This is a genomic window from Lysobacter sp. P5_B9, assembly GCF_054049835.1.
In genome coordinates this window covers 453,996-509,902 of record NZ_JBFULP010000001.1, presented here as the reverse complement: position 1 = coordinate 509,902, position 55,907 = coordinate 453,996, and the positions used below count along the sequence as shown (strand labels likewise).

54 protein-coding genes and 2 pseudogenes (2 of these 56 cut by a window edge) are annotated in these 55,907 nt (G+C 66.7%); 44 read left to right on the top strand and 12 right to left on the bottom strand.

From position 1 onward, the window contains the following. From fusA to ACXJJ9_RS02330, 6 genes are all read left to right on the top strand, one after another. A protein-coding gene (gene fusA / locus ACXJJ9_RS02355) for an elongation factor G (protein ID WP_457095661.1) crosses the window boundary here: on the top strand, positions 1-2,012 show its 3' portion. Its footprint begins 37 nt before the window's first position; only the last 2,012 of its 2,049 coding nucleotides appear in the window; its start codon lies off the left edge, out of view; its stop codon occupies positions 2,010-2,012. A gap of 454 nt (positions 2,013-2,466) precedes the next feature. After that, on the top strand, positions 2,467-3,123 hold the full coding sequence (locus ACXJJ9_RS02350) for a LysE family translocator (protein WP_457095660.1): 657 nt from the start codon (positions 2,467-2,469) through the stop codon (positions 3,121-3,123). A 253-nt stretch (positions 3,124-3,376) separates the two neighbouring features. Beyond that, positions 3,377-3,793: a hypothetical protein gene (locus ACXJJ9_RS02345; RefSeq protein WP_457095659.1), complete on the top strand. Its 417-nt coding sequence runs from the start codon at positions 3,377-3,379 to the stop codon at positions 3,791-3,793. Positions 3,794-3,878: 85 nt separating this feature from the next. Next, positions 3,879-4,463, top strand: a complete 585-nt coding sequence (locus ACXJJ9_RS02340) for a DUF1439 domain-containing protein (protein WP_457095658.1) — start codon at positions 3,879-3,881, stop codon at positions 4,461-4,463. A gap of 18 nt (positions 4,464-4,481) precedes the next feature. Then, positions 4,482-5,126: a hypothetical protein gene (locus tag ACXJJ9_RS02335; protein ID WP_457095657.1), complete on the top strand. Its 645-nt coding sequence runs from the start codon at positions 4,482-4,484 to the stop codon at positions 5,124-5,126. A 23-nt stretch (positions 5,127-5,149) separates the two neighbouring features. Then, on the top strand, positions 5,150-5,599 hold the full coding sequence (locus ACXJJ9_RS02330) for a PIN domain-containing protein (protein ID WP_457095656.1): 450 nt from the start codon (positions 5,150-5,152) through the stop codon (positions 5,597-5,599). Between the two features lie 30 nt (positions 5,600-5,629). Here the strand turns inward: ACXJJ9_RS02330 and ACXJJ9_RS02325 are convergent, their stop codons facing one another. Then, entirely contained in the window at positions 5,630-7,948 is a 2,319-nt protein-coding gene (locus ACXJJ9_RS02325) for a DUF5916 domain-containing protein (protein ID WP_457095655.1), read from the bottom strand. A gap of 362 nt (positions 7,949-8,310) precedes the next feature. Next, positions 8,311-8,775: pseudogene (locus ACXJJ9_RS02320) on the bottom strand (SET domain-containing protein); the annotation flags it as partial. A 212-nt stretch (positions 8,776-8,987) separates the two neighbouring features. Here ACXJJ9_RS02320 and ACXJJ9_RS02315 point away from each other — a divergent pair. The 10 genes and pseudogenes from ACXJJ9_RS02315 to ACXJJ9_RS02270 all read left to right on the top strand — a co-directional run bounded on the left by ACXJJ9_RS02315 (position 8,988) and on the right by ACXJJ9_RS02270 (position 18,681). Beyond that, the gene (locus tag ACXJJ9_RS02315; protein WP_310051462.1) at positions 8,988-9,470 is read left to right on the top strand and encodes an SUF system Fe-S cluster assembly regulator; all 483 of its coding nucleotides are present in this window, start codon (positions 8,988-8,990) and stop codon (positions 9,468-9,470) included. Positions 9,471-9,483: 13 nt separating this feature from the next. Beyond that, complete coding sequence (sufB, locus tag ACXJJ9_RS02310) at positions 9,484-10,965, top strand: Fe-S cluster assembly protein SufB (RefSeq protein ID WP_457095654.1); 1,482 nt, start codon at positions 9,484-9,486, stop codon at positions 10,963-10,965. Between the two features lie 101 nt (positions 10,966-11,066). After that, positions 11,067-11,846, top strand: a complete 780-nt coding sequence (sufC, locus tag ACXJJ9_RS02305; protein WP_457095653.1) for a Fe-S cluster assembly ATPase SufC — start codon at positions 11,067-11,069, stop codon at positions 11,844-11,846. A 1-nt stretch (position 11,847) separates the two neighbouring features. Next, positions 11,848-13,122 (top strand): annotated as a pseudogene (gene sufD, locus ACXJJ9_RS02300) (Fe-S cluster assembly protein SufD); the annotation flags it as partial. Positions 13,123-13,214: 92 nt separating this feature from the next. Next, complete coding sequence (locus ACXJJ9_RS02295) at positions 13,215-14,456, top strand: cysteine desulfurase (protein WP_457095652.1); 1,242 nt, start codon at positions 13,215-13,217, stop codon at positions 14,454-14,456. Positions 14,457-14,529: 73 nt separating this feature from the next. Next, positions 14,530-14,787 (top strand): hypothetical protein, encoded by a 258-nt coding sequence (locus tag ACXJJ9_RS02290; protein ID WP_457095651.1) that lies wholly within the window; start codon positions 14,530-14,532, stop codon positions 14,785-14,787. After that, positions 14,784-15,332: a GNAT family N-acetyltransferase gene (locus ACXJJ9_RS02285; protein ID WP_457095650.1), complete on the top strand. Its 549-nt coding sequence runs from the start codon at positions 14,784-14,786 to the stop codon at positions 15,330-15,332. Before ACXJJ9_RS02290 ends, ACXJJ9_RS02285 begins: the two co-directional genes overlap by 4 nt. A 45-nt stretch (positions 15,333-15,377) precedes the next feature. Continuing rightward, complete coding sequence (locus ACXJJ9_RS02280; RefSeq protein ID WP_310051444.1) at positions 15,378-15,701, top strand: non-heme iron oxygenase ferredoxin subunit; 324 nt, start codon at positions 15,378-15,380, stop codon at positions 15,699-15,701. 97 nt (positions 15,702-15,798) lie between these two features. Then, the gene (locus tag ACXJJ9_RS02275; protein ID WP_457095649.1) at positions 15,799-17,949 is read left to right on the top strand and encodes a TonB-dependent receptor; all 2,151 of its coding nucleotides are present in this window, start codon (positions 15,799-15,801) and stop codon (positions 17,947-17,949) included. A gap of 90 nt (positions 17,950-18,039) precedes the next feature. Beyond that, positions 18,040-18,681, top strand: a complete 642-nt coding sequence (locus tag ACXJJ9_RS02270) for a PepSY-associated TM helix domain-containing protein (RefSeq protein ID WP_457095648.1) — start codon at positions 18,040-18,042, stop codon at positions 18,679-18,681. A gap of 23 nt (positions 18,682-18,704) precedes the next feature. Here the strand turns inward: ACXJJ9_RS02270 and ACXJJ9_RS02265 are convergent, their stop codons facing one another. Beyond that, on the bottom strand, positions 18,705-19,328 hold the full coding sequence (locus ACXJJ9_RS02265) for a HutD/Ves family protein (RefSeq protein ID WP_457095647.1): 624 nt from the start codon (positions 19,326-19,328) through the stop codon (positions 18,705-18,707). Between the two features lie 180 nt (positions 19,329-19,508). Continuing rightward, on the bottom strand, positions 19,509-19,853 hold the full coding sequence (locus ACXJJ9_RS02260) for a ComEA family DNA-binding protein (protein WP_457095646.1): 345 nt from the start codon (positions 19,851-19,853) through the stop codon (positions 19,509-19,511). A 217-nt stretch (positions 19,854-20,070) separates the two neighbouring features. On the opposite strand from ACXJJ9_RS02260, the gene ACXJJ9_RS02255 reads away from it, so the two are divergent. Both ACXJJ9_RS02255 and ACXJJ9_RS02250 read left to right on the top strand, forming a co-directional pair. Further along, positions 20,071-21,576: a M20 family metallopeptidase gene (locus tag ACXJJ9_RS02255; protein WP_457095645.1), complete on the top strand. Its 1,506-nt coding sequence runs from the start codon at positions 20,071-20,073 to the stop codon at positions 21,574-21,576. A 168-nt stretch (positions 21,577-21,744) separates the two neighbouring features. Continuing rightward, on the top strand, positions 21,745-22,005 hold the full coding sequence (locus ACXJJ9_RS02250; protein ID WP_457095644.1) for a GlsB/YeaQ/YmgE family stress response membrane protein: 261 nt from the start codon (positions 21,745-21,747) through the stop codon (positions 22,003-22,005). Positions 22,006-22,080: 75 nt separating this feature from the next. Here the strand turns inward: ACXJJ9_RS02250 and cysN are convergent, their stop codons facing one another. Together cysN and cysD are read right to left on the bottom strand one after the other, a co-directional pair. Beyond that, positions 22,081-23,982 (bottom strand): sulfate adenylyltransferase subunit CysN, encoded by a 1,902-nt coding sequence (cysN, locus tag ACXJJ9_RS02245; RefSeq protein WP_457095643.1) that lies wholly within the window; start codon positions 23,980-23,982, stop codon positions 22,081-22,083. Further along, a complete protein-coding gene (gene cysD / locus ACXJJ9_RS02240; protein WP_457096142.1) occupies positions 23,982-24,890 on the bottom strand; it encodes a sulfate adenylyltransferase subunit CysD in 909 nt (302 codons plus the stop codon). The genes cysN and cysD overlap by 1 nt, the downstream gene beginning before the upstream one ends. Positions 24,891-25,128: 238 nt before the next feature. Between cysD and ACXJJ9_RS02235 the strand changes: the two genes are divergently transcribed. The 3 genes from ACXJJ9_RS02235 to ACXJJ9_RS02225 all read left to right on the top strand — a co-directional run bounded on the left by ACXJJ9_RS02235 (position 25,129) and on the right by ACXJJ9_RS02225 (position 29,526). After that, on the top strand, positions 25,129-26,973 hold the full coding sequence (locus tag ACXJJ9_RS02235; RefSeq protein WP_457095642.1) for an assimilatory sulfite reductase (NADPH) flavoprotein subunit: 1,845 nt from the start codon (positions 25,129-25,131) through the stop codon (positions 26,971-26,973). A gap of 97 nt (positions 26,974-27,070) precedes the next feature. Next, entirely contained in the window at positions 27,071-28,789 is a 1,719-nt protein-coding gene (gene cysI, locus ACXJJ9_RS02230; protein WP_457095641.1) for an assimilatory sulfite reductase (NADPH) hemoprotein subunit, read from the top strand. Further along, the gene (locus ACXJJ9_RS02225) at positions 28,786-29,526 is read left to right on the top strand and encodes a phosphoadenylyl-sulfate reductase (RefSeq protein WP_457095640.1); all 741 of its coding nucleotides are present in this window, start codon (positions 28,786-28,788) and stop codon (positions 29,524-29,526) included. Before cysI ends, ACXJJ9_RS02225 begins: the two co-directional genes overlap by 4 nt. A gap of 271 nt (positions 29,527-29,797) precedes the next feature. Here ACXJJ9_RS02225 and ACXJJ9_RS02220 read toward each other — a convergent pair whose 3' ends face one another. Further along, positions 29,798-30,790, bottom strand: a complete 993-nt coding sequence (locus tag ACXJJ9_RS02220; RefSeq protein WP_457095639.1) for a LysR family transcriptional regulator — start codon at positions 30,788-30,790, stop codon at positions 29,798-29,800. Between the two features lie 264 nt (positions 30,791-31,054). Here ACXJJ9_RS02220 and cysG point away from each other — a divergent pair, with 264 nt between their 5' ends. The 5 genes from cysG (at position 31,055) to ACXJJ9_RS02195 (ending at position 36,007) form a co-directional block, all read left to right on the top strand. Beyond that, positions 31,055-32,494: a siroheme synthase CysG gene (gene cysG / locus ACXJJ9_RS02215; protein WP_457095638.1), complete on the top strand. Its 1,440-nt coding sequence runs from the start codon at positions 31,055-31,057 to the stop codon at positions 32,492-32,494. A gap of 66 nt (positions 32,495-32,560) precedes the next feature. Then, positions 32,561-33,538, top strand: a complete 978-nt coding sequence (cysK, locus tag ACXJJ9_RS02210; protein WP_457095637.1) for a cysteine synthase A — start codon at positions 32,561-32,563, stop codon at positions 33,536-33,538. A 177-nt stretch (positions 33,539-33,715) separates the two neighbouring features. Then, entirely contained in the window at positions 33,716-34,735 is a 1,020-nt protein-coding gene (locus ACXJJ9_RS02205) for an aminoglycoside phosphotransferase family protein (RefSeq protein ID WP_457095636.1), read from the top strand. After that, positions 34,732-35,439: an N-acetylmuramate alpha-1-phosphate uridylyltransferase MurU gene (murU, locus tag ACXJJ9_RS02200; RefSeq protein WP_457095635.1), complete on the top strand. Its 708-nt coding sequence runs from the start codon at positions 34,732-34,734 to the stop codon at positions 35,437-35,439. The genes ACXJJ9_RS02205 and murU overlap by 4 nt, the downstream gene beginning before the upstream one ends. Before the next feature lie 28 nt (positions 35,440-35,467). Next, on the top strand, positions 35,468-36,007 hold the full coding sequence (locus ACXJJ9_RS02195; RefSeq protein ID WP_457095634.1) for a nuclear transport factor 2 family protein: 540 nt from the start codon (positions 35,468-35,470) through the stop codon (positions 36,005-36,007). Positions 36,008-36,032: 25 nt separating this feature from the next. Here ACXJJ9_RS02195 and hda read toward each other — a convergent pair whose 3' ends face one another. From hda to ACXJJ9_RS02180, 3 genes are read right to left on the bottom strand one after another with little or no spacing between them, the layout of a single operon-like run. Further along, positions 36,033-36,752: a DnaA regulatory inactivator Hda gene (gene hda, locus ACXJJ9_RS02190; protein WP_457095633.1), complete on the bottom strand. Its 720-nt coding sequence runs from the start codon at positions 36,750-36,752 to the stop codon at positions 36,033-36,035. Next, on the bottom strand, positions 36,749-37,909 hold the full coding sequence (locus ACXJJ9_RS02185; protein WP_457095632.1) for an AI-2E family transporter: 1,161 nt from the start codon (positions 37,907-37,909) through the stop codon (positions 36,749-36,751). The genes hda and ACXJJ9_RS02185 overlap by 4 nt, the downstream gene beginning before the upstream one ends. Further along, complete coding sequence (locus tag ACXJJ9_RS02180; RefSeq protein ID WP_457095631.1) at positions 37,909-38,970, bottom strand: DUF2066 domain-containing protein; 1,062 nt, start codon at positions 38,968-38,970, stop codon at positions 37,909-37,911. Before ACXJJ9_RS02180 ends, ACXJJ9_RS02185 begins: the two co-directional genes overlap by 1 nt. 113 nt (positions 38,971-39,083) lie before the next feature. Here ACXJJ9_RS02180 and purM point away from each other — a divergent pair, with 113 nt between their 5' ends. The 5 genes from purM to ACXJJ9_RS02155 all read left to right on the top strand — a co-directional run bounded on the left by purM (position 39,084) and on the right by ACXJJ9_RS02155 (position 42,753). After that, the gene (purM, locus tag ACXJJ9_RS02175; protein ID WP_457095630.1) at positions 39,084-40,151 is read left to right on the top strand and encodes a phosphoribosylformylglycinamidine cyclo-ligase; all 1,068 of its coding nucleotides are present in this window, start codon (positions 39,084-39,086) and stop codon (positions 40,149-40,151) included. 79 nt (positions 40,152-40,230) lie between these two features. Beyond that, positions 40,231-40,647 carry a hypothetical protein gene (locus ACXJJ9_RS02170; RefSeq protein ID WP_457095629.1) on the top strand — a complete coding sequence of 139 codons (417 nt, stop codon included), beginning with the start codon at positions 40,231-40,233 and terminating at the stop codon, positions 40,645-40,647. Continuing rightward, complete coding sequence (gene purN, locus ACXJJ9_RS02165; protein ID WP_457095628.1) at positions 40,647-41,312, top strand: phosphoribosylglycinamide formyltransferase; 666 nt, start codon at positions 40,647-40,649, stop codon at positions 41,310-41,312. Before ACXJJ9_RS02170 ends, purN begins: the two co-directional genes overlap by 1 nt. Next, positions 41,309-42,055, top strand: a complete 747-nt coding sequence (locus ACXJJ9_RS02160; protein ID WP_457095627.1) for a DUF3108 domain-containing protein — start codon at positions 41,309-41,311, stop codon at positions 42,053-42,055. Before purN ends, ACXJJ9_RS02160 begins: the two co-directional genes overlap by 4 nt. A gap of 26 nt (positions 42,056-42,081) precedes the next feature. Continuing rightward, positions 42,082-42,753 (top strand): DUF3108 domain-containing protein, encoded by a 672-nt coding sequence (locus ACXJJ9_RS02155; protein ID WP_457096141.1) that lies wholly within the window; start codon positions 42,082-42,084, stop codon positions 42,751-42,753. Positions 42,754-42,851: 98 nt separating this feature from the next. Here the strand turns inward: ACXJJ9_RS02155 and murA are convergent, their stop codons facing one another. Then, the gene (gene murA, locus ACXJJ9_RS02150; protein ID WP_457095626.1) at positions 42,852-44,129 is read right to left on the bottom strand and encodes a UDP-N-acetylglucosamine 1-carboxyvinyltransferase; all 1,278 of its coding nucleotides are present in this window, start codon (positions 44,127-44,129) and stop codon (positions 42,852-42,854) included. A 1-nt stretch (position 44,130) separates the two neighbouring features. Then, entirely contained in the window at positions 44,131-44,361 is a 231-nt protein-coding gene (locus ACXJJ9_RS02145; protein WP_457095625.1) for a BolA family protein, read from the bottom strand. Between the two features lie 115 nt (positions 44,362-44,476). Here ACXJJ9_RS02145 and ACXJJ9_RS02140 point away from each other — a divergent pair, with 115 nt between their 5' ends. The 13 genes from ACXJJ9_RS02140 to mgtE all read left to right on the top strand — a co-directional run. Next, a complete protein-coding gene (locus ACXJJ9_RS02140; protein WP_457095624.1) occupies positions 44,477-45,484 on the top strand; it encodes a KpsF/GutQ family sugar-phosphate isomerase in 1,008 nt (335 codons plus the stop codon). 78 nt (positions 45,485-45,562) lie between these two features. Continuing rightward, positions 45,563-46,141 (top strand): KdsC family phosphatase, encoded by a 579-nt coding sequence (locus tag ACXJJ9_RS02135; RefSeq protein WP_457095623.1) that lies wholly within the window; start codon positions 45,563-45,565, stop codon positions 46,139-46,141. Beyond that, positions 46,138-46,707: an LPS export ABC transporter periplasmic protein LptC gene (gene lptC, locus ACXJJ9_RS02130; protein ID WP_457095622.1), complete on the top strand. Its 570-nt coding sequence runs from the start codon at positions 46,138-46,140 to the stop codon at positions 46,705-46,707. The genes ACXJJ9_RS02135 and lptC overlap by 4 nt, the downstream gene beginning before the upstream one ends. Further along, entirely contained in the window at positions 46,688-47,251 is a 564-nt protein-coding gene (gene lptA / locus ACXJJ9_RS02125) for a lipopolysaccharide transport periplasmic protein LptA (protein ID WP_457095621.1), read from the top strand. The genes lptC and lptA overlap by 20 nt, the downstream gene beginning before the upstream one ends. Beyond that, positions 47,251-47,970, top strand: a complete 720-nt coding sequence (gene lptB / locus ACXJJ9_RS02120; protein WP_457095620.1) for an LPS export ABC transporter ATP-binding protein — start codon at positions 47,251-47,253, stop codon at positions 47,968-47,970. Before lptA ends, lptB begins: the two co-directional genes overlap by 1 nt. Before the next feature lie 138 nt (positions 47,971-48,108). Beyond that, a complete protein-coding gene (locus ACXJJ9_RS02115; RefSeq protein WP_457095619.1) occupies positions 48,109-49,542 on the top strand; it encodes an RNA polymerase factor sigma-54 in 1,434 nt (477 codons plus the stop codon). Between the two features lie 163 nt (positions 49,543-49,705). Then, complete coding sequence (gene hpf, locus ACXJJ9_RS02110; protein WP_310051367.1) at positions 49,706-50,032, top strand: ribosome hibernation-promoting factor, HPF/YfiA family; 327 nt, start codon at positions 49,706-49,708, stop codon at positions 50,030-50,032. 160 nt (positions 50,033-50,192) lie between these two features. Continuing rightward, positions 50,193-51,143: an HPr(Ser) kinase/phosphatase gene (gene hprK, locus ACXJJ9_RS02105; RefSeq protein WP_310051365.1), complete on the top strand. Its 951-nt coding sequence runs from the start codon at positions 50,193-50,195 to the stop codon at positions 51,141-51,143. A 34-nt stretch (positions 51,144-51,177) separates the two neighbouring features. After that, positions 51,178-52,053 (top strand): RNase adapter RapZ, encoded by an 876-nt coding sequence (gene rapZ / locus ACXJJ9_RS02100; RefSeq protein ID WP_457095618.1) that lies wholly within the window; start codon positions 51,178-51,180, stop codon positions 52,051-52,053. A gap of 86 nt (positions 52,054-52,139) precedes the next feature. Further along, positions 52,140-52,532: a PTS sugar transporter subunit IIA gene (locus ACXJJ9_RS02095; RefSeq protein WP_310051360.1), complete on the top strand. Its 393-nt coding sequence runs from the start codon at positions 52,140-52,142 to the stop codon at positions 52,530-52,532. A 3-nt stretch (positions 52,533-52,535) separates the two neighbouring features. After that, a complete protein-coding gene (locus ACXJJ9_RS02090; protein WP_310051358.1) occupies positions 52,536-52,805 on the top strand; it encodes an HPr family phosphocarrier protein in 270 nt (89 codons plus the stop codon). 13 nt (positions 52,806-52,818) lie between these two features. Then, positions 52,819-54,543 carry a phosphoenolpyruvate--protein phosphotransferase gene (ptsP, locus tag ACXJJ9_RS02085; protein ID WP_457095617.1) on the top strand — a complete coding sequence of 575 codons (1,725 nt, stop codon included), beginning with the start codon at positions 52,819-52,821 and terminating at the stop codon, positions 54,541-54,543. Positions 54,544-54,672: 129 nt separating this feature from the next. Beyond that, a protein-coding gene (gene mgtE / locus ACXJJ9_RS02080) for a magnesium transporter (protein WP_457095616.1) crosses the window boundary here: on the top strand, positions 54,673-55,907 show its 5' portion. The gene runs 127 nt beyond the window's last position; 1,235 of the gene's 1,362 nt are visible here — the first part of the coding sequence; the start codon lies at positions 54,673-54,675; the stop codon falls past the right edge of the window.

Below are 55,907 nucleotides of genomic sequence, written 5' to 3'. Positions count from 1 at the left end.
TGGCGGGCCACCCCGCCGCCGGCAAGACGACGCTCTTCGAAGCCCTGCTGCAGGCCGGCGGCGCGATCCAGACAGCAGGCACGATCGAGCGCGGCAGCACCGTCTCCGACTTCGACCCCATCGAGAAACAGCGCGGTCATTCCCTCGACGTCGGCATCGCCAGCACGGACCATGGCGGCATCCACGTCAACCTGATCGACACTCCCGGCTACCCCGACTTCCGCGGTCCCGCGCTCTCCGCGCTTGCGGCGGTGGAAACCGTCGCGATAGTCGTCGACGCCGACAGCGGCATCGAGTACGGCACGCGCCGCATGATGGAATACGCCAAGGCACGCAACCTCTGCCGCGTGCTGGTGGTGAACAAGATCGACCACGCCGACGCCGACAGTGCGCGCGTGCTGACCGAACTGCGCGAGACCTTCGGCAACGAATGCCTGCCGCTCAACCTGCCCGCCGATGGCGGCAAGTCCGTGATCGACTGCTACGGCAACAGCAGCGGTAACAGCGACCTCGGCGCGGTCGCCGACTGGCACCAGAAAATCATCGACCAGGTCGTCGAGGTCAACGAGAAAGTGATGGAGCACTACCTCGACCTCGGCGAAGGCGGGCTGTCGGGTGGGGAACTTCACGACGCCTTCGAGGAATGCCTGCGCGAAGGCCATCTCGTGCCGGTCCTGTTCTGCTCCGCGCGCAGTGGCGTGGGGATCAAGGAACTTCTGGATGTCGCCGAGAAGCTGTTTCCCAATCCTGCCGAGGCGAATCCGCCGTCGTTCCACAAGCTCAACGGACAGGACACGATACCTGTCGAGGCCCTGCCCGACGCTTCCAGGCACGTCATCGCCGACGTCTTCAAGATCGTCAACGATCCTTTCGTCGGCAAGCTCGGCATCTTCCGCGTCTACCAGGGCACGGTGAAGAAGGACACCCAGTTGTTCGTCGATGACGGCAAGAAGCCGTTCAAGGTCGGCCACCTGTTCAAGCTCAGGGGCAAAGAACATATCGAGATCGACCAGGCCGTGCCCGGCGACATCGCGGCCGTGGCGAAGGTGGAGGAGCTGCATTTCGACGCGGTGCTGCACGACAGCCACGACGAGGACCAGATCCACCTCGCGCCCCTGGATTTTCCCAAGCCGATGTTCGGCCTCGCCGTGGAAGCCGCGCACAAGGGCCAGGAGCAGAAGCTGTCGACGGCGCTGCACAAGCTGGCGGAAGAAGATCCGTGCTTCACCGTCGAGCACGAGGCCGAAACCAACGAGACCGTGATCCGCGGCCTCTCCGACCTGCACCTGCGCGTCAACATCGACCGCCTGAAGGACAAGCATGGCGTTGAGGTGAAATCGCGCCCGCCGCGCATCGCCTATCGCGAAACCGTTGCCGGCAAGGCCGAGGGCCACCATCGCCACAAGAAACAGACCGGCGGGGCCGGCCAGTTCGGCGAAGTTTTCCTGCGGATCGAGCCGCTGCCACGCGGTGGAGGCTTCGAGTTCGTCGACGAGGTGAAGGGCGGCACCATCCCGGGCCAGTTCATGCCGGCCGTGGAGAAAGGTGTGCGCCAGGTGCTGCACCACGGCGCGGTCGCCGGCTATCCGATGCAGGACGTGCGCGTGATCGTGTACGACGGCAAGCACCACAGCGTCGACAGCAAGGAAGTCGCCTTCGTGGCGGCGGGCAAGAAGGCCTTCCTCGATGCGATCAGCAAGGCGCGGCCGCAGGTCCTGGAACCCATCGTCGACCTTGAGGTCAACGCGCCCGAGCAGCACATGGGCGACATCAGCGGTGGCCTCGCGAGCAAGCGCGCGCGCATCAATGGCACCGATTCCACGCGTGGCAACGAAATCATCGTTCGCGCCCAGGTGCCGCTGTCCGAACTGGAGGGCTATGCGGCCGAACTGAAGTCGGTGACCGCGGGCCGCGGCCGCTACTCGCTCGACTTCAGCCACTACGAGCCGGTGCCACCGCAGGTGCAGCAGAAGCTCATCGAGACATACAAGCCGAAGATGGAAGAGGATTGAGACTCGACGAGTTCGCACCCGGTCGGCTTCGCGCAGAAGCTCCGGGTGCGCTCCATTCATGAAAGTGCACGAGTGAACGGCCGGACCCGCGCCTGTTCCTGACTATGTGAACGACGCGGCCGATAGTGCGACTCCCGTCGCCAACCCGGCACTGTCCCCGGAACACCGCCCCGGCCTGTGACCCGCATCGCAGACCGTCGTCGATTTCAGTCGTTTCATCCACCCTGCAAGTTACAGGGGGATGACCCATGAACGCTGGAAAACCCACCCGGTCTGGCGACCGACTGGAACGTTTGGCCCGCAGCATGCTCGGCGTCGCATTGCTCGCTGCCGTCACCTGGGCCGTGACCGGAAACCTGTCCGGCCACTTCTGATCCGATCGCACGGATCGCGTGCCGGCCCGACCGGCACTGTCATGCTCGAACGCGACCGCCGGGTCCGGGATAATCGCCCGATGCACCTGTTCGACGCACCCACCCTGCTCGCCTACCTCGCCACCGCCGTGGTGCTGGTGATCATTCCTGGCCCCGGCACCGCATGGATCATCGCGCAGACGGTCGCGGGCGGTACCGCACGCGGCCTGCGCGCGGGACTGGGACTGGAGACCGCCACCCTGATCCATGCGCTCGCGGCGGGCCTGGGTTTGTCGGCTGTGCTGGCGACGTCGGCACTCGCATTCGAGATGCTGAAATACGCCGGCGCCCTCTATCTGGTATGGCTCGGGATCAAGGCCTGGCGCGGTGGCCGCGAAGCAACCGCGGATGACCCCCATCCGGCCCCTGCCGGACCCCAGCCTTCGGGCGATCTCAGTGGCGTGTACTGGCGCTCCGTCGCAACCGGGGTACTCAACCCCAAGGTCGCGCTGTTCTTCCTCGCATTCCTGCCGCAGTTCGTGCATCCCGAGCGCGGATTGGCCTGGCTGCAGTTCCTCGTGCTGGGAGCCCTGCTCTCGGTCATCGGCTTCACCAACAGCGCCGTATTGAGCACCATGATCGGCCGCTTCGGCCGCAGCCTGCGCGGAGATGGCGCATTCGCCCGCTGGCGACAGCGCGTGCTCGGCACTTTCTTCATCGGCCTGGGCCTGCGCCTGGCCCTGCAGCAGCGCGGCTGACGCCCAGCGACTCACTCAAAGCGGCAGCAGGGGTGATGCCGCGGCCGCGGCCGATAGAGGCCAACCCACGGCCTTGAGGTGAGCCCCTCGCGAACCCTCTTCCAAGCGCAACTGGGAGAAGGCTGGGACAACAGCTAACGACTGACCGCCCCGTCGCGTTAGCATCGCGCCGTCGCCAGTCCCCCGCCTGCCGGCTTCCTCGCGTTCTTCCTTTCGCATTCCAAACCCGCCCGCAACTCCCAAGGGGGACTTCATGGACAAGCGTTTCTGGATTTCCGGCGTGGTGATGACCATCGCCACGGCGCTGCTCGGCTTCGTCGTCCACGGCCTGTTTCTGGCAGACGACTACAACACGCTGGTGGGAACGGTGATGCGCTCGCCGGAGGAAGCCAACGGCATGATGCATTGGATGCTGCTGGCCGACGCCTGCATCGGCTTCGCCATGACCTGGATCTACCGCCAAGGCATCGGCCCGAGTGCGACACTGGGCCAGGGCGTGCGTTTCGGCATCGCCGTCGCCTTCCTTACCGTGATCCCGCAGTTCCTGATCTATTGGGTAGTGACGAAGATGCCTGCCGGAATCGTCCATAAGCAACTGGTCTTCGACAGCGTGCGCATGGTGGTGCTCGGCGTGCTCGTCGCCTACCTCAATCCGCGCCGCACCGGTTGAGCCAGCCGGGCCCCACGCAATTCACTCTGGATGCAAAGCCGCGCGGGTATCGTCCGGCCATTCGCCCACTTCGACGGTACGACCGATGAACCTGCGCCGCCGCTTTTTCATTGCCGCCTCCACCACGGCCCTCGCCTGCGCGCTGATCGCGCTGGCCGGCTGTTCCACGCTCGAAGCGGTCAGCGCCCTGCTGGGCGACCGCGTCAACTTCACCCAGCCGCAATTGCAGCAGGCGCTCAATCGCAACTTCCCCAAGCACTACGACCGGCTCGGTGGACTGGTATCGATGACGCTGCTGAATCCACGCCTGTCGATCCCGCAAGGCAGTAACCGCCTGCAACTGGATTTCGATCTCGGCATCGGCGCGCTCGGCAGCGACAGCATGCGTCCCAGCGGCCATTTCGCGCTGAGCAGCGCGCTGCGTTATGACCCCGGCACCCGTGGCCTGCATCTGCAGGAGCCGACGATCGAACAGGTCGACGTGCCGGCGCTCGGCGGCATGATGAACACTTCCGCTCGCGGCCTGCTCAACACCTGGCTCGCCGGGTACGCGCGCGATGAACCCGTCTACCGCTTCGACAACAGCCTGCTCGACCGCCTCGGCTCACGCCGCATCGGCCGCACCGACATCGAGAACGGCCAGGTCGTGGTGCACCTCGGCGACAACTGACAAGAGATGATTTTTCGCATGCGCATTTCCTTCCTCCTCACCCTCTCCCTGCTCGCGCTGCTGGCCACTGCCTGCGGCAAGGATGCTGCGCAGCACTCGGCGGCCGATGGGGGCCCCGACAAGCAGCTGCCGGCGCCCACGGGCGCATCCGGGGGCGTCACCGGCATGCCCGACCGGCCGGGTCCTGGCCCGGTCGGCCCGCCAGTGGCGGAACAGCCGGAAGTGCCGGTGGACGAAAACGGCACCCCGTTGCTGCCCGAAGCCGCACCCGGTGATGCCCAGACCGCAGCCGAACCCACGCCCGAAGACGCCGTCGCCGTGATCCGCGACTACTACGATGCGATCAACAGCGGCGATTTCGTCCGCGCGTATGGGTTGTGGTCGGATGGTGGCCGCTCCAGCGGACAGTCCGCGCCGCAATTCGCCGCGGGTTTTGCCGACATCACCGGTGTCTCGGTGGAAATGCAGTCGCCGGGCGCCGTCGATGCCGCGGCCGGTTCGCGCTACATCGAGGTCCCCGTGGCCATCACCACCACCCGCCGCGATGGCAGCCAGCACCACTTGACTGGCACGTACACGCTGCGCCGCGCGGTGGTGGATGGCGCAACCCCGGAACAACGGCAGTGGCGCATCGGCTCGGCGGACCTACGCGAAACGCAGTAAGCGGCGCGTGCGCCGACGCGACCATGGATGCCACGCCCCGCATCGTGCTGGACACGAACGTATGCCTGGACCTGTTCGTGTTCGATGACCCGCGCTGCCTGCGCCTGCGCGATGCACTGCACGCCGGCGACGTCATCGCCGTGACCAGTGCGGCCTGCCGCGAGGAGTGGTTGCGCGTGCTGTGTTATCCGCAACTGGCCCTCGACGGGGCCGCGCGCGAAGCCGCTGCGGCCCGCTTCGATGCCCTGATGCAACGCTTTCCACCGTGCCCGGATGGCGCGGAAGGTGCGGCGCAGCCACTGCGCTGCAGCGATCCCGACGACCAGAAATTCCTCGACCTGGCGCTGCGCGCCGGTGCCCGCTGGCTGCTGAGCCGCGATGACCACCTGCTCGCCCTGGCGCGGCGGGCGCGGCGCGAAGGTCTGTTCGAGATCCTCGCGCCGCAGGAGTGGGGATCGATCCACGCCAGCTAGGACACGCCGGCGAAGACCGGCGACGAGCGCTTACAGCTCGAAGCGGTACGACAGCTTCACCAGCAACTGTTCGCTGTCGCGCAGGGCGAACGCGTCCTGGAACTGGTCGCGCGCGTTGAAACCGCTGAAGGGCTCCAACTCGGTCAGAGAACCGCCACGCACATAAGCGATATAGAGATAGGACAGCGGCGCCAGTTCGTAGCGATAGCGGATCTGGAAGCCGAGGTTGCTCACCCCGACATCGGGGATCGTCTCCGCCGATTCCACCGGCTCGCCGTTGTCAGCCACGCGGTAAGCCTGCCTCGCTTTCGCGTCCAGTCCGATCGCTTCCAGCCGCACGCGCAGTTCGTGCTTGTCGTTGATCAGCCATACGCTGCCGGCGTTGAGCAGGATCATGTCCTCGTCGTAGCTGCCGATCAGGTTGTCGCCGTGCCACAGCAGCCAGTCGTTGTTGTGCTCGAAGAACCAGGCGGTGAAGAAGCTGAGGCGATCGTTGACGTGGTAGGTCGGCTCGAGGTCGAGCTGGAGCGAGCTCTTGCCCGGCGTATCCAGCCCTTCCGAGGCCCAGCGCATGTTGCCGTAGAAGCTCCAGTGGCCACTGCCCTGGCGCGGACGGTTGCGCTCGTAGAACAGAAAGTACTTCGCCGGCATGTTGATCACTTCATTGTCATTGCTGCGCAGGAAGCGGTCGTCGTGGCCGGACGTCCACGTCGCGACCTCGAAGAAGTCGTTGCCGCCGTCGCGCAGCTGGCCGCTGCGATTCATCGCCGCGGCATCGCCAATGTGCACGCCGTGGTCGTTGACGCGGCGGGACACCGCCCAGTGCCAGTCGGTAGCGCTGTACTGCGAGGTTTCCGGGAAATCGGTGAAACGCTTGCCCAGGTCATAGCGCGCGTAGTTGAAGTTGTTGCGCTCGAGGAAACCGAAGTCGTTGAGCTGCAGCTTGTCGCCGAGGTGCACCATGTACAGCTGCTGGCGCCAGCCGTCGCCCATGTCCCAGTCGATGCGCATCTGCCCGCCGGTATTGCTGCCGGACTGGTTTTCATCCGGCCTGTTGTAGGCGTCCTGCCCCATGCCATCGACGTCCGACCCCACCAGCGTGGTGCGGATGGACCACTGCGGATTGGGCGTCCAGCGGTGGTCGACTTCGTAGACGTTGGCCTCGCGGCCTATGCATTCGCCCGTGCCCACGTCCTGGCCGTAACAAGGCCGCTCCACGCGTGTGATCATCGCGCCGATGCCCTGCGTGTCGCCGTCGCGAGAGGTGCGCAAGGCATAGAAATCACGTCCTGCCTCATCCGCTTCGGTGGCGGCGAACACGCCGTAGTTCATCGCGCCCAGGCTGCCGTTGAGTTTCGCAGCGGCCGTCACGTCGCCGGCACCACTGCCGTCGTCGGCATTCGCGCCGACGCGACGGGTATAGATCAGTCGGTTGGCGTTGTTGAGCCCGCCGAACGGCACGTCGAAGTAGCTCTGGTTCTCGGTGAAGAAGGGGCGCTTGTCGCTGAAGAAGGTCTCGTTCGCGCTGAAGTTGACGACCAGCTGGTCGCTCTCGACCTGGCCGAAGTCGGGGTTGAGCGTCGCACTGAGCTGGAAGCGGCCGTTGGGCTTCCAGAAGATGTCGGCGCCGGTGTCGAAGTCGGAGTTCGTTGCGACGTTGTCGTAAACGCCCGACACATACGGGGTGATCGCCAGCAGCGACTGGCTGTACGCCGGCACCTCGACTTTGTTCAGCGCGGTGAGGAAGCGCGATTCCTGGAAGCTGACCGCCGGCCAGGAGGCGCGCTCGCCGGTGGCGCCGATGACGCGATCGAGCGAGATGCCGAGGGTGCGGGTGCCGTTCTTCACGTCGCGCATCGTCGCGACGTGCCACGGGATCAGCATCTCCGCCGACCAGCCGGCTTCGTCCTCGCTGGTGGCGTGGCGCCAGTCGCCATCCCAGTCCGGGTTGAACTGGTTCTCGTTGGTGATGGTGGTATCGATGATGCTGTTGGACAGCAGTACGGTGAAGTTGTAGCCGGTGCGGCCGTCGCCGTCGAAGTCGACATAGAGATTGACGCGGTCGGCCTGCGCGCCCTGGTCTCGTTGCGCCTCCTGGCGCGTGCGCGCGATATTGGGCGACTGCAGGTTGCGGAACCCGATGGCCAGGCCGTCCTCGGTGGCGAGGATCCAGGCCTCGGTCGGCTGCGAACCCGGCGCGCGCGACAGCGGCTGGGTCTGGCGGAAATCGGTGATGTGCTGCGCGCCCTGCCATTCGGCTGGATCGATGCGGCCGTCGATCACGACGGCGGCGAAGGCGGGCGGCGCGGCGAGCGCGGCCAGGATGGCGATGGTCAGCGTTGCACGCATGGAGAGTCCGGTTATGGAGGATTGCGGCCCGCTTCCAGCGCGCCGATCCGCGGGTGCCGCTGTGCGCGGCCCCACGACAGGTGGGCAGGGTATTGCCGACCGTGGCGGTTACCGCATGGCGGAAGTCATGCCAACCAATTGCCTGATCCCTGCATCGCGGCAACACCGTTCAGCTTCGCGGTTGCCGGACAGAGCCGGCGGTCAGCTGGCGAACGTGCTCCCGCCCCGGAAATCCCCGCGTGGACCGCAAAAAAGAAGCGCCGGGACTGGCCCGGCGCCGACAGGCAGGAAGGACCCGATCAGTCCTTCTTTCCGTTGCCCTTTTTCTTCTTGTCCTTTTTCTTCTTTTTCTTGGACTTGTCTTTCTTTGGCTGAAGCATGGTGCCGGTGCAATCGGGCGACCCGCAGCGGCACTCCCAGATCTTCTTCAGCTCCTTGGTGTGCTTTTCTTCCAGGCGGATGCCGTAGTTGTAGGACAGCTCCTCGCCCGGCGCGATGTCACGCATGGCCTCGATGAACACCTTGTCCTTGCGGCGGTCGTCGCCGTCGTCCTCTTCCAGCACGGCCTCGCAGTTGGGCGAACAGCTGTGGTTGATCCAGCGCGCCGAATTGCCCTCGAAGTTCGCGTCGATCACGTACTCGTCGTTGAGGGTGAACAGGAAGGTATGGCCGGTGTCGACGTCGCCGGAATCGCCTTCATCGACTTCGTCGTGGGTACGGCGACGGCCCTTGTATTCGATCAGGCGCTCGCCCTTCTCGATCGGGGCGACGGCGAACATGCCGTTGCCATGGATGGTGGAACGGCGAGTGGCGATCTTGCGAGGCATGCAGGGTCCGGAGGCGAGTGAAGTGCAGCGGGCGGCGATTGTCGCTTGAAAGCGGTGATGCCGTCATGGCGCAGCCGGGGCGGCGCGGAGCGGGCGCGCGACGCCTCGGTCCGGGGCGCATGCGGCCGGGGAACCCAGCGGCTCGACCCCGTCGGCTCAAATCAGTACAATTCCAGTACGAATTAGCCCCGGCCCTGTTCAGGCCCCCCGCCATGCTCCGCGTCACCAAGCTCACCGACTACGCCACGGTCGTCATGACCGTCCTCGCCGGCCACCACGGCAGCGCCCCGGAAGCCGTGCTCAGCGCATCGGAGCTGGCCGAGCGCGCCGGACTGGAAACACCGACCGTGGCCAAGGTCCTCAAGCCTTTGGCGCAGGCCGGCCTGGTCGCCGCCACGCGCGGCGCGAACGGCGGCTATCGGCTCGCGCGGTCGGCGGAAGCGATTGGCCTGCTCGAAATCGTGATTGCGCTGGAAGGGCCGCTCGGCATGACCGAATGCAGCGTCCACGCCGGCAACTGCGGCATCGAACAGTCCTGCGGCGTACGCGCCAACTGGAACCGCATCAACGACGTGGTGATCGACGCCCTGCGCGGCATCACCCTCGCGCAGATGCTGGCGCCACCGCCACACCGCGAACCCGAAGCCGGCCCAAATCCCGCGAAGCGCATCGACCTGCGCCTCGCCAACGCATAAGCAGTCCGTAGCCATGGCCACCGAAACCATCCCGACCAGCATCATCGAAGACCCGGCCGAGACCAATCGCGAAATCCGCGAGCAGCTCGGCCGCAAGTACGAAGCCGGCTTCGTCACCGCCATCGAATCCGAATCCTTGCCGCCGGGCCTGGACGAGGACGTCATCCGCGCCATCTCCGAACGCAAGAACGAACCGGACTGGATGACGCAGTGGCGCCTGGCGGCCTACCGCCACTGGCTGACCATGCCGATGCCGCACTGGGCCAAGCTCAATATCGCCCCGATCGATTTCCAGGCGATCAGCTACTACTCCGCGCCCAAGGGTCCGAAGTACGCCTCGCTGGACGAGGTTCCGCAGGAACTGCTCGACACCTACGAGAAGCTCGGCGTGCCGCTGCACGAGCGCGCCAAGCTGGCCGGCGTCGCCGTCGATGCCGTTTTCGACTCGGTCTCGGTCGGCACCACCTTCCGCAAGGAACTGGCCGAAAAGGGCGTGATCTTCTGCTCGATGTCGGAAGCGGTCCACGAATACCCCGAGCTGGTACGGAAGTACCTCGGCACGGTCGTGCCGACCCACGACAACTACTTCGCCGCACTGAATTCCGCGGTATTTTCCGACGGCTCGTTCGTGTTCATCCCCAAGGGCGTGCGCTGCCCGATGGAGCTGAGCACCTACTTCCGCATCAACGCCAGCGAGACCGGCCAGTTCGAGCGCACCCTGATCGTGTGCGAGGAAAAGGCCTACGTGTCGTACCTCGAAGGCTGCACCGCTCCGATGCGCGACGAGAACCAGCTGCACGCGGCGGTCGTCGAGCTGGTGGCGCTGGAAGACGCGGAGATCAAGTACTCGACCGTGCAGAACTGGTACCCCGGCGACGAGAACGGCGTCGGTGGCATCTACAACTTCGTGACCAAGCGTGGCGAATGCCGTGGCGCGCGCTCGAAGATCAGCTGGACGCAGGTCGAGACCGGTTCGGCAATCACCTGGAAATATCCGTCGTGCGTGCTGCTCGGCGACGATTCCGTCGGCGAGTTCCATTCGGTCGCGCTGACGCACCACCGCCAGCAGGCCGACACCGGCACCAAGATGATCCACATCGGCAAGCGCACCAAGTCGAAGATCGTCAGCAAGGGCATCAGCGCCGGCCACGGCCAGAATTCCTACCGCGGCCTGGTCCGCGTGGAGAAGAACGCCGAGGGCGCGCGCAACCATACCCAGTGCGATTCGCTGCTGATCGGCAAGAAGTGCGGCGCGCACACCTTCCCGTACATCGAAGTGAAGCACCCATCCGCGACGGTCGAACACGAAGCCACGACCTCGAAGATCAGCGACGACCAGCTGTTCTATTGCCGCTCGCGCGGCATCAGCGAGGAAGACGCGGTGTCGATGATCGTCGACGGCTTCTGCAAGTCGGTGTTCCGCGAGTTGCCGATGGAGTTCGCGGTGGAAGCCAAGAAGCTGCTGGAAGTCTCCCTGGAGGGAGCCGTAGGTTGATTTCTCCTTCTCCCGGCTAGCGGGAGAAGGTGCCCGAAGGGCGGATGAAGGGCGAACGCAGCCACAGCGCTGAATCGCCTCACCCCAACAAGAGAAAGAACATGCTGAAGATCGAAAACCTCCACGTCCGCGTCGCCGGCAAGGAAATCCTCAAGGGCCTCTCGCTCGAAGTGCAGCCGGGCCAGGTGCACGCGATCATGGGCCCCAACGGCGCCGGCAAGTCCACGCTCGGCAATGTCATCGCCGGGCGCGAGGGCTATGAAGTCGTCGCCGGTTCGGTGACCTTCGAAGGCCGCGACCTGCTGGCGCTGGAGCCGGAAGAGCGTGCCGCCAGCGGCGTATTCCTCGCCTTCCAGTACCCGGTCGAGATCCCGGGCGTGAACAACACCTACTTCCTGCGCACCGCCGTCAACGCGCAGCGCAAGGCGCGTGGCGAGAGCGAGCTGGACTCGATGCAGTTCCTGAAGAAGGTGCGCGAGAAACTGGCGGTCCTCCACCTCAAGGACGACCTGCTGCAGCGCGCGGTCAACGAGGGCTTCAGCGGTGGCGAGAAGAAGCGCAACGAGATCTTCCAGCTCGCCCTGCTCGAACCCAAGCTCGCGATCCTCGACGAAACCGACAGTGGCCTCGACATCGACGCGCTGAAGAACGTCGCCGAAGGCGTCAACGCACTGCGTTCGCCCGACCGTGCCTTCCTGGTCGTCACCCACTACCAGCGCCTGCTCGACTACATCACGCCCGACGTGGTCCACGTGCTGGCCGACGGCCGCATCGTCGAAAGCGGCGGCCCGGAACTCGCGCTGCAGCTGGAAGCACACGGCTACGCCTGGGTGAAGGACCGTGTTGCACCGGGACATGCCTCATCCGGAGCCGCGGCCTGACATGAGCGCCCTGCTCGACTCCTTCGCTTCCGCCTTCGACGCCCTGCCCGGCCGCGATGCCGCCGGCCTTGGCGCATCGCGCCGCGATGCGCTGGCCGCCGCATTGCGCGACGGCATGCCCGGCACCCGCAGCGAACGCTGGAAGTACACCCCGCTGCGTGCGTTCGAACGCCGCACGTTCGCCGCCGCCGACGCGCAGCCGGCCATTTTCGATGAGGCTCTGCTGGCAGGCATCCCCACGCCCCGGCTGGTCTTCGTCAACGGCCGCTTCGATCCCGCGCACAGTGATGCGGCCGGACTGCCTCCTGGCGTCGCGCTGCAGCCGCTGTCGCAGCTTCTGGCACAAGGCGGCGAGCGTGAAGTGAACTTCCTCGCCCGCCGCTACGAGCGCCCGGACGAGGTCTTCGCCCGCGTCAACGCCGCCCTGGCCGACGAGGGCGTGGTCCTGCGCGCGGAAGCAGGGGTGCGTTCGGCGCTGCCGATCCACCTCGTGTTCGTGGGCACCGCTGCCGGACGCGATCTCGCCTCGCATTCGCGGCATCTGTTCGAATTGCGCCGCGATGCCGAACTGACGCTGGTCGAGCATCACCTGGCCGGTGCCGCCAATACCCACCTCGCCAACAGCATTGCCCACGTCCACCTCGCCGCAGGTGCGCGCCTCACCCACCTGCGCGTGCAGGACGAAGCCCCGGGCGCGTCGCTGATCAGCCGCACCGACGCGGTGCTGGCGCGCGACGCGATCTATCGCCGCCTCGACCTCGAACTCGGCGGCGCGCTGGCGCGCCACGAACTCAACGCCTCGCTGCAGGGCGAAGGCGCGCAGGTCATCTCCAACGGCGTGCTGCTGGCCGATGGCAAGCGCCACCTCGACACGCGACTGGGCATCGACCATGTCGCACGCGACACGCGCTGCGACCTGCTGTGGCGCGGACTCGGTTCCGGGCGTTCGAAGGCGGCCTTCCACGGCGGCATCACCATCCGCGAAGGCGCGGACGGCAGTGTCGCCGCTCTGTCGAACAAGAACCTGCTGCTCTCCGCGGGCGCGGAGATCGATACGCAGCCCGTGCTCGAGATCCACGCCGACGAGGTGCAGGCCGCGCACGGAGCGGCGGTTGGCCAGCTCGATGCCACCTCCATGTTCTACCTGCGCAGCCGCGGCATTCCCGAGCCTCAGGCACGCGCCCTGCTCACGGCCGCGTTCTGCCGTGAAACCCTCAACGTGATCGAAGACGCGCCGCTGCGTGAATCATTGGCGGCGAAGCTCGATGCCGCGCTGGCCCGCCTGGATCCTGCCCAATTGGGGCCCGCGCAATTGGGGCCCGCACAATTGGGGCCCGCGCAATCGGAACCCGCACAATCGGAGCCGGCATGAACGCGCCGCTCGCCACCGCCACCACCATCGACTGGGCCAGCGTCCGCGCCGACTTCCCGCTGCTTACGCGCGAGGTGCAGGGCAAGCCGCTGGTCTACCTCGACTCGGCGAACACCGGCCAGAAGCCGGCAAGCGTGATCGAGGCGGTCGACGACTTCTACCGCCACCACAACGCCAACGTCAGCCGCGCCGTGCACACGCTCGGCACCGAGGCGACCGATGCCTACGAAGGCGCGCGCCGCAAGCTGGCGGCATTCTTCAACGTCCGCCCCGACGAGCTGGTGTTGTGCAGTGGCACCACCTTCGCCCTCAACCTGGTCGCTTACTCCTGGGCCCTGCCCAACCTGCGTCCCGGCGACGCGATCGTGCTCACCCGCATGGAGCACCACGCCAACATCGTGCCGTGGCAGCTGGTGGCCGAACGCACCGGCGCGAAGATCAAGGTCGCGGAAGTCAACGCCGCCGGCGAACTCGACATCGATGCGCTTTACGCGCTGCTGACGCCGGAGGTGAAGATCCTCTCGCTGACGCACGTCTCCAACGTGCTCGGCACGGTCAACCCGGTGCGCGAGATCTGCCGTGAAGCCCGCCGGCGCGGCATCGTCACCGCGGTGGACGGCTCGCAGGCCGCACCGCATCGTCCGGTCGACATCGCATCGATCGGTTGCGACTTCTACGCCTTCACCGGCCACAAGATGTGCGGCCCGACCGGCACCGGCGCGCTGTGGGCGCGCCGCGAGCACCTGGCCGCCATGCCGCCCTTCATCGGCGGCGGCGAGATGATCAAGGAAGTGCGCTTCGAGGGCACGGTCTATAACGACGCGCCGCACAAGTTCGAAGCCGGCACGCCGAACATCGCCGGCTTCATCGGGCTGGGCGCGGCGGTCGATTACCTGTCGGCCCTCGGCATGGCCAACACTGAAGCGCGCGAGCAGAAGCTCTTGCAACACGCGACCGAGGAACTGGACAAGGTCGAGGGCCTGCGCATATTCGGTCGCGCCGCCGAGAAAGCCGCGGTCATCAGTTTCCTGGTCGACGGCGCCCACGCCCACGACCTGGCCACCCTGCTCGACCTGGAAGGCGTGGCGATCCGGTCCGGCCACCACTGCGCACACCCGCTGATGCACCACTTCGGCGTGCCGGCCACGTGCCGCGCGTCATTCGCGTTCTATAACACGCACGGGGAAGTGGAGGCGTTCGTGGCGGCCCTGCGGAAGGCCCGCAAGCTATTGGCATAAGCCGGCAGCGCGCGCGGTGAAGCCGCGTTGCGCTACGCTTTGCCACCGACGACAGCCGCAACCCGGGCCACCCATGTCCGACAACCCCGAGTTCCTCGCGCTCCTGCGCGAGATACGCGACAACCAGCGCGAGGCGCTGGCGCTGCAGCGCGAGCACCTCCAGGCCTACCAGCGCCAGCTCGATCGCGTCGAACGGATCAACGATCGCGCCGAGGCGATCCAGGGTCGCGCCGGCAAGGCGATCAAGGCCATCGTATGGATCGCAATCCCGCTGGTGTTCCTCCTGCTGCTATTGATGTTCCTCCCTTACTTCTCCCGCCTGGTCGCATGAGCCACGAAAGCGCATTGAAATTCCGCAGTGCCACCCACGCCGACACCGTCGCCCTGGTGGCGCTGGTCGAATCCGCCTATCGCGGTGACGTGAGCAAGCAAGGCTGGACCACCGAAGCCGACATGCTCGAAGGCCGCCGCACCGGCACCGATGACATCGAGTCGTGCATCAGCCGTCCCGACAGCCGCATCCTCATTGCCGAGCGGACGTCGCAGGACGGCAGCCATGAACTCCTTGCGTGCGCGCACGTGGCCATCGAAGACGGCGCCGGCTACTTCGGCATGTTTTCGGTACGTCCCAACCTGCAGGGCGGCGGGATCGGCAAGGCGATGCTCGCCGAAGCCGAACGCGTCGCCCGCGACGAATGGAAGCTCCCGGCCATGCGGATGACGGTGATCGACATCCGCGACGAGCTCATCGCCTTCTACGAGCGCCGAGGCTACCGGCGCACGGGCACCAAGAAGCCGTTTCCCTATGGCGACGAGCGCTTCGGCGTGCCCAAGCGCGCTGACCTCCGTTTCGAGGTCCTGGAAAAAGCGCTGTGATCCTCGCCATCGTCGCGATGGCCGTTACTGCCAAGGAATAGATCAATGGGCGATTGGGTATTCGTCTGCGCCACGTCGCAGTTGCTTCCCGGCGAAACCGTCGTCGCGTGGGACGGCGACACCCCCATCCTCGTGGTGAACTACGACGGCGACTTCTACGCGATGGAAGACAAGTGCTCGCATGAGGATTTCGAGCTGTCCGCTGGCCACTTCGATGGCGACGAAGCGACGATCGAATGCGCCTTGCACGGTGCGAAGTTCGACGTGCGCGACGGTCGCCCTCTCTGCGCGCCCGCCTATGAGCCGGTGACGAAGTTTCCCGTCAAGGTCGACGATACGGGCGTGTGGACGCGCGACGACCGGGATTGACCCCTCGCAAACGCGAATCGTTTGCATCTGATAACCATTCTCATTAACATGGCGTCCGCCGCGGCATGAAGCCGCCGACTTTTTTGTCACGGGACCCATGAAAACCAAGAAGATCCCCGCTGCCGCACCGTTGGCAGCCGCCCTTGCCCTCGCCCTTTCCGCCCCCGCCCTGGCCGAGACCGCTACCGACGACGCCGGTGGTCGCCATGAGCGTGCCACCGACCTCGACACCATCGAAGTCATCGGCAAGGTCGACTACAGCTATGTGCAGAAGCGCAGCACGACCGCGACCAGGACCGATACCGAACTGCAGGACGTGCCGCAATCGATCACGGTCGTGACCCAGGACATGATCCGCGACCAGGCCATGCAGAACCTCGCCGACGTCGTCCGCTATGTGCCTGGCGTGACCATGGCGCAGGGCGAAGGCAACCGCGACACGCCCGTGCTGCGCGGCAACAGCACCACCGGCGACATGTTCATCGACGGCATGCGCGACGATACGCAGTACTTCCGCGACCTCTACAACATCGAACGCGTCGAGGCGCTGAAGGGCCCCAACGCCATGATCTTCGGCCGCGGCGGCAGCGGCGGCGTGATCAACCGCGTCACCAAGCAGGCCGACTGGAACACCGTGCGCAATCTCAACCTGCAAGTCGGCTCCTGGGACAAGCGGCGCCTGAGTGGCGACTTCGGCCAGGCCATCAGTGACGACGCCGCGTTCCGCGTGACGGCCATGTTCGAGGACTCGGAAAGTTACCGTGACGACTACGAAGCCAGGCGTTGGGGCATCAACCCGACGTTCGCGTTCGACGCCGGCGAAAACACCACGATCACCCTGGGCTACGAGCACTTCGAGGACGATCGCGTCGCCGACCGCGGCGTGCACTCCTCGCTCAATGTCTTCAACGGTCGCCGCCTGCCGGTGGAAACGGATCGCTCCACGTTCTTCGGCGATCCGGACCGCAGCGACACCTGGGTCGATGTCGACGCTCTGAGCGGCCTGGTTGAGCACGACTTCGGCAACGGCCTGACGCTGCGCAACCGCACCCGTATTGCCGATTACGACAAGTTCTACCAGAACGTATACGCCGGCGGCCCGGTCTCCCGCGACGGCTCGCTGGCCGATATCCGCGCCTACAACAACGCGACCCAGCGCAAGAACGTCTTCAACCAGACCGATTTCGTCTGGTCGCTCGATGGCGCCATCAAGCAGACCGTGCTGTTCGGTGCCGAATTGGGCCGCCAGGAAACCGACAACCTGCGCAACACCGGCTTCTTCGGCGCGCCGGGTTCCACCGTGACCTCGGTGCTGGTGCCGTTCGAGAACCCGCGCTACACCGGGCCATTGGAGTTCCGTCCGAATGGAACCGACGCGAACAACCATAGCGTTGCCAAAGTCGCCGCCGTTTACGTACAGGACCAGATCGAGTTCTCGCCGCAGTGGCAAGCGATCGCCGGTCTGCGCTACGACCGCTTCGACATGGATTTCGATGACCTCAGGGCTTCGACTGCCCCGCAGAATCGTCATCTCACCTCCACCGACAACCTGCTGTCGCCGCGCGTCGGCCTGGTCTACAAGCCGGTCGAGCCGCTCTCCCTGTACGCGAGCTACGGAATCGCCTACCTGCCGCGCGCGGGCGACCAGCTGTCATCGCTGAGCCCGACCAACAAGGCATTCGATCCGGAAGAGTTCCGCAACTATGAAGTCGGCACCAAGTGGGAAGTCGTCCAGGGCCTGGCCCTGACCGCCGCTGCCTACCGCCTGGAGCGCACCAACGTGATCGCCCCGGACCCGTCGAATCCCGCGCAGTCGATCCTGATCGACGGTCAACGCGTGAAGGGTGTCGAGCTGGGCCTGGCCGGAAACATCACCGAGGCGTGGAGTGTCATGGGTGGCTACGCCTGGCAGGAAGGCGATATTCCCAACAGCATCGTCAAGCCTGCACAACTGCCGAAGCAGACCGCTTCGCTATGGAACCGCTACGACTTGAGCGACCGTTGGGGCGTGGGCCTGGGCGCGGTCTATCGCGGTGAATTCTTCGCTTCGACCAGCAATGAGGTCGTGGTCAAGGGCTACACCCGCTACGACGCGGCCGTGTTCTTCGACGTCAGCAAGAATCTCGGCCTGCAGTTGAACCTCGAAAACATCTTCGACAAGAAGTATTTTGTTTCGGCGAACAGCGACAACAACATCACGCCAGGTTCGCCGCGCGCGGCCTACCTGAGCGTCAACTTCGCGTTCTGATCCATTCTTCAATCAGTGCATCACGGTCGGGAGCCCGCTCGTCGCGCGGGCTCCTGCCTTTTTGATGCGCAGCCCGACGGAAGCCTTCGCATGAATGCCACCACGAGCACGGCCGACCTGGCCCGCCGCCGCAGCAACACCACCTATCGCTGGATCCGCCAGATCCACCTGTGGATTGGCGCGTGGGGCGCGCTGGCCGCGATCATCTACGGCTTTACCGGACTCGTCATGAACCACCGCTTCGGCGACAGCGCGTGGGCACAGGGCGATAGCGAGGAAACCGGTCGCCTGGTGCTGCAGATTCCGACCGCGGCTCGCACGAGCCCCGAGGAACTGTCGCTGTGGCTGCGGCAGACGCAAGCACTGGACGCGCAGGTGATCCGCAAGGGCTCGCCGGGTGCGAAGGACGGCAAACAGCCGCCGAAGTGGAACCTGAGCGGCGGCACCGCGAGCGAATCCTGGGCCCTGGAATACACACCGGGCAAGGACAGCGCCGAACTCAAGCGCAGCTCGCATACGCTGCTCGCCGCGATCAACCGCCTGCACAAGGGCGTGGGCGGCGGCTGGGCCTGGAGCCTGCTCGCCGACAGCTTCGCCATCGGCATGTTGCTGCTGGGTCTGTCGGGCATCTGGATGTGGGCGCGCGGTCGCACGCCGAAGCAGATGGTTGCGAGCGTGCTGGGCTTGTCGCTCGTCGTCCTGGCATTCGTATTGGGGCCGGCTCTGCTCTAAGCCCGCCTCGTCACCAGGCCTCGTCACCAGGTCACGGCTGCCTGGGCGTCGTTGCGGCTGACGCGCACCAGCAGCAGCTCGCCACCGCCTTCGATCACGTGTCGCAGGCGTTCCGAACCGGCCTGCAGGATCGCGGTGTCGCCCCTTTCCAGCGGTGGCAGGCCGGAGTCGTCGGCAAAACGCGCGCGGCCGGCGAGCAGGTGCACCGCCCACGTCGCGCCCGGCTCGGCAAAGATCACCATCGGCCCCACCAGCGGCCGGTGCCACAACTCGGCCTGCACGCGATCACGCCGCCACATGAGGTTGAAGTCGTGCGTCGGGCCGTCGACGAGTTCGCCCGTGACACCGCGTTCGCCGGCAAAGCAAAGCTTGCCGTGGGGCGGCTGCAGTTCGTGTACTTCGCCATCATCGAAGCGCAGGCGCAGGCCGTTGCCCGATAGCAGGACGAGTTCCCGGTCGATACCGGGGAAGGACGAGAACGCGGAATCGCGTTCGATTTCGGCGATCGACAGGCGCCAGTCCCATTCGCCGGACCCGGGCGACCTGTAGATTTCACGAGTCCAGCCCAGCTGGTTGCGCCAGCGTTCGCGGCGGTACTCGTTTGCCGGAATGACCCAGGAACGGGCGGTCTGTGCGGATTCGGCCATGGCCCAAGTCTAACGTGGCGACGCTGCGCCTCGACCACCGCGCCATGCCCCCGAACCTGCCGTGAGGGTTCACCCGGACCACGAATCCATTCGTGGCCGGGCGACACTTCCTTGTCCAGACTGGGGGTCTGCTTCCTGCGGGCTTCCTGCCCGCGAATACCTGGTCAGCGCTTGCCTAGATCAGCGCTTGGGCACGACCGGGCGGGCAACCGCGGCCGCGGGCTTGCGCGCAACGGCTGGTGCCCCGCCGGCAACGACAATGCGATCGCGATTCTTTTCGACGGTCTTCAGGCCCACGCCCTTCACCAGCGTCAACTGCTCGGCGCTCTTGAAAGCGCCGTTGGCCTTGCGGTAGGCGACGATGGCCTCGGCCTTGCTCGGGCCGATGTTGAGCAGTACGCGGTCGATGGTGGCCGCATCGGCGGTGTTGATGTTGACCTTCTCCGCAGCCTCCGCGGCCAGGGCGCTGCCGGCCATCAGCAGCGAGAGCGCGAGGGTCTGCAACAGGGCGACGAACTTGTTCATGGTGTGGCTCCTTGGGGTTGGTATCGCTTCCGTTCCGGCGATCAGCCGGTGAGGACAGTCTCCGGGTCCGCCAGGGAGCGGCCCATCGGGGGACGGTCCGGTTTCGGGTAGGAAAACCCCACGCTCCGGGCCGGTAAAATCCGGACCTGCGCTAAACTCCCCGTCCTCCGCAATCTCAATTCCAGGGCTTTCCAGAGCCCGCAAGCCGGGAACTTCCATGGATAGCCGCAAGATCGAGCAGTTCGTGTCCGCCAAGTGGGACAACGAAATTGTTCCGCAACTCGTCGAATACATCCGCATCCCCAACAAGTCGCCGATGTTCGATGCGGACTGGGTGAAGCACGGCTACATGGATGCGGCGGTCGCACTGATGGAGAAGTGGGCGCGCGCGCAGACCGTTGCCGGCATGCAGCTGGAAGTCGTGCGCCTGGAAGGCCGCACCCCGCTGATGTTCATCGACATCCCGGCCGCCAACGGCGGCAGCAACGACGACTGCGTGATCCTCTACGGCCATCTCGACAAGCAGCCGGAGATGACCGGTTGGGACGACGACCTCGGCCCGTGGAAGCCGGTGATCAAGGGCGATCGCCTGTACGGCCGCGGCGGTGCGGACGACGGCTATGCGATCTTCGGTTCGCTCACCGCGATCATGGCGCTGCAGGAACAGGGCATCGCCCATTCCCGCTGCGTCGTGTTGATCGAAGCGTGCGAGGAGTCCGGCAGCTACGACTTGCCCGCCTATGTCGACCACCTCGCTGATCGCATCGGCAAGCCCTCGCTCGTCGTGTGCCTGGACTCCGGCTGCGGCAACTACGAACAACTGTGGTGCACTACGTCGCTGCGCGGCCTGGCCGGCGGCAACTTCACGGTGAAGGTGCTGGAAGAAGGGGTGCACTCGGGCGACGCCTCCGGCATCGTGCCTTCGAGTTTCCGCCTGATCCGCCAGCTGCTGTCGCGCATCGAGGACGAAAAAACCGGGCGCATCCTGCTCGAAGGCCTGCACGTGGAAGTGCCGGCCGAACGCCTCGCACAGGCGAAGGAAGCCGCGCGTGTGCTCGATACCGCGATCTTCGACAAATTCCCGCTGGTCAAAGGCCTGAAGCCGATGTTCAACGAGGGTTCCGCCGATGACCTGAGCGAACTCGTGCTCAACCGCACCTGGCGGCCCGCCCTGTCGGTGACCGGCGTGGACGGCATGCCGCCGCTGTCGTCCGCCGGCAACGTGCTGCGTCCCTTCACCGCGGTGAAGCTGTCGCTGCGCCTGCCCCCGACGCTGGAAGGCAAGAAGGCAGGCGACCTGCTCAAGCAGACGTTGGAAGCCAATCCGCCCAACGGTGCGCAGGTCACGATGGAACTGGAAAAGGCCAGCACCGGCTGGAACGCGCCGGCAATGTCGCCGTGGCTGTCCAAGGCGATCGACACCGCGAGCCAGGAGTTCTTCGGCGCACCGGCGATGTACATGGGCGAAGGCGGCACGATTCCGTTCATGGGCATGCTCGGTGAGAAGTTCCCAGGCGCGCAGTTCATGATCACCGGCGTGCTCGGCCCGCACTCGAATGCACATGGCCCGAACGAATTCCTGCACATCCCGATGGGCAAGCGCGTCACCGCATCGGTGTCGCGAGTGATCGCCGATCACCACCTGGCCAGCCAGCGCGGAGAAACCCGGGGCGTGGCGGCGGTGGCCGGTGGCGAGCACCATGGAGGCCACGGCTGCTGCTGATCCTGGTGGCGTCTTGCGAAAAAGCCCGGCTTTGGCCGGGCTTTTTTGTTGGCCGGAGTCCGCCGGCTGCCCTGTCCAGGCCTACGCTGCACCGCAGCGTGCCACCCCCAAGCGGCTGTTAGGATGGCCGCGCCCCACACCAACCAACGATTCAACAGGAGCACATCCATGTTCGAAGGCGTCATTGGTTACATCATCGGCGGCGCAGTCATTGGCATCCTCGCCCGCTTCCTGAAGCCCGGCGCGGACCCGATGGGCTGGATCCTCACCATCCTGCTCGGTATCGCCGGCGCCTACGCCGGCAGCCAGCTGGCCGCCATGCTCAACCTGACCAGCACGCTGATGGTCTGGGCTTGCGCGATCGGCGCAGCCATCATCCTGCTCTTCCTCTACGAAGCCATCCGCAGGAAGACCCCCAGGGCCGCGTGACCACAGCCGCATGGATGCAAAACAAAACCCCGGCAATTGCCGGGGTTTTGTTTTGGGCGTCGCCATGCCGCAGGATCATCCCAGCAGGCGCGCGATCACCTGCTCTGCCAGTGTTTCCGGCGTTTCGTGCACGGTATCGAGCACGAGCTCGGCATGCTCGGGCGCCTCGTACGGCGAATCGATGCCGGTGAAGTTGGGGATCCGTCCCGCCCGCGCCTTCGCGTAGAGCCCTTTCACGTCGCGCCGTTCGGCAACCGCCAGCGGCGTGTCGACGAACACTTCGACGAACTCGCCAGCGTCGAACATCTCGCGCGCCATGCGGCGTTCGGCGCGGAACGGGGAGATGAAGCTCACCAGCACGATCAGGCCGGCGTCGACCATGAGCCTGGCCACCTCGGCGACGCGGCGGATGTTCTCGACGCGGTCCTCGTCGGTGAAGCCCAGGTCCTTGTTGAGCCCATGGCGCACGTTGTCGCCGTCGAGGATGTAGCAATGGTGCCCCATCGCATGCAGGCGCTTCTCGACCAGGTTCGCGACTGTCGACTTGCCCGACCCCGACAAGCCGGTGAACCACGCGCAGCGCGGCACCTGCGCCTTGCTGCGCGCGCGCGCGGCCTTGTCGACGTCGACGTGTTGCCAGTGGATGTTGCCGGCGCGGCGCAGGGCGAAATCGATCGTGCCGGCGGCGACGGTGGCATTGGTCTGGCGATCGATCAGGATGAAGCCGCCGAGCTCGCGGTTGTCGGCATAGGCTTCGAACGCGATCGCGTGGTCGAGGTAGAGGTTGCAGTAACCCACCTCGTTGAGCTCCAGGTGCTTGGCGGCCAGCTGGTCCTGTGTGTTGACGTCGACCTTGTGCTTGATCTCGGTGACGCTGGCACTGACCGTGCGCGTGCCGATCTTGAGCCAGTACGGACGACCCGGCAGCAGGCTGTGTTCGCCCATCCACAACAGGTGCGCGGCGAACTGGTCGGAGACCTGTGGAGGCTGGTTTCCGGCCGCGATCACGTCGCCGCGACTGATGTCGAGTTCGTCGGCCAGCGTGAGCGTGATCGACTGCCCGGCAATGGCGGATTCGACATCGCCCTGGGCGCCCAGTACGCGCGCCACCTTCGAGCGCCGGCCCGAGGGCAACGCCACGATCTCATCGCCCGGCCGGACCACGCCCGCCGCAACCGTGCCGGCGAAACCGCGGAAGTCCTGGTTGGGCCGGTTGACCCACTGCACCGGCAGGCGGAAGCCGATCGCGCCGCCATGCGCGGCGACCTCGACGGTTTCGAGGTATTCGAGCAGGCTCGTGCCCCGGTACCACGGGGTGTTCGGCGAACGTTGCAGCAGGTTGTCGCCCTGCAACGCCGACAGCGGAATCGCGGTGACATGGGCGATGCCCAGTTGCGCCGCCAGTTCGCGGTAACCCGCCACGATCTCGTCGAAGACGGACTGGTCGTACCCGACCAGGTCCATCTTGTTGACCGCCAGCACCACGTGGCGGATGCCGAGCAGCGAAACGATGTAGCTGTGGCGCCGCGTCTGCGTCAGCAGGCCCTTGCGTGCGTCGACCAGCACCACGGCCACTTCGGCCGTGGAGGCACCGGTGGCCATGTTGCGGGTGTACTGCTCGTGGCCGGGGCAATCGGCGACGATGAACTTGCGCTTGTCCGTGCTGAAGAAGCGGTAGGCGACGTCGATGGTGATGCCCTGCTCGCGCTCGGCGGCAAGACCATCCATCAGCAGCGCATAGTCGATGTTGTCGCCCTGCGTGCCGTGGCGGCGGCTGTCCTTGTCGAGCGCGGCGAGCTGGTCCTCGAATAGGCCCTTGCTCTCGTACAGCAGGCGGCCGATCAGCGTGCTCTTGCCATCGTCGACGCTGCCACAGGTGATGAAGCGCAACAGGCCCTTGGTTTCGTGCTGGTGCAGGTAGGCGGCGACGGCGGCCGCGGCGCCGCCCTGGCCAGCATGTACGTTCGCGGCGGCCATCAGAAGTAGCCCTCCTGCTTCTTCTTCTCCATCGACGCCGACGGGTCGTGGTCGATCACCCGACCCTGCCGCTCCGAGGTGGTCGCGACCAGCATCTCGGCAATGATCTTTTCCAGGGTGTCGGCGTCGGACTCGATCGCGCCGGTGAGCGGGTAGCAGCCGAGCGTGCGGAAACGCACCTGCCTGGTCACCGGCGTTTCGCCAGCGCGCAGCGGCAGGCGTTCGTCGTCCACCAGGATCAACGCGCCATCGCGTTCGACCACCGGGCGTTGCGCGGCGAAGTACAACGACGGCACCGGAATCTTCTCGCGGTAGATGTAGAGCCAGACGTCCAGTTCGGTCCAGTTGGAAATCGGGAAGACGCGGACCGATTCGCCCTTGTGGATGCGCGTGTTGTACAGGCTCCACAACTCGGGACGCTGGTTCTTCGGATCCCAGCGGTGCTGTTCGTTACGGAACGAGAAGATGCGTTCCTTGGCGCGCGACTTCTCCTCGTCGCGACGTGCTCCGCCGATGGCGGCATCGAAGCCGAACTTGTCCAGCGCCTGTTTCAGCGCCTGCGTCTTCATCACGTCGGTGTGCACGGTGGCGCCGTGACTGATCGGGCCTATGCCCTGCGCCACGCCTTCGGGATTGGTGTGCACGTGCAGGGTGTTGCCGGTTTCCGCGGCGCGGCGATCGCGGAAGGCGATCATCTCGCGGAACTTCCAACCGGTGTCGACATGCAACAACGGAATCGGCGGCCGGCCAGGCGCAAAGGCCTTGCCGAGCAGGTGCAACAGCACCGAGCTGTCCTTGCCGACCGAATACATCATCACCGGGTTGCGGAACCCGGCCGCAACCTCACGCAGGATATGGATGCTCTCGGCTTCGAGGCGGTCGAGGTGGCTGAGGGCAGGCGGAGGCAGGACGGGAGGACTCACGGACGGCAGGGGCATTGGCTGGAAGTAGCGCTCAAGTGAGCCAATCGTGACTCAAAACGGGGCGGCGTGCCCGGCTGGAGCCGGACCCGATTCGGGACGGCAGTATCGGCGCCATGCTGCGCGTCCGAAATGCGGGCTCGGCATAAGCGCATAGCTGCAAGTCCTTTCCTGCAGCGCGCCCGCATACCTAGCCTTGCGGCATCGACTTCCATCGAGCCGCACGATGTCCGCCGCACCCGCCGCCTTCAGCAGCATCCCCGCGTTCCCCTCCGTGCTTTCGCCGGAGCAGGCCGCGTTGCTCGAGCAGCTGACCGGCGGATTGGATGGCGCCGGGCTGTGGTGGTTGTCCGGCTATGCGGCCGGACTTGCGCGCACGCAGGTCCTGCCAGCGACACGGCAGACGGCACTGGCCATGCCCACGACGCAGGTCGCGGTGCAGCTGACCATCGTGTACGGCAGCCAGACCGGCAACGCACGGCGCATCGCCGAGAAACTCGCGCTGCAGGTCGAAGCCGCGGGGCTGGGCGCACGCCTGGTTCGCGCCGACGCCTATCCAACGCGCGAGCTGAAGAACGAGCGCCACCTCGTCATCGTGATCAGCACGCAGGGCGACGGCGACCCACCGGACGACGCGCGCGGCTTCTTCGACTACATCACCGGCAAGCGCGCGCCGCAGCTGCCTGGACTCCAGTACGCCGTGCTGGCGCTGGGTGATTCAAGCTATCCGCAGTTCTGCGCGATCGGCCGCCGCCTCGACGAGCGCCTGTCCGAACTCGGCGCGAAGCGCTGGTTCGCGCTTGGCGAGGCCGATCTCGACATCGACAGCGTCGCTACACCGTGGCTCGCGAACGCGCTGGCCGCGGCCAGGGAGGCAATGAAACCGCAGCCGCCCTTGGCCACGGTCACGCCGCTGCGTCCGCAGGCCACCGCGGCGAACCTGCATACCCGCGACACCCCCTACCCGGCCGAACTGCTGGTCAACCAACGCATAAGCGGCCGCGGTAGCGACAAAGACATCCGCCATATCGAGTTGTCGTTGGAAGGTTCGGGCCTGCATTACGAAGCCGGCGATGCGCTCGGCATCTGGCCGGTGAATCCACCGCCGCTGGTCGACGCCGTACTGTCGGCGTTTGCGCTCGACGGCGACCAGACCGTCAGCTACGGCGGGGAGACGCTGCCGTTGCGCGAATGGTTGTCGGGCAAGCGCGAACTCACCCGTCTGTCGCGGCCGTTCGTGGCAGCCCATGCCGCGCATGCAGGGAGCGATGAGCTCAACGCCCTGCTCCGCCCGGAGCGTGCCGCCGATTTCGCGCGGTTGCTGGCCCAACAGCAGATCATCGACCTGTTGCGTGGTTATCCGGGCGCATGGAGCGCCGAGGAGTTTGTCGCCGCCCTGCGTCCACTGGTGCCACGCCTGTATTCGATCGCGTCTAGCGCAAGGGCCGTGGGCGAGGAAGCGCACCTGACCGTCGCCCATGTCGAATACGACGTCGACGGCAGTGGAGCCGATGACAGCCGGCGCTGGGGCGCGGCGTCCAGCTTCCTCGCCCGCGCGGCCGAAGGCGAAAAAATTCCCGTTTTCATCGAATCCAACGAGCGCTTCCGTTTGCCGAAGGATGGTGCGCGCGACGTCATCCTGGTCGGTCCGGGCACTGGCGTCGCGCCGTTCCGCGGCTTCATGCAGGAGCGCGCGGTCGCCGGCGCGAGCGGCCGCAACTGGCTGTTCTTCGGCAACCCGCATGCGCGCAGCGACTTCCTCTACCAGCTGGAATGGCAGGAGGCGCTCAGGCGCGGCGAACTGCATCGCCTCGACCTCGCCTTCTCGCGCGACCAGCCGCACAAGGTCTACGTGCAGGACTGCCTGCGCGAACGCGGACGCGACGTCTTCGACTGGCTGCAGGGCGGAGCGCACCTGTACGTCTGCGGCGATGCCACGCGCATGGCCAGGGACGTGCACGCCGCGCTGGTCGAGATCATCGCCACGCACGGCGGCAAGTCGGCCGACGACGCCTCCGATTACCTGAACGACCTGCAGGCGCAAGGGCGCTATGCACGGGACGTGTACTGATGCGCACGACTTCCTTCGCCGTACGTAGCCCGGGTAAGCGCAGCGCACCCGGGATAGCTCCGGCCTGCGGCCTTACCCGGGCTACGAGATCCGATCAATGAGCAACCATTCCGTCGAAGACATCAAGAAATCCAGTGCACGCCTGCGCGGCACGCTGCTGGAGTCGCTCGCCAACCCGGTCACAGGCGCGCTCGCCGACGACGACCAGACGTTGATCAAGTACCACGGCAGTTACCAGCAGGACGACCGCGACGTCCGCGAGGAACGCCGCCTGCAGAAGCTGGAACCCGCCCACAGCTTCATGATCCGCACCCGCACGCCCGGCGGCGTGGTGACGCCGGAACAATGGCTCAAGCTCGATCGCATCGCCACGACCTATGCCGAACGCGGGCTGCGCATCACCACGCGACAGGCGTTCCAGTTCCACGGCGTGATCAAGCGCGAACTCAAGGCGACGATGCAGGCGATCAACGCCGCATTGATCGACACCCTGGCGGCCTGCGGCGACGTCACCCGCAATATCGCCGTGGCGGCCAACCCGCACGAATCCGCGGCGCACGCCCTCGTGCATACGCAAGCCGCGGCGCTGTCGAACCACTTGCTGCCAAATACCCGCGCCTATTACGAGATCTGGCTCGACGAGGAGCGCGTCGCCGGCAGCGGCGAGGAAGAGGAGCGCATCTACGGCGAGACCTACCTGCCGCGCAAGTTCAAGATCGGCTTCGCCATTCCGCCGTACAACGACGTCGACGTATTCGCGCAGGATCTTGGCTTCATCGCCATCATCGAAGACGGGGCCGTCGCCGGCTACAACGTGACCGTCGGCGGCGGCATGGGAGCGACGCATGGCGACGCGGAAACCTATCCGCGCCTGGCCAACGTGATCGGCTTCATCACTCCCGACCAGCTCGATGCCATCGCCGAAGCCGTGATCACCACGCAGCGCGATTGGGGCAACCGCATCGTGCGCAAGCGCGCGCGGCTGAAGTACACGATCGACGATCGCGGGCTGGATGCCTTCAAGGCTGAAGTGGAGCGTCGCGCCGGTTTCTCCCTCCCCCCGGCGCGGCGCTTCGCCTTCGTGCACAACGGCGATCGCTTCGGCTGGCTGCAGGGCGACGACGGCCTGTGGCATCTGACGCTGCGCATCGTCGCGGGGCGCATCTGGGATCGCGAAAAGCCGCATCTGACCGGGCTGCGCGAAGTGGCCACGACGCTGCTGCAGGTCGAGGGTAGCGAGCCCGCGCCCGCGGCCTCAAGGCCGGAATTCCGGATGACGGCGAACCAGAACCTGGTGATCGCCAACATTCCGGCGGACCAGCGTTGGCACATCGATTCGATCGTCGCCTCGCATGGCCTGGGCGAACACACGCGCGCCACACCGGTGCGCCTCAACGCGATCGCCTGCGTCGCCCTGCCGACCTGCGGTCTGGCGATGGCGGAAGCCGAACGCTACCTGCCGGATTTCCTGACCCGCTTCGAAGCGCTGCTGGAAGCGCACGGCCTGCGCGACACCCCGATCAACCTGCGCATCAGCGGCTGCCCCAACGGCTGCTCGCGTCCCTACCTGGGTGAGATCGCGCTCGTTGGCAAGGCCCCGGGCCGCTACAACCTGATGCTCGGCGCGGACCACCGCGGCGAGCGGCTCAACACGCTGTATCGCGAAAACATCGACGAGGCGGCGATCCTCGCCGCGCTCGACCCACTGCTAGCGCAATACACCTCCGGCCGCGAGAGCGGCGAATACTTCGGCGACTTTCTCGTCCGCACGGGTGTCGTCGCCAGCAAGTCACTGCCACTGGAGCTGGTCGCATGAGCCCTCCCGACCCCATCACTGCCGCCGAGTCGCCGCGTGCGCTGGACCAACTCAACCTCTGGCTGGCCGCGCAACCGGCGCAGGAGCGCGTGGCCTGGGGCCTGGCGAATCTCGCCGGCGGCCACGCCCTGTCGTCGAGCTTCGGTGCGCAGGCGGCAGTGTCGCTGCACATGGTGTCGCGGCAGAAGCCGGACATCCCGGTGATCCTGATCGACACGGGCTATCTGTTTCCCGAAACCTATCGCTTCGTCGACGAACTGACCGAGCGCCTTGCGCTCGACCTCAAGGTCTATCGGCCGCAGATCGGCATCGCATGGATGGAAGCGCGCTTCGGCAAGCTGTGGGAACAGGGTCTGGAGGGCCTGGATCGCTACAACCGCCTGCGCAAGGTCGAACCGATGCAGCGCGCGTTGCGCGAGCTGGGGGCGCGGACGTGGATCTCCGGCATCCGTCGCTCGCAGTCGCGCAGCCGCGCGGACACGCCGTTCCTGCAGTTGCACGACGGACGCTGGAAGCTGCATCCGTTGGCGGACTGGAGCGACCGCGATGTATGGAACTACCTGCAGCGGCACGACCTGCCCTATCACCCGCTGTGGCACGAAGGCTATGTCTCGATCGGCGACGTGCATACGACACGGCGGCTGGAAGCCGGGATGAGCGAGGAGGACACGCGGTTCTTCGGACTCAAGCGCGAATGCGGCCTGCACGACGATTGGGGCAATAGCCAGGCGGCATGATTTTTCGCTGTTCTTGCTGTTCCCTCTCCCCGCTTGCTGTTCCCTCTCCCCGCTTGCGGGGAGAGGGTGGCGCAGCCGGGTGAGGGCAAGCCGGAGCTATCAGAGGCTCTGCTACCAAGGGATATCGAGTGCGTAAACGGCATGCACTCGACGCTTCATCGCGGTGTAAGGACGACGGGCGCCGGCGCCCCTCATCCGGTGCTTCGCACCACCTTCTCCCGCAAGCGGGAGAAGGAATTGCGCACCGCCTTCTCCCCGCTAGTGCGGAGAATCACGCGACCTGCTTGAGTGTCTCGCTCAGTTCCGACCAGCTCGGCGGTTCCGGCCAGTCTGGCTCCTGATTGCCGGCGAGGACGCGCTGCAGATCGCGCTGGTCGATCTGCGGTGCCAGCGCATGCAGCAGTTCAATCGTGTAGTCGCGGAGAACGCGCTCGCGTGGCAGCACGGCCCAGGCGATGCATTCGGGGATCGCCGCCGGCGCCGGCAAGGCGACCAGGTCGGTGTCCTCGCGCTCGTTCACCGCCATCTCGGCGAGCAGGCCCACGCCGAGACCGGCGCGCACGTAGGTCTTGATCAGGTCGGCATCGCTCGCGGTCATCGCCAGTTGCGGCTCCAGGCCGGTTTCGGCGAACGCGCGGCGCAGCGACGACTCCGGGCGCACCGACGACTCGTAACTGACCAGCGGTTGCGTAGCCAGTTGGGCCAGCGTCGGCACGATGTGATTGCGCGCGAAGGCGTGCGCACGCTGCACCAGCACCACGCGCTTCCAACGGAACAAGGGGACGGCAATGCCGCCGGCGGGCGCTTCGCCCGCGGTGCTGATCAGGGCGAAATCGGATTCGCCGCGCGCGAGCAGTTCCAGCACCTCGCCTTCCGAACTCGGCAGCAGGTGCACGCTGACGCGCGGATAGGCCTGTTTGAGTTGCGAGATCGCGGGCGGCAACACGAAGCGCGCCTGCGTATGCGTGGTGGCGAGGACGAGGCGACCATGGCCGTCACGGCGCTGGTTGGCGGCGTAGGAACGGATGTTGGCGGCTTCGGCGAGCAGGCGGCGCGCATGCGCGAGCACCTGGACGCCGGCGGGGGTGATGCTTTCGAGGCTGCGGCCCTTGCGTGCGAACAGCAGGAAACCGAGTTCGTCCTCGAGCTGCTTGAGCTGCTTGGACAGGCCGGGCTGCGTGGCGTGCACGCGTTCGGCGGCTTGGGTGATGTTGAGGCCGGAATCGGCGATGGCGGCGAAATAGCGGAGTTGCGTGAGGGTCATGGCGGCGTCGACGGTCGATCAGGTTGCGGGGCGGGGGTTCCGGCCGGGATTACGGAGGCAGACGAGCGGCGCCAGGTACACATCGGGGTAGATTTCATTTTCGTATCTCTTTATGCGGATGAATGGATGAACATTAGCCGGTACCCGGACGCGCTGTCCAGCGCCCGTCATGCCCTGGGGGCATGAAGCCACAGCCGGGGGTCATTTCCGCGGCCTCACCCACAACGCTAGGTTGCAGAACCGCCTCGATTGCCCCCGCCTGCCATGTCCGCGCCTCCCCTCTTCCCGCTGTTCACCAGACTGGCAGGCCGCGCCGTGCTGGTGGTCGGCGGTGGCGCCGTGGCCCGGCGCAAGGTCCAGTCCCTGTTGCCGACCGGGGCGCGGGTATGGGTCGGCGCGGTGCAGTTGGAGCCGCAACTGGCGCAGTGGGCTGCCGAAGGGCGGATCAAGTGTGTCCTTGGCGAATTCGACCCGGCCTGGCTCGATGGCGCGTGGCTGGTGGTGGCCGCGACCGACGATGCAGCGGTCAACCAGGCGGTCGCCGATGCGGCCGAGGTCCGCCGGATCTGGGCCAATGTGGTCGACGATGCGGAACTGTCCACCGTCCACCTCCCCGCCCGGGTCGAGCGCGGCCCGGTGCAGATCGCGATTTCCAGTGGCGGCGGCGCGCCGATGCTGGCGCGACACCTGCGCGAGCAACTGGAGCGCCAGCTGGACGAATCCGTCGGCGCGCTCGCGGAGCTGCTCATCCGTGCCCGCGCCCGCATCCGCTCGCGCCTGCCCGACCTGCCCGCGCGCCGCCGCTTCTTCGATCGTGTGCTGCAGGGGCCGATCCCGGGTCTGCTGCGGCGAGGCGAACATGCCAGAGCGCAGCGTGAACTGATCGCCGCGCTCGAACACCGGCACGCGCCCGAACACGGCAGCGTCGCGCTGGTCGGCGCGGGGCCGGGCGATCCGGGCCTGCTGACGTTGCGGGCCCTGCGCGTATTGAACGAAGCCGACGTGATCCTGCACGACCGCCTCGTCAGCGCCGACGTACTCGCCCTCGCCCGCCGCGACGCGGAGTTCATCGAAGTCGGCAAGCAGGTCGGCGGCGACCACCACGCCACGCAGGAGCGCATCCACCGCTTGCTGCTCGAACACGCGCGCCGCAGGAAGCGCGTGGTGCGCCTCAAGGGCGGCGATCCCTTCGTGTTCGGTCGCGGCGGCGAGGAACTGGAGGTGCTGCGCGAACACGGCATCGATTTCGAGGTCGTGCCCGGCATCACCGCCGCGATCGCCTGCGGCGCCTATGCCGGCATTCCGATGACCCATCGCGAACACGCGCAGTCGGTCCGCTTCATCACCGCGCACACCGGGGACGGCGACGACGCATTCGACTGGGTCGCGCTCGCCCAGGAGAAGCAGACGCTCGCCTTCTACATGGGCGTGTCCGGGCTCGGGCACATCCGCGATCGCCTCATCGCCCACGGGCGCGCGCCGTCCACGCCGTTCGCGATCATCGAAAACGGCACGCGACCGGAGCAACGCGTAGTCCTGGGCACGCTGGCCGATCTGCCGGAGCTGGCACGTTTCCACTCCGTGGGCGCGCCGGCACTGCTGGTCATCGGCGAGGTCGCCGCGCTGGCCACGACGCTGCACTGGTTCGGTAGCGAACCCTTAACAGGCGCAGGCGCAGCATGCGGGTTCGCTCATGCGGCCTGATGCCTCCTGCACGGAATGACCGCCGCCTTCCGCGTCCACACTCCTTTCCCGAATACGCAGATCCCCATGACCATCTACAACAGCATCCTCGACACCATCGGCTCCACGCCCATCGTGAAGCTGCATCGCATCGCCCCGAAGCACGTCACGCTCTACGCCAAGAACGAAGCATTCAACCCCGGTGGTTCCGTGAAGGATCGCCTCGCACTCGCCATCGTGCTCGATGCCGAGCAGAAAGGCGTGCTCAAGCCGGGCCAGACGATCATCGAAGCGACTTCCGGCAACACCGGCGTCGCCCTGGCGATGGTGGCCGCGGCGCGCGGCTATCCGTTCGTGGCGGTGATGACCGAAACCTTCTCGATCGAACGCCGCAAGCTGATGCGCGCCTTCGGTGCGAAAGTGATCCTCACCCCCGCCGCGGAACGCGGCAGCGGCATGGTGCGCCGGGCCCAGGAACTGGCGGACAAGCACGGCTGGTTCCTCGCACGCCAGTTCGAGAACGAGGCCAACCCGGCCTACCACCGCAGCACCACCGGCCCGGAAATCCTGCGCGACTTCGCCGGCCAGCGCCTCGACTATTTCGTCAGCGGCTGGGGCACCGGCGGCACGATCACCGGGGCCGGCGAAGTGCTGAAGCTGGCGCGCCCGGGCATCAAGGTGATCGCCAGCGAACCCGCCGGCGCCGCCCTGCTGTCGGGCAAGGAATGGCAGCCGCACAAGATCCAGGGCTGGACGCCGGACTTCCTGCCCGCGGTCCTCAGCCGCACGATCGCCGACGAGATCCTGCCGGTCGACGACGTCCTGGCGCGCGATACGGCGCGCCGCCTCGCCGTGGAGGAAGGCATCTTCGTCGGCATCTCCGCTGGCGCCACGGTTGCCGCGGCATTGCAGGTCGCGGAACGGGCACCGGAAGGTTCGGTCCTGCTGGCGATGCTGCCCGACACGGGCGAGCGCTATCTCTCCACCTTCCTGTTCGAAGGCGTGAACGAGGGCTCGGACGACGAGTGGCTGGCGTCGCTGGAAGGCCGGACAGCCGCGGCCTGAGCCGCTCGCAGCGGCGCCTGCGGACGAGCCCGGCAGGCGTGACGGCGTAGCCCGGATACCCGGGCTACGCAGCCGTGGTCACACTTTCCCTCGCACTGCGATGCGTTGAACCGGTCTCCTCGCGGAGCGGGTCGCGCGGCGCTGTACTCTTTGCGTCCGATCCACGCGACGCACCGCATGACCGCCACCGACTCCACCGACCGCGAAATCGCCCGACTCGCCTGGGCGCGCGCCGCCACGCGCGACGCGGGCCTGCAGTTGCAGCGCGCATCCGTCGACGCCGGCTTCCGCAGCTACTGGCGCACCACGACTTCGGATGCAGGCACGCAGGGCGCCAGCCTGATCGTCATGGATTCGCCACCCGGGCTTGAGGACGTGCGCCCATGGCTGCGCATCCGGGACCTGCTCGAAGCCGGCGGGGTGCGCGTGCCGCGCGTGCTGGTCCAGGACATCGACGCCGGCTTCCTGCTGCTGGAGGACCTCGGCGGCCCGACGCTGGCGCAGGTGATAACCGCCGATAACGCCGATGCGCATTTCGAGGCCGCGATCGGCCAACTGCTGAAACTGCAGAAGATCGCGCCGCCGCAGGGCATGGGCGAGTTCGGCGAAGCGCTGCTGCAACGCGACGCCGGGCTGTTCGACGAATGGTTCCTGCGCCGCCACCTCGGCATCGAACTCGATTGCGGTGAAGCCGAGCAGCTGCAACTGGTGCAGCGCCGCCTGATGGACAACGCCCTGGCGCAGCCGCGTGTGCTCACCCACCGCGACTTCATGCCGCGCAATCTCATGCCGGTGGCCGACGGGCCGGCGGTGCTCGACTTCCAGGACTGCGTGGTCGGACCGATCGCCTACGACCCGGTCAGCCTGTTCAAGGATGCGTTCCTCAGCTGGCCACTCGGCCGCGTCGACGGCTGGTTCGCGCGCTACCACGCGCGCGCGCTCGAGGCCGGGTTGCCGGTGCCACCGCTTGAACGCTTCCTGCGCGATGCCGACTGGCTCGGCGTGCAGCGCCACCTGAAGATCCTCGGCATCTTCTCGCGACTGCATTACCGCGACGGCAAGGCGAAGTACCTGCCCGATGCGCCGCGTTTCATCGTCTATCTCGACGAAGTACTGCCCCGCTACCCGGAACTGGCGCCATTGCGCGAACTGCTCGACACGCACATCCGCCCCGCCATGGAGCGCGCCGCCGCATGAAAGCTCTGATCTTCGCTGCCGGCCTGGGCGAACGCATGCGGCCATTGACCAACCACAGGCCCAAGCCGCTGCTGGTCGCCGGCGGCAAGTCGTTGATCGCCTGGCACCTGGAGAAACTTGCGGCGATCGGCGTGCGCGATGTCGTCATCAACACCAGCTGGCTGGCGGAGCAGTTCCCCGCCACACTGGGCAACGGCGAACGCTGGGGCCTGCGCCTGCACTATTCCTACGAGGGGCCGACCCCGCTCGAAACCGGCGGCGGCATGTTGCATGCCCTGCCGTTGCTGGGCGAGCAACCCTTCCTGCTGGTCAATGGCGACGTCTGGACGGACTACGACTTCGGCCAGCTGCCGCGCGAGCCAGCCGGTCTGGCCCACCTGGTGATGGTCGATCGGCCGCCACAGGCCACGCACGGCGATTTCGCCCTCGACCCCGACGGCCTGGTGCGCAGCGACGGCGAGGAACGCCTTACCTACGCCGGTCTGGGCATCTACCGCCCACAGCTGCTCGATCACTGGCGCGCGCTCAGCCGCGACGCCGGTGTCGACGAGGTGCCGCCACGGTTTCGCCTGGCGCCGATCCTGCGCGCGCATATGGGCGAAGGCCGCATCCACGGCGAACACCACCGCGGCCGCTGGACAGACGTCGGCACGCCGCAGCGTCTGGCGCAGCTGGACGCGGCACTTGCCTCATCGGTCGACTGACTACCCCTTCCCTGCAACGGAGTGCCTCGTGAAATACCTGCCGCTAATCCTCGCCTGTCTGGTGTCGTGCCCGGCCTTCGTCGAGGCCGCACCGGAACCCGCAGGCACGACGTCTGCCGTCGCTGCCGACGAAGCCGCAACCACACAGATCCCGGCCGTGATCGAAGCCTTCCGCACCGCGATCATCACCCGCGACCAGCCCGCGTTCGAGCGCCTGTTCCTGCACGAGCACATCACCTGGCAACCGGTGACCAGCGATGCCGCGCTGCAGCGCATCCGGCAAAAAGCACCCACGGCACAGAAGCTCAAGGTCGACGCCAACCGAACGCCGTATTCCTTCATCGCAGGAATCGTCGCGAGCAAGAACAGCTCCGAGGAAACCTTCGACAACGTGAAGATCGATACGGACGGCGACCTCGCCTCCGTGGTGTTCGATTACGCCTTCCTCAGCAATGGGAAGGAAACCAATCACGGCAAGGAAGCCTGGCATCTGCTGCGGACGCAGGATGGCTGGAAGATCGCGTCGGTGGTCTGGTCGGTGAACCTGAAGCCGGCGCCGGCGAACTGACCGCCGCGGAAGCAACGCTCGGCGGTTACAGGTCGAGCGTCTGGCGCAGGAACGGCACCGTGAGGCGGCGTTGCGCCGCCAGCGATGCGCGATCGAGTTTGTCGAGCAGCGCCGTCAGGCCACCCAGATCGCGCCCGACACGCTTGAGCAGCCAGTCCAGCGCGGCCTCTTCCAGCACCAGTCCACGACGCTGTGCGCGTTGTTGCAGCACTTCACGGCGGCCGTCGTCGTCCACCGGCGCGAGCGAGATGCGCGTGCACTGGCCGAGGCGCGAACGCAGGTCGGGCAGCGTCAGGCCGATGGCATCGGGAATGTCGCGCGCCGCGTATACCAGCGCTACGCCGGCGGCGCGTGCGCGGTTGTGCGCGTCGAACAATGCGATCTCGTCTTCGCGGTTCCCGGCGATGGCTTCGAGGCCATCCAGCGCGATCAGGTCGTTGCCTTCCAGCGCCTGCAGTGCGTCGCGAAGGCGTCCCACCGCCGCGACCATCGGGAAATAGGCCGCGCGGCGGCCTGCGGCTTCCGCCGCCGCGCAGGTCGCGAGCAGGAGGTGGGTCTTGCCCACGCCCGCGGCACCGCTGACATACAGCGCATCGCGTGCGGCCGCTGCGGTTCCCCCACCCGCCAACGCCTGCAGTTGTTCGAGCGTGCCCGCGGGGGCACGCACGAACGCCTCGAATCTCTGGTCGGGCGGATAACGCAGCGCCAGCGGCAGTTGCGGCACGCCTTGCACGGTGCGGCTCACTTCGGCTCGCGCTCCACGGGCTCGGGCACCTGCGTGGTGAGCGAGGTATCGATCATCACCATGGGCGGCTGTTCGCCGGCATAGAGCTTGCTGCGCGTATAGCGCTGCTCCGCGTATCGCACCAGTACGTTGACCACCGCCGCCACCGGCAGCGCCAGCAGCATGCCGAGGAAGCCGAACAACTGCCCGCCAGCCAGCACGGCGAAGATCACCGCGGCCGGATGCAGGCCAATGCGGTCGCCGACCAGCTTGGGCGTGAGCCAATAGCTTTCGATCACCTGCCCGATGCCGAACACCACCAGCACACCGATGATGTGTTCCCAGTCGCCGTACTGCACCAGTGCGGCGATGCAGCCCAGGATGATGCCGCTCGCCGGGCCGAGGTAGGGCACGAAGGTGAGCAGGCCGGCGATGATGCCGATCAGGATGCCGAGGTCGAGGCCCACGCCCCACAGTCCCAGCCCGTACATCACACCGAGGATGATCATCACCAGGAACTGCCCGCGCAGGAACGCGCCGAGCACGCCACTGGATTCGCGCGCAAGCCGCGAGACGGTTTCGAGATGGTCGCGCGGAACCAGCGCGCCGACGCGCGCCACCAGCAGGTCCCAGTCGCGCAGGAAGAAGAACGTCAGCACCGGCAGCAGCGCGATGTTGGCGAACAGGCCAAGGATGGCGAAACCCGAACGCGACACATAGCCCAGCACCGTTGTGGCGACGCCGCCGGCACGCTCCCAGTTCGAGCGCACGAGTTCGATCAGGTGGTTGAAGTCCAGCCAGTTCGATATCTCCACCCGGGTGCGCGCTTCCACCCACGGAATGGCGACCTGCAGCAGCCAGTCCCGGTAGCTCGGGAGCGAGGCGACCAGGGTGGCGATCTGGCGTTGGATCAGCGGCACCAGCAGCACCAGCACCAGGACCACCACCAGCGTCATGGCGGAGAAGACCAGGATCACCGCCGTATTGCGCGAGCGGCCGTTGCGCTCAAGCCGGTCGACCAGCGGATCGCCCAGCCAGCCCAGCATCGCTGCGAGCACGAACGGCGTCAGCACCGGCGTCAGCAGCCACAACAGCCACAGGGCACCCAGCGCGATGGCGGTCCATTGCAATCGCCGGAGGAACTTGGCGATTTCGTGCAGGGAGGCGTGCGAGTCCATCAACGCAACCGGTACACGGGCAGGTCGCCGTCGGTCGACTCGACGATGCCGTCGCGATCGGCCATGCGCCTGAAACCGGACAGGCCCGAGGTGAGCTCGAGCGAGAAAGTCACGCCGTCGGGCGCGGCGTGCTGCGGCGTGATCTTGCCGACGATGGCGAGCTTGTCGAGGTAACCGGCCAGGCGCATATAGTCGTCGCTGCTGTCGATGCCGGTAAAGGTGACTGCGTAGGTTCCCGGCGGCCCGGCGGTGCCGCGCTTGGCGTAGCGCTTGGTGAGCGCATCGGCCGCGCCGTCGGCGCCAGTGGCGATCACGCGGCGTGCGTCGGTGTCGGTGGTGCTCCAGCTCGACAGTACCTTGCCGTTGTCGACGAAGGTCCAGTCGCCCTTCCAGCCTTCAGCGTCGCGGTACACCTTGCCGATCAACTGCATCGGCGGCGAATAGCGGAGCGAGGCGCGCGCGACCGCGGCGCTGTCGCCGCGCCAGATCGCGCCCACGGTGGCCTGTTCGGCGGCGTTGCCCGTGGGCAGGCCCAGGGCGTAACCGCGGTCTTTCGCGCGATTGAGCGCACTGCGTGCGGCGTTGGCCTGCTGCAGGCCCACCAGGCGCGGACCCTTGCCGTCGTCGATGCCGAGCCACAGGACCGGCTTCGGCCGAGGCATCGGCCAGACCGGCAGGCCCAGGGTTTCAATGAGGCCGTCGACCTCTTCCTGGTCGAACCGCACGATCAGGGTCGTGCCGAAAGTGGGGGCGCCGGTGGGACCCACGCCCTCGTCCTGGCGGTAGTCGTAGCCTTTCACGTAGTCCTTGGCGCGACGCAGTTCCTGTCCCACGCCCGGCTGCCCGGACACGCTGCGGCTGCCCGACAGCCTGGCGAGCACCGTCGACAGCGCACGCGCAAAACCCGTGGTGCGCTCGCCCTCGCCCTGCCCGTTGACGCTCACTTCTGCCTCGTACGGCCCCTGCGCGCCGGCACGATCGCCCTCGACGCGCTGCGCCGTGGCGGCGAAGCTCGCCAGCAGCAGTGCCGCCAGCCAGAACCCTCGAAATGCGCGAACCATTACTGTCCTTGGTCGAAGAACCAGCGGAAATGGTGCCCCACGGGCCGTGGCACGTCCATTCGGGCCCGTCACGGCTGGTAAAATTGCCGCTCTTCCGTCCCGCGATCCCCCCTGTGACCAATCCCACGCCGCCCGCATCCACCCCGATGACCTACCGCGATGCCGGCGTCGACATCGACGCAGGCAACGAAGTCGTCGAACGCATCAAGCCCGCGATCCGGCGGACCCTGCGCCCGGAAGTCCTCGGCGGCGGCATCGGCGGCTTCGGCGGCCTGTTCGACCTCTCGGGCAAGTATCGCGAGCCGGTCATGGTGTCCGGCACCGACGGCGTCGGCACCAAGCTGATCCTCGCCAAGCAGCTCAACCGCCACGACACCATCGGCATCGACCTCGTGGCCATGTGCGTGAACGACGTGCTGGTGCAGGGCGCCGAGCCACTGTTCTTCCTCGACTACTTCGCCACCGGCAAGCTCGAGGTGGCCACCACGGTCGACGTGGTCGGCGGCATCGCCAGGGGCTGCGAGATCGCCGGTTGCGCACTGATCGGCGGCGAGACCGCGGAGATGCCCGACATGTATCCGCCGGGCGAATACGACCTGGCCGGCTTCACCGTCGGCGCGGTCGAGAAGGCGAAGCTCATCGATGGCAGCCGCGTGCGCGCGGGCGATGTGCTTGTCGGCATCGCCTCGAGCGGCCCGCATTCCAATGGTTATTCCCTGATCCGCAAGATCCTCGCCCGCGCCGGCGCCACGCCCGATAGCGGCGGTCTGGACATCGACGTGGGTGGCGTGAAGCTGGCCGACGCGCTGATGGAGCCCACCCGCATCTATGTGAAGCCGGTGCTGGAACTGCTGGCCAGGCACGACATCCACGCCATGGCCCACGTCACCGGTGGCGCACTGGTGGAAAAGATCATCCGCGTGGTGCCCCCGTCGCTCGCACTGGAAATCGACACATCGTCGTGGCCGCTGCCGCCGGTGTTCGACTGGCTGCAGCGCGAAGGCAACGTGCCGCGCGAGGAGATGTGGCGCACTTTCAACTGCGGCATCGGCTTCGTGTTGATGGTGGCGCCGGATGCAGTGGCCGCGATCAACGCCGACCTGGATCGCCTTGGCCTGCCGCATTGGCAGATCGGCCAGGTCACGACTGCAGGCAGCGGCGAGCGGCTGCGCATCTCCTGATGGCTGCAGGTCCGCGTTCCGTTCCACCGGACGCGAGCCCGCTTCACGTCAACGACAACCTCCCCGCGAGCGGCATGCCTTGAGCACGACCTACCTGAACCCATCGCAGGACCAGCAGCACCTCGACCTGCTGGGAATATTCCACTACGTGGTCGCGGGGATGAGTGCGCTGTTCTCGCTGATCCCGGTGATCCATCTCGCGATGGGCCTGGCGATGGTGACGGGGCATTTCCCGCACAAGCCGGGCGAGCCAGACCCGGCCATGTTCGGCTGGATATTCGTCGCAATCGGCGGTGCCTTCATCCTTTTCGGGCTGACCTTCAGCGCACTGCTCGCCTACGCCGGTCGATGCCTGCGCCAGCGGCGTCGCCATACGTTCTGCCTGGTGATGGCCGCGATCAGCTGCGCATTCATGCCATTCGGAACCGTGCTGGGCATCTTCACGCTCATCGTGCTGACCAGGCCATCGGCCAAGTCGCTGTTCGCGCCGGCGTGATGCGCCTGGCCATCCTCGCTTCCGGCCGTGGCAGCAACCTGCTGGCCATCCTCGAGGCGATCACGCGCGGCGAACTCGATGCCACGGTCGTCGGCGTGTTTTCCGACCGGCGCGCCGCCCCCGCGCTGGCGCACGCCCGCAATGCCGGGATCCGCGCGCAGTCACTTGCGCCGCGCGAGTTCGCCTCGCGCACCGATTTCGATGAACACCTGTTCAGCCTGGTCGACGCAGTTCAGCCCGATCTCATCGTCTGTGCCGGATATATGCGCCTGATCAGCGACCCCGCCGTCGCTGCCCGGACCGGCCGCATGATCAACATCCATCCCTCGCTGCTGCCCGAATTCAAGGGCCTACGCACGCACCAGCAGGCGCTCGATGCGGGCGCGAGCGTGCACGGCGCCAGCGTGCATTTCGTCACGCCGGAACTGGATGGCGGCCCGGTGATCACCCAGGTACGCGTACCGGTGGAAGCGGGCGACGACGCCGCGACCCTGGCCGAGCGGGTGCTGCAGCGCGAACATCCGCTGCTGGTGGCGACGCTGCGCGAACTCGCCGGGGGTCGCATCGCGTGGATCGACCATGGCGTGCATTTCAACGGTCATCCGCTCGCGGCACCATTGCAGCTCGATGCCCGCAACCACCTGGTCCAGGAACCGACTGCATGATGTTCTCCCGCAAAGTCCTGCTGGCCCTGGCCGTGCTGTCTTCGCCGGGGCTGACTGCGGCGGCCACCTCCGGCGCTGCGACGGATCCGCGCCCGCTCGAGCCGTTCATCGCGCAATACCAGGTGTTCAAGGGCGACCACGTCCTCGGCGATGCCGTGATGCAGGTCGTCAGGAACGACGACCGTCGCTGGCGCGTCGACCTCAACGTGCGCGGCACCCGGGGGCTGGCCGGCATCGCCGGCATCGCCGCACAGCAAAGCACCGTCTTCGACGTGGCGGGTACGCGCTACCGGCCGCTCGCGCAGAGCACGCTGCGCAAGACCCTGTTCACGAAGCGGCAGACCGTGGGCGTCTACGATTGGCGCTCGCACCAGGCGCGCTGGACCGGCGATGTGAAGGAATCCCGAAGCGCTCCGGTTACCCTGCAGGACGGCGACCAGAGTGGCTTGCTGATCAACCTGGCGGTCGTGCGCGATGCCCAGCCCGGCCGGTCGATGCAATACCGCTTCGTGGACGACGGGCGCGCGCGCGACCACCGCTACGACGTTTCCACCCAACTCGATGATGTGAAGGTCGGCGAGTTGAGCTATAGCGCGATGCGCGTGCAGCGCGTGCAGTCCGGCAACGAGGAAACACTGATCTGGGTCGTGGACGGCGTGCCAACGCCCGTCCGCATGCTGCAACGCGAGAACGGGCAGGACACGTACGACCTGCGCCTGGTGGAATACAAGGGAGCACAATGACGATGACGAATTTGAAGGCCTTGTTCATGAAACCGCTGCTGGTGGCTGCAACCCTTTACGCCTCCAGCGCGATGGCGACCGCTGGCGAAGTGAAGCCATTCACCGCCGACTACGCGGCCAATTACATGGGTATCCAAGGCATCGGCCACATGGTGCTGGCGCAGGCGGGCGGCAATCGCTGGCGCTACAGCCTCGACATCGGCGGTTCGATGGCCAACCTCAACCAGACCACCGTATTCGAGGACAGCAACGGCAAGTGGCGGCCGGTCTCCAACACCGATACTTCCGCATTGCTGGTGAAGCGCAAGCAGACGAACGCCATCTACGACTGGACGCGCGGCGAGGCGCGCTGGACGGGCGACGTGAAAGCCGATCGCGCCGGTCCCGTGAAGCTGCAGAGCGGCGATCTCGACGCGATGCTGATCAACCTGGCCATCGCCCGCGATGTGCCGGCAGGCAAGCCCCTGCAGTACCGCATGGTCGACGACGGCCGCGTCAAGCAGCTGAACTACCAGGTGTTGGGCAAGGAGACCATCACCATCGCCGGCAAGGCGCGCACCGCCACCAAGGTGACGCGCGTCGACGGCGACAAGCAGGAAGTGCTGTGGGTCGTGGACGGCATGCCAGTGCCCGCGCGCATCCTGCGCCGCAGGGATGGCCAGGACGAAATGGATCTGCGACTGCAGGCATTGCATTGACCAGGCAGTGGTTTTTCCGCGCCGGGTGATGCGGCGCCGACTGGAAAGAAAAGACCCCGCAGCGCGGGGTCTTTTTGTTTCCGCCGAAGGGCAACCCCTCAGCTGATGCGCCGAATCCGGGCGCCGAGTCCGGACAATTTCTCCTCGATGTTCTCGTAGCCACGGTCGAGGTGGTAGATGCGGTCGATGACCGTTTCGCCATCGGCGACCAGGCCGGCGAGGATCAGGGAAGCCGAAGCGCGCAGGTCGGTCGCCATCACCGGGGCGCCGCTGAGCTGCTGCACGCCTCGAATCACCGCGGTGTGGCCGTCGACGCGGATGTCCGCGCCGAGGCGCAGCAGTTCGTTGACGTGCATGAAGCGGTTTTCGAAGATCGTCTCGTTGATCACGCCGACGCCTTCGGCAATGCAGTTCATCGCCATGAACTGTGCCTGCATGTCGGTCGGGAAGGCCGGATGCGGCGCGGTGGTGAGGTTCACTGCCTTCGGGCGCCGGCCGCGCATGTCGAGGGTGATTCGATCGCCGTCGACGGTGATCTCGGCACCGGCTTCCGTAAGTTTGTCGAGCACGGCGTCGAGCGTGTCCGGCCGCGTCTTGCGTGCGGTCACGCGACCGCCGGTCATGGCGGCGGCGACCAGGAACGTGCCGGTTTCGATGCGATCGGCCACCACGGCATGCTTGCCGCCGTGCAGGCGTTCGACGCCCTCGACCACTATCCGGCCGGTACCGGCGCCTTCGATCTTCGCGCCCATCGCCTTCAGGCATTCGGCGAGATCGACGATCTCCGGTTCCATCGCCGCGTTTTCGAGCACGCTGGTGCCTTCGGCGAGGGTCGCCGCCATCAGCACGTTCTCGGTCGCACCCACGCTGACCATGTCGAACACGTGCCGCGCGCCCCTCAGGCGCTTCGCGCTGGCCTTGATGAAACCGTGATCCACGCTGATGTCCGCGCCCAGCGCCTGCAGCCCCTTGATGTGCAGGTCGACCGGGCGTGAACCGATCGCACAGCCGCCGGGCAGCGAGACTTCGGCGTCGCCGTACTTGGCCAGCAGCGGGCCCAGCACCAGCACCGACGCACGCATGGTCTTGACCAGCTCGTACGGGGCGACATGGCTGTTGACGCTGCGCGGGTCGACGATGACCCCGCTTTCGCTGCCCTTGCCGATGGTGCCCTGGTCGATGGTGATGCCCGCTCCGAGCCCCGCGAGCAGCTTGGCCGTGGTCACCACGTCGTGCAGGTGCGGGACGTTGCTGATTTCAACCGGTTCGTCCGCCAGCAGGGTGGCGCACAGGATCGGGAGCACGGCGTTCTTGGCGCCGGAGATCTGGACCTCGCCGTTCAACGGCTGGCCGCCTTCCACCAGGATCTTCTGCATCTCAGGCAGCCTCGTCCGGCGTGACCGTCTTCAGGGCGAGCGCGTGGATCTCACCGCCCATGCGTTCGCCGAGGGTCGCGTACACCATGCGGTGGCGGGCCAGCGGCAGCTTGCCGCGGAAAGCTTCGGACACGACGGTGGCTTCGAAGTGCACCCCGTCGTCACCGCGCACGTCAGCGCGGGCGCCCGGCAGGCCCTGTTCGATCAGATGGCGGATGGTATCGGCGTTCAATTGGGTGTGTTCCAGCTTGCGGGGGCGCCGGGCGGGCATCGCACGGCGCTTTGCGCATAAAATGAACGGATTAGCCTAACGGAAAGCCCCCCGGGCTTAAATGGCAATGTCCGAAATGGCGACTTCGCCCTCACGTCCCCTGCCCGATTCCACCGCCGCCGGCCTGGCCGATAGCGGCCGCCGCGTCTTTGCCATCGAGGCCCAGGCCCTGGCAGCCGTGGCTGCCCGCCTGGATGGCGAGTTCAGCGCCGCCTGCCGCCTGATGCTGGAGACCCGGGGCCGCGTGGTCTGCACCGGCATGGGCAAGTCCGGCCATATCGCCCGCAAGATCGCGGCGACGCTGGCCTCGACCGGCACTCCGGCCTTCTACGTGCATCCCGGTGAAGCCGCACACGGCGACCTGGGCATGATCACCGACGCCGACGTTGTGCTCGCGCTGTCGTACTCGGGGGAAAGCGACGAGATCCTGCTGCTGCTCCCGGTCCTGCGCCGGCAGGGCAACAAGCTGATCGCGATGACCGGGCGGCCGCAGTCCTCCATGGCACGCGAAGCCGATGTGCACCTGGATGTCAGCGTGCCGGCCGAGGCCTGCCCGCTCGACCTTGCCCCGACATCGAGCACCACCGCCTCGCTGGCGATGGGCGATGCGCTGGCGGTGGCACTGCTGGACGCGCGCGGCTTCACCGCCGACGACTTTGCCCGCTCGCACCCCGCCGGCGCGCTGGGCCGCCGACTGCTGCTGCACATCTCCGACGTGATGCACGCCGGAGACGATGTGCCGCGCGTCCAGGCCGATGCCACGTTGAGCGAAGCGCTGGTCGAGATGAGCCGCAAGCGCCTGGGCATGACGGCGATTGTGGATTCCGAAGGCAAACTGCTGGGGCTTTTCACCGACGGCGACCTGCGCCGCACCCTCGACGATGCGGACATCGACATGCGCAGCACACGCATTGCCGAGGTGATGACGCGTGCGCCGAAGACCATCGGCTCCGAGGCCTTGGCCGTCGAAGCCGCGCAACTGATGGAAGCCCACAAGATTGGTGGCCTGCTGGTGATCGACGCCGATCGCCGCGTCGTCGGTGCGCTGAACATTCATGACCTGTTGCGGGCAAGGGTGGTCTAAAGCCCTGCACGGCGGCCAGCTCCTGCAACCCGCATTGCCGCCCACACTGTTTGTTCCACCCAACCCCAACCAGACTCCATGCCCTACAGCCACCTCAACGATTACCCCGCCGACATCCGCCAGCGCGCCGCGCGCGTGCGGCTTGCGTGCTTCGACGTGGACGGCACGTTGACCGACGGCAGGCTGTTCTTCGACAGCAAGGGCGGCGAACTGAAGGCCTTCCACGTGCATGACGGCCAAGGCCTGGTGCTGTTGCGCAAGTCGGGGATAGCGGTTGCCTTCGTCACCGCGCGCACCAGCGTCATCGCCGAGCAGCGCGCTGCTGAACTCGGCCTCGAAGCGCACACCGCGGTGAAGGACAAGCTCGCCTGCGTGCAGGAGATCGCGGCGCGGCTGGGCATCGGGCTGGACGAAGTCGCCTTCATGGGCGACGACCTACCGGACCTGCGGGTGATGGCGCAGGTCGGCTTCTCGGTTGCGCCTTCGGATGCACACGCCTGGGTACGCGAGCGCGTGCACTGGCGCACGAGCGCCCTCGCCGGCCACGGCGCCGCGCGCGAGTTCTGCGACCTCGTACTCGCCGCTCAGGGTCATGCCGAAGCGTTGCTCGCCGAAGTCACCCGGTTGCAGGGCGAACGCATCGAGGGCACCGCATGAACTGGCGCGCGGTCGTCACGATCCTGCTGCTGCTGGGCGCACTCGCCAGCGGCTGGTCGGTCTGGAACCAGCGCAGCAAGGATGCCGCCATCACCGGCGCGGCCGCGCGCGCGGACTACGTGCTGATCGATTTCGAACTCACGGCCCTGAACGCGGAGGGCAAGGAATCCTTCACCCTGCGGGCACCGCGCCTGGCGCGCGATCCGGAGAAGAAGACGCTGGACATCGCCACGCCGCTATTCCTGATTCCGCCGGGCCAGGGCGCGGGAAATGATGCCTGGGAAGTGCGCGCGAAGGATGGCTGGGTCAGTGCAGACGGCGACGAACTGCGCCTGCAGGGCGACGTGAAAGGGGTCAGCTCCGGCGCGAGTGGCCCGAGCACCAAGATCGCCTCGCGCGAACTGACGGTATACCCCGATGCCCGGCGTGCCAGCGCCCAGGGTCAGGTCGTGGTCACCCGGCCGGGCTCTATACTGACCGGCCGTGGCCTGCAGCTGGATCTGGCCAGCAAGCAATACTCGTTCAAGTCCGAGGTCCACCATCGCTATGTCCCGACCGCTCGTTAAGCCCCTCGCCGCCGCAATCCTTGCCGGCGCGAGCACCCTGTTCCTGCTGACGCCGGGTGCGTGGGCCAAATCGTCGGACCGCAACCAGGCCATGGATATCGAGGCCGGCGCATCCGCCGGCGGGCTGGACGATCGCCAGCCGACCGTGCTGTCGCAAGGCGTGAACATCACCCAGGGCTCGCTGAAGATCCAGGCGGATACCGCGACCGTCACCACCCGCGGCGGCGACCCGGTGCGGGCGGTCCTTACCGGCGGCCCGGTCAAGCTCAGCCAGCAACTGGATGACGGCACCCCCATGAATGCCACGGCGGGGCGCGTGGATTACGACCTCGTCAGCGATGTCGTGGTCTTCACCGACAAGGTCAACATCCAACAGCCACGCGGCAGCCTCTCCGGCCCGCGCGTGGTCTACAACATGAAGACGGGCATGGTGAACAGCAGTTCCGACAGTACCGGCCGGGTAAAGATGACGATCCAGCCGCGCAACCCGCAGCCGGCCCCGGCTCCCACCAAGCCCGCCCCCCAGAAGCCGGGGAGCAACTGATGTTGGCTGCCAAGGGCCTGCGCAAGGCCTATCGTTCCCGCGAGGTCGTCCGCGATTTCGCCCTCACCCTGGATGCCGGTGAAGTCGTGGGGCTGCTCGGCCCCAACGGCGCCGGCAAGACCACGTGCTTCTACATGATCGTCGGCCTGGTGCCCGCTGATGCCGGGCAGATCGTGCTCGATGGCAAGGACATCACCTCCGATCCGATGTACGCCCGCGCCAAGCACGGCGTCGGTTACCTGCCGCAGGAACCATCGGTATTCCGCAAGCTCAGTGTCGCCGACAACATCCGGCTCGTACTCGAACTGCGCGAGGACCTCGACAAGGCCGGCATCGAGAAGGAACTGGGCAACCTGATGGATGAACTCCAGATCGGCCACGTCGCGGACCAGATCGGCGCAAGCCTCTCCGGTGGCGAACGCCGCCGCGTCGAGATCGCGCGCGCGCTCGCCGCGAAGCCGCGGCTGATGCTGCTCGACGAGCCTTTCGCCGGCGTCGATCCGATTTCCGTCGGCGAGATCCAGCGCATCGTCCGCCACCTCAAGAACCGCGGCATCGGCGTACTCATCACCGACCACAACGTCCGCGAGACACTTGGCATCTGCGACCGCGCCTACATCCTCAACGAGGGCGCCGTGCTTGCGCAGGGTTCGCCTGATGCGCTGCTGTCGAATCCCGACGTGCGCCGCGTCTACCTGGGTGACACGTTCCGGCTGTGATCCCGGTTCCGGAACCGTAGTCCTTCGCCATCGCGCTGAACGGGCGGCATCGACGCACCGCGCATCGCCGTGCATCATGACGTCGATCCCCCATGACGGACCGGCCGTCGGCCCCGCCAGAATCCGTTCACACTTCCTATGAAGCCCCGCCTACAGGCAACACTGGGACAACAACTGGTGATGACGCCGCAACTGCGGCAGGCCATCCGCCTGTTGCAATTGTCCGCGGCCGAACTGGAAACCGAGATCGCCGAGGCGGTTGAAACCAATCCGTTACTGGACTGGACCGAAACCAGCATCGCCGTCGCCGATGGCGAAACCGCCCCAGACGGCACCGCCAGCACCAAGAGCGACGATGGCTACGAAACCGAAACCCTCGCGCCAGCCGAGGCCAACTGGGGACCGGGCGATGGTGAAACCTGGTACGAACGCACAGGCCCTGCTGACGCCGACGAAGATATCCCCGGCGCTGAACAGGTGGCCGAGGGCGAAACCCTGCAGGACCACCTGCTATGGCAACTTCACCTCAGCCCGCTTTCGCCGCGCGACCGCATCATTGCCGTCACCGTCATCGAGGCGATCGAAGACGACGGCTACCTGCGCGAGCCGCTGGAAAACATCGCAGACACACTGGGCGCCGATTTCCATCCGCAGCAGGACGAAATCCTCACCGTGTTGCACCAGGTGCAACGCTTCGATCCAGCCGGCGTCGGTGCGCGCACGCTGGGCGAGTGCCTGCGCCTGCAGTTGTCCGTGCTGCCCGAGAACGCACCCGGCAGGACACTGGCGCACACGCTCGCCAATGGTCCGCTCGAACGCCTGCCGAAGGTGGGAATGGCCGGCATCGCGGCCGAACTCAAGCTGGACATCGGCGATGTCGAATCGGCAGTGCAACTGCTGCGCTCGCTCGATCCCAAGCCGGGGCTGCAGGTCGGCAGCATCAGCAATGACACCTACGTCGCACCCGACGTGGTGATCTGGCGCCAGCACGGCCTGTGGCGCGTCGCGCTGGCCGAAAGCATGCGCCCGCGCATCAGCATCCATCGCGGTTACGAGGGCATGATCCGCCACGCCAGCGCCGCGGATGCCCATTACCTGCGCGGCCATCTGCAGGAAGCACGCTGGCTCCTCAAGAGCCTGGAAGCGCGTGGCGAAACCCTGCTCAAGGTAATGCGTTGCCTCCTGCACCAGCAGGCAGCCTTCCTCGAGTTCGGCGACAGCGCGCTGCGGCCGCTGACGCTGCGCGAGGTCGCCGCCGAAATCGGCCTGCATGAGTCCACCGTTTCACGCGCCGTGGCCCGCAAGTACGCGCGCACGCCGCGCGGAACCATCCCACTGCGCTCGTTCTTCGCCTCCGGGATCGACACCGGGACGGGTGGTGAAGCGTCCAGTACCGCCATTCAGGCCATGATTCGTCAATTGATCGACGCGGAGAACCCGCGCAAGCCGCTCTCGGACGCGCGCCTGGCCGAAACACTGAAGGCCACCGGCGTTCCCGTGGCCCGACGAACGGTCGCAAAGTACCGGGAAGCAATGAGCATCCCGTCTTCGCAGGATCGCGTGCGTATCTGAGACACGCTGCGCAGGCTCCCGGAACCCTGCAGAACCGGCCATAAGCGTGACCGCGTAACGGTTTTTTCCGACCTCCTTTCCCCCTGCATTACGTCGCATTGCCATTCGCGCAAAACAGGCGTTGAATGGGGTCACCGTAGCCAGTGACCATAAGGAGGTAACGATGCGTATCGAAACCCACGGCCAGCAGATTGAAGTCACCGGCGCGCTGCGAGACTACGTGGACAGCAAGCTGGCGCGACTGAAACGCCACTTCGACCAACCCTTCGACGTACGCACCATGCTCAGTCTCGACAAACCCGATCACAAGGCCGAGGCAACCGTTACCGTTTCCGGACGCGTGCTGCATGCAGATGCCGCCGCCGTCGACATGTATGCCGCCATCGATCTGCTCGCCGACAAGCTCGACCGGCTGCTCATGAAGCACAAGGAAAAAATAGTCGACCATCATCGCGGTGAAAGCCTCGCCCGCAGCGGCGACTTCGCCTGAGCCATCCGGCGGAGCGGCACGCTCGCCTGGTCGGCTCCGCCAGATTCCACGCCGGGGGCGGATTCCACGGAATCCGCCCCCGCTTGCTTTTGCGCCCGGGCAGCCGCACGGTCGCGTTCCGCCAGTTACCATTGCCCGGGGCGACACGCGGAGCGGCGGCATGAACCTGAGCATCAGCGCAGCGCAGCTTTTCGAACAGCAACGCGACAAGCTGGGATTGCGCTGGCTGGCGGGCAAGCGCACCGGCGGGCAACGCGTGCTCGAGGCCGTCGATACGGTGGCGCGCCGTCCTTCGCTGGCCGGGTACCTCAACATCATCTATCCCAACAAGGTGCAGATCCTCGGCAGCGAGGAACTGGCCTGGCTGGATGCGCTTGATTCACGCCAGCGCTGGGACACGATCGTCAAGATCATCGACTTCCGCCCGCTGGCGCTGGTCATCAGCAAGGACCAGTCCTGTCCGGAAGACCTGCGCCGCCTCGCCGAGGAGAGCGACACGCCGCTCTGGGTATCGCCGCGGCGCGGACACGAACTGTTCAACCACCTGCAGTACCACCTCGCGCGCAAGCTCGCACCGCGGGTGACGCTGCACGGCGTCTTCATGGAGATCTACTCGATCGGCGTGCTCATCACCGGCGAATCCGGCTCCGGCAAGAGCGAGCTCGCGCTGGAACTGGTGACGCGCGGCCACCGCCTGGTCGCCGACGATGCCCCCGAATTCACCCAGATCGCGCCCGACGTCCTCGACGGCGCCTGCCCGGAACTGTTGCAGGACCTGCTGGAAGTGCGCGGCCTGGGCGTACTCAACGTGCGGCAGATGTTCGGCGACACCTCGGTCAAGAAGAACAAATACCTGCGCCTGATCGTGCACCTCACCAAGCCGGCGCTGGAACCGCAGCCCGGTGGGCTGGAGCGGCTGACCGGCGACCTGGGCTCGCGCCGCGTGCTCGATCTCGACGTGCCGATCATCACCCTGCCGGTCATGCCGGGCCGCAACCTCGCGGTGCTGACCGAAGCCGCGACGCGTACGCACATCCTGCGTGCGAAGGGCGTGGACCCGGCGGCGGCCTTCATGGCGCGGCACAGCCATTTCCTCGAACGCGCGGAATGACCGTGCGCCTACATCCACGCGACGCGACCACAACGTGAATACCACGCCACCATCCACCCTCGTCATCGTCAGCGGCATGTCCGGCTCGGGAAAGTCGGTCGCGCTCAATACCTTCGAGGACCTGGGCTTCTACTGCGTCGACAACCTGCCCGCCGAACTGCTGCCGCAATTCGTGCAGAGCGTGAACAGCGACAGCAATTCGCCGGAGAAGCTGGCCGTCGGCATCGACGTGCGCAATCGCCGGGACCTCACCAACCTTCCGACCTGGCTGTCGGCCGTGGGGGCGATGGGCATGGACCCCAAGCTGGTCTTCTTCGATGCCAGCGACGAGGTCCTGCTCAAGCGCTATGCCGATACCCGGCGCCGCCATCCATTGAGCCAGCTTGGCCTGTCGTTGCTCGATGCGATCGCGCTCGAGCGCCAGGTACTGCGCCCGCTGCGGCAAGTCGCCGATGCGGTGGTCGATACCAGCAGCATGAACGTGCACAAGCTGCGCCGGCACGTCGTCACGGAGTTCGCCATCGGCGGCACCACAGCGGTTTCCCTGCTGTTCGAATCCTTCGCCTATCGCCGCGGCGTGCCCAGCGACGCCGACTTCGTCTTCGACGCGCGCGCGCTCCCGAACCCGCACTGGGATGCCACCCTGCGTCCGCTGTCCGGCCGCGATGCGGGCGTCCGCGACTACCTGGACGCCGAGGCGGACGTGGCGAAATTCGTCGAACAGGTCTCGGCCTTCCTCGACACCTGGCTGCCCAAGCTGCAATCGGAGGGCACGCGCAGCTACGTCACCGTCGCCTTCGGCTGCACCGGCGGCCGCCATCGCTCGGTCTACCTGGCCGAACGGCTGGCCGAGCATGCGCGGCAGAACGGCTGGGAGGAAGTCGCCGTCCACCACCGCGAACTGGACTGAATCGCCGGCCGGCATCCCAGTGCGGGTTCGGGCGCGGCGCTTCCGGTGCTTCCGGACGGTAACCCGGCTCTGTTAAGTTGCAGGGCATGTCCGTCGGCATTCTCCTCATCACCCACGAAGGCATCGGCTCGGCCATCCTGGCCGTGGCGACGCGCCTGCTACGCACGCTGCCCCTGCGCACCGAGGTGCTGGAGGTGCCGTTCGAAGGCGACCCTGACGCCCTGCTCCCGCTGGCCAGCGCGGCCCTGCGCCGCGTCGACGGCGGCCAGGGCGTCCTGGTACTGACCGACCTCTACGGCGCCACGCCGAGCAATCTCGCGGCCAAGGTCGCGCGACTGGGCACGCCGGTGCGCCGCGTGTCCGCGCTGAGCCTGCCGATGCTGCTGCGCGTCATGAACTACGCCGAGGAGGACCTCGACGAACTACCCATGGTCGCTGGCGCCGGCGCGCGCAATGGCGTGATCGTTGACGAGGCCTAGACGATGATCGAACGCGAACTCACCGTCAGCAATCGCCTCGGCCTGCACGCACGCGCTACCGCCAAGCTCGTGCAACTGCTGTCCGCCTACCGCAGCACCACCACCCTCACGGCCAAGGGCCGCGAAGTGAACGCCAAGAGCATCATGGGAGTGATGCTGCTCGCCGCCGGCCAGGGCACGCAGGTGAAGCTGCGCGTGGAAGGCGAAGACGAGGACGCCACGGCCGAAGCGGTGTGTGCGCTGTTCGAGCGCCGCTTCGACGAAGACAGCTGAGGAACCGCACGCGATGCGGCAGGAGTTCAAAGGCATTGGAGCATCGCGCGGCAGCGCCCTGGGTCGCGCCCGCGTGCGCCTGCCGCATGTGCTCGAAGTCGCCGAGGAGCACATTCCAGAGGCCAAGGTCGAAGCCGAACGCGCCCGCCTGCAGCGCGCAATCGACACCGTCCGCGCGGAAATGCACGTGCTGCGCCAGCGCCTGCATGGCGCGCTCGCGCATGAGATCGGCGAGTTCCTCGACCTGCACGCCCTGCTGCTGGACGACCCCGAGTTGCTGCAGGGCCTCGACAGCCTGATCCGCACCGGCCGCTACACCGCCGACTACGCCCTGCGCCTGCAACGCGACCGCATCGCTGCCGTCTTCGCCGGCATGGACGATGCCTACCTGCGCAGCCGCATCGACGACATCGACCAGGTCGTCGGCCGCATCCACGCTGCCCTGCACAACCGCAAGGAGGGCGCCGAAGGCGTTGCCGGCGAGATCCTCATCACCGACAACGTCGCCCCCGCCGAACTCGCGCAGCTGCAGGCGCAGGGTGTGGTTGCGGTCATCACCGCCGCAGGCAGCACGCTGTCGCACAGCGCCATCCTCGCCCGCAGCCTGCACCTGCCACTCATCGTCGGCGTGCCCGGCGCCCTGCTCAGGATCAACGACGGCGATGCACTGGTCGTCGATGGCGGCAGCGGCCTGGTGGTGGTCGAGCCCGGCCCGGCCGACCTGCGCACGCATCGCACGCGCGAGCGCGAGTACATCCGCGAGCGCAAGGAACTGCATCGCCTGCGCCGCGAGCCCACGCGCACCATCGATGCGGTGGATATCAACCTCTACGCGAATGCCGAATCGCGCGAGGACGTCGCCGAAGCGCACGCGCTGGGCGCCACCGGCATCGGCCTGTATCGCACCGAATTCCTGTTCCTGCAGCGCAACGAACTGCCGGACGAGGAAGAACAGTTCCGCGCCTACCGCGATGTCGTGCTTGGCATGAGCGGACGACCGGTCACGATCCGCACGCTGGACCTGGGCGCGGACAAGGCCGACCGCACCGGCCTGGCCTTGCGCGACGAACCCAATCCCGCGCTTGGCCTGCGTGGCGTGCGGCTCTCGCTGGCGCGCAGGCCGCTGCTGGAAACGCAGCTGCGGGCATTGTTGCGCGCCTCGGGTTACGGGCCGTTGCGCGTGCTGGTACCGATGGTGACCTCGCGCGAGGAAATCCGCGAAGTACGCTCCCAGCTCAAGCGCATCGCCCGCGAGCTGCGCATCCAGGGCCACGAGATCGCCGAGCATGTGCCCCTGGGCGCGATGATCGAGGTACCGGCGGCCGCACTCGCGCTGCCCGGCTTCATCGGCAGCGTCGACTTCCTGTCTATCGGCACCAACGACCTCGTGCAGTACCTGCTCGCGGCCGACCGCAACAACGAGGCGCTGGCGCATCTCTATACCCCCCTGCACCCCGCCGTATTGCGCCTGCTGCGCGATGTGATCCGGCTGTCCCGCCTGCGCCAGAAGCCCATCGCCGTGTGCGGGGAAATGGCCGGGGATCCGCTCTATGCGCCATTGCTGCTGGCGCTCGGCCTCACTGAATTCAGCCTGCACCCGAACACACTGCTGGAAGTCCGCCGGGTGATCCGCGAGTGCGACCTCGCTGCCCTGCGCAAGCATCTGCCCCTGCTGATGCGCGCACGCGATCGCGTCGGCATCGAGGCCTGGGTGAAATCCCATTGCCCGGACCAGTAACCGGCCATTTCGGGATTGGACGCTTCGACGGGGTGGGCAGCATCGGCCTGCGCCGTCATAATGTCGGCATGAACGCATAACGCCCGGTCGCATCCCCGTGGATGCGGCTTATGCCTACGGGAGCGCCGCATGGCCGAAGCCGTCCGCCACGACAAGACCGCGCGCCAGTTGCGTCTGCTCTCGGACGCACTCGATTCCGGTCGCCTCGGTCCCGTGCGCCGGCTGGTCAACACGCTGTCGCCGGCCGAGATCGGCAACCTGCTGGAATCGCTGCCGCCGGCCAAGCGCACGGTGGTGTGGGGGCTGGTCGATGCCGAAGACGACGGCGAAGTGCTGGTCCACGTCGGCGACGAGGTGCGCGAAAGCCTGCTCGCGGAAATGGACCCAGACGAGATCGTGGCCGCCGTCGAGGACCTCGACATCGACGACCTCGCCGACCTCGTCGAGGACCTGCCCGACACCGTCATCGACGAAGTGCTCAAGTCGATGGACCGCGAGAACCGCGAGCGCCTGGAACAGGTGCTGTCCTACGACGAGGACACCGCCGGCCGCCTGATGAATCCGGACGTGGTGACGGTGCGTGCCGACACCACCGTCGACGTCGTGCTGCGCTACCTGCGCCTGCGCGGCGAACTTCCCGAGCACACCGACCACCTCTACGTCGTCAGCCGCCGCCACCAGTACCTCGGCCGCATCGCGTTGCAGGCGCTGCTGACCCACGACGCCACCACGCCGATCAACCAGTTGATCGACGACGAGCAGCCCGCGATCGGGGTGGAGGAATCCGCCGACGAAGTTGCACGCCAGTTCTCCGACCATGACTGGATTTCCGCGCCGGTCGTCGACGACAACAACATCCTGCTCGGCCGCATCACCATCGACGACGTCGTCGACATCATCCGCAGCCAGGCCGAGCACCAGGCGCTGGGTGCCGCGGGCCTTGACGAGGACGAAGACCTCTTTTCTCCCGTGCCACGCGCGTGGCGCCGTCGCATCGTATGGCTGGGCATCAACCTGGGAACGGCGTTCCTCGCCTCGAGCGTGGTCGGCCAGTTCCAGGGCACGATCGACCACATCGTCGCCCTCGCCGTGCTGATGCCGATTGTCGCCGGCATGGGCGGTAACGCCGGTACCCAAGTGCTCGCACTGATGGTGCGCGGCCTCGCCCTGGGCCAGGTCGGCGCCTCCAACGTACGGACGCTGATGTGGAAGGAGCTGCGCGTCGCCGCGATGAATGGCGTCGCCCTCGGCAGCGTTGTCGCCCTCGCCACCTGGGCCTGGTTCCGCGAACCGATGCTCGCGCTGGTCATCGGCATCGCCATGACGCTCAACCTGCTCTTCGCCGCGAGCGCCGGCGTGCTGGT

What these genes read in the sequence shown, in the direction of transcription:
- ACXJJ9_RS02220 (WP_457095639.1), bottom strand. Translation starts at nt 30,790, where the DNA reads ATGACCCTCACGCAACTCCGCTATTTCGCCGCCATCGCCGATTCCGGC.
- ACXJJ9_RS02095 (WP_310051360.1), top strand. Translation starts at nt 52,140, where the DNA reads ATGTCCGTCGGCATTCTCCTCATCACCCACGAAGGCATCGGCTCGGCC.
- ACXJJ9_RS02335 (WP_457095657.1), top strand. Translation starts at nt 4,482, where the DNA reads ATGCGCATTTCCTTCCTCCTCACCCTCTCCCTGCTCGCGCTGCTGGCC.
- lptC (WP_457095622.1), top strand. Translation starts at nt 46,138, where the DNA reads ATGAACTGGCGCGCGGTCGTCACGATCCTGCTGCTGCTGGGCGCACTC.
- ACXJJ9_RS02265 (WP_457095647.1), bottom strand. Translation starts at nt 19,328, where the DNA reads ATGGCCGAATCCGCACAGACCGCCCGTTCCTGGGTCATTCCGGCAAAC.
- ACXJJ9_RS02155 (WP_457096141.1), top strand. Translation starts at nt 42,082, where the DNA reads ATGAAACCGCTGCTGGTGGCTGCAACCCTTTACGCCTCCAGCGCGATG.
- ACXJJ9_RS02185 (WP_457095632.1), bottom strand. Translation starts at nt 37,909, where the DNA reads ATGGACTCGCACGCCTCCCTGCACGAAATCGCCAAGTTCCTCCGGCGA.
- cysK (WP_457095637.1), top strand. Translation starts at nt 32,561, where the DNA reads ATGACCATCTACAACAGCATCCTCGACACCATCGGCTCCACGCCCATC.
- ACXJJ9_RS02180 (WP_457095631.1), bottom strand. Translation starts at nt 38,970, where the DNA reads ATGGTTCGCGCATTTCGAGGGTTCTGGCTGGCGGCACTGCTGCTGGCG.
- murA (WP_457095626.1), bottom strand. Translation starts at nt 44,129, where the DNA reads ATGCAGAAGATCCTGGTGGAAGGCGGCCAGCCGTTGAACGGCGAGGTC.
- ACXJJ9_RS02325 (WP_457095655.1), bottom strand. Translation starts at nt 7,948, where the DNA reads ATGCGTGCAACGCTGACCATCGCCATCCTGGCCGCGCTCGCCGCGCCG.
- ACXJJ9_RS02225 (WP_457095640.1), top strand. Translation starts at nt 28,786, where the DNA reads ATGAGCCCTCCCGACCCCATCACTGCCGCCGAGTCGCCGCGTGCGCTG.
- ACXJJ9_RS02315 (WP_310051462.1), top strand. Translation starts at nt 8,988, where the DNA reads ATGCTCCGCGTCACCAAGCTCACCGACTACGCCACGGTCGTCATGACC.
- sufC (WP_457095653.1), top strand. Translation starts at nt 11,067, where the DNA reads ATGCTGAAGATCGAAAACCTCCACGTCCGCGTCGCCGGCAAGGAAATC.
- cysI (WP_457095641.1), top strand. Translation starts at nt 27,071, where the DNA reads ATGAGCAACCATTCCGTCGAAGACATCAAGAAATCCAGTGCACGCCTG.
- ACXJJ9_RS02295 (WP_457095652.1), top strand. Translation starts at nt 13,215, where the DNA reads ATGAACGCGCCGCTCGCCACCGCCACCACCATCGACTGGGCCAGCGTC.
- purN (WP_457095628.1), top strand. Translation starts at nt 40,647, where the DNA reads ATGCGCCTGGCCATCCTCGCTTCCGGCCGTGGCAGCAACCTGCTGGCC.
- ACXJJ9_RS02285 (WP_457095650.1), top strand. Translation starts at nt 14,784, where the DNA reads ATGAGCCACGAAAGCGCATTGAAATTCCGCAGTGCCACCCACGCCGAC.
- ACXJJ9_RS02350 (WP_457095660.1), top strand. Translation starts at nt 2,467, where the DNA reads ATGCACCTGTTCGACGCACCCACCCTGCTCGCCTACCTCGCCACCGCC.
- ACXJJ9_RS02255 (WP_457095645.1), top strand. Translation starts at nt 20,071, where the DNA reads ATGGATAGCCGCAAGATCGAGCAGTTCGTGTCCGCCAAGTGGGACAAC.
- murU (WP_457095635.1), top strand. Translation starts at nt 34,732, where the DNA reads ATGAAAGCTCTGATCTTCGCTGCCGGCCTGGGCGAACGCATGCGGCCA.
- ptsP (WP_457095617.1), top strand. Translation starts at nt 52,819, where the DNA reads ATGCGGCAGGAGTTCAAAGGCATTGGAGCATCGCGCGGCAGCGCCCTG.
- ACXJJ9_RS02260 (WP_457095646.1), bottom strand. Translation starts at nt 19,853, where the DNA reads ATGAACAAGTTCGTCGCCCTGTTGCAGACCCTCGCGCTCTCGCTGCTG.
- cysN (WP_457095643.1), bottom strand. Translation starts at nt 23,982, where the DNA reads ATGGCCGCCGCGAACGTACATGCTGGCCAGGGCGGCGCCGCGGCCGCC.
- ACXJJ9_RS02090 (WP_310051358.1), top strand. Translation starts at nt 52,536, where the DNA reads ATGATCGAACGCGAACTCACCGTCAGCAATCGCCTCGGCCTGCACGCA.
- ACXJJ9_RS02345 (WP_457095659.1), top strand. Translation starts at nt 3,377, where the DNA reads ATGGACAAGCGTTTCTGGATTTCCGGCGTGGTGATGACCATCGCCACG.
- ACXJJ9_RS02135 (WP_457095623.1), top strand. Translation starts at nt 45,563, where the DNA reads ATGCCCTACAGCCACCTCAACGATTACCCCGCCGACATCCGCCAGCGC.
- lptB (WP_457095620.1), top strand. Translation starts at nt 47,251, where the DNA reads ATGTTGGCTGCCAAGGGCCTGCGCAAGGCCTATCGTTCCCGCGAGGTC.
- hprK (WP_310051365.1), top strand. Translation starts at nt 50,193, where the DNA reads ATGAACCTGAGCATCAGCGCAGCGCAGCTTTTCGAACAGCAACGCGAC.
- sufB (WP_457095654.1), top strand. Translation starts at nt 9,484, where the DNA reads ATGGCCACCGAAACCATCCCGACCAGCATCATCGAAGACCCGGCCGAG.
- ACXJJ9_RS02340 (WP_457095658.1), top strand. Translation starts at nt 3,879, where the DNA reads ATGAACCTGCGCCGCCGCTTTTTCATTGCCGCCTCCACCACGGCCCTC.
- ACXJJ9_RS02115 (WP_457095619.1), top strand. Translation starts at nt 48,109, where the DNA reads ATGAAGCCCCGCCTACAGGCAACACTGGGACAACAACTGGTGATGACG.
- ACXJJ9_RS02290 (WP_457095651.1), top strand. Translation starts at nt 14,530, where the DNA reads ATGTCCGACAACCCCGAGTTCCTCGCGCTCCTGCGCGAGATACGCGAC.
- ACXJJ9_RS02330 (WP_457095656.1), top strand. Translation starts at nt 5,150, where the DNA reads ATGGATGCCACGCCCCGCATCGTGCTGGACACGAACGTATGCCTGGAC.
- ACXJJ9_RS02205 (WP_457095636.1), top strand. Translation starts at nt 33,716, where the DNA reads ATGACCGCCACCGACTCCACCGACCGCGAAATCGCCCGACTCGCCTGG.
- ACXJJ9_RS02235 (WP_457095642.1), top strand. Translation starts at nt 25,129, where the DNA reads ATGTCCGCCGCACCCGCCGCCTTCAGCAGCATCCCCGCGTTCCCCTCC.
- hpf (WP_310051367.1), top strand. Translation starts at nt 49,706, where the DNA reads ATGCGTATCGAAACCCACGGCCAGCAGATTGAAGTCACCGGCGCGCTG.
- ACXJJ9_RS02140 (WP_457095624.1), top strand. Translation starts at nt 44,477, where the DNA reads ATGGCGACTTCGCCCTCACGTCCCCTGCCCGATTCCACCGCCGCCGGC.
- ACXJJ9_RS02280 (WP_310051444.1), top strand. Translation starts at nt 15,378, where the DNA reads ATGGGCGATTGGGTATTCGTCTGCGCCACGTCGCAGTTGCTTCCCGGC.
- ACXJJ9_RS02250 (WP_457095644.1), top strand. Translation starts at nt 21,745, where the DNA reads ATGTTCGAAGGCGTCATTGGTTACATCATCGGCGGCGCAGTCATTGGC.
- ACXJJ9_RS02160 (WP_457095627.1), top strand. Translation starts at nt 41,309, where the DNA reads ATGATGTTCTCCCGCAAAGTCCTGCTGGCCCTGGCCGTGCTGTCTTCG.
- ACXJJ9_RS02275 (WP_457095649.1), top strand. Translation starts at nt 15,799, where the DNA reads ATGAAAACCAAGAAGATCCCCGCTGCCGCACCGTTGGCAGCCGCCCTT.
- ACXJJ9_RS02270 (WP_457095648.1), top strand. Translation starts at nt 18,040, where the DNA reads ATGAATGCCACCACGAGCACGGCCGACCTGGCCCGCCGCCGCAGCAAC.
- lptA (WP_457095621.1), top strand. Translation starts at nt 46,688, where the DNA reads ATGTCCCGACCGCTCGTTAAGCCCCTCGCCGCCGCAATCCTTGCCGGC.
- cysG (WP_457095638.1), top strand. Translation starts at nt 31,055, where the DNA reads ATGTCCGCGCCTCCCCTCTTCCCGCTGTTCACCAGACTGGCAGGCCGC.